The sequence below is a fragment of the Flavobacterium taihuense genome (assembly GCF_019351435.1).
Classification (GTDB): Bacteria; Bacteroidota; Bacteroidia; order Flavobacteriales; family Flavobacteriaceae; genus Flavobacterium; species Flavobacterium taihuense.
In genome coordinates this window covers 1-54438 of record NZ_JAHWYN010000022.1, presented here as the reverse complement: position 1 = coordinate 54438, position 54438 = coordinate 1, and the positions used below count along the sequence as shown (strand labels likewise).

46 protein-coding genes and 2 tRNA genes are annotated in these 54438 nt (G+C 34.4%); 25 read left to right on the top strand and 23 right to left on the bottom strand.

Going from position 1 to position 54438, the window contains the following annotated elements; genetic code table 11:
* Positions 1–17: 17 nt before the first annotated feature.
* From KZH69_RS18030 to KZH69_RS18020, 3 genes are all read left to right on the top strand, one after another.
* The gene (locus KZH69_RS18030; protein WP_219318873.1) at positions 18–155 is read left to right on the top strand and encodes a hypothetical protein; all 138 of its coding nucleotides are present in this window, start codon (positions 18–20) and stop codon (positions 153–155) included.
* A 219-nt stretch (positions 156–374) separates the two neighbouring features.
* Positions 375–448: transfer RNA gene (locus KZH69_RS18025), tRNA-Asp, on the top strand.
* A 67-nt stretch (positions 449–515) separates the two neighbouring features.
* Complete coding sequence (locus tag KZH69_RS18020) at positions 516–758, top strand: GIY-YIG nuclease family protein (RefSeq protein ID WP_219318872.1); 243 nt, start codon at positions 516–518, stop codon at positions 756–758.
* A 156-nt stretch (positions 759–914) separates the two neighbouring features.
* Here KZH69_RS18020 and KZH69_RS18015 read toward each other — a convergent pair whose 3' ends face one another.
* Positions 915–3329, bottom strand: coding sequence for a TonB-dependent receptor (locus KZH69_RS18015; RefSeq protein WP_219318871.1), 2415 nt, complete (start codon positions 3327–3329; stop codon positions 915–917).
* A 151-nt stretch (positions 3330–3480) separates the two neighbouring features.
* Positions 3481–3981 carry a DUF456 domain-containing protein gene (locus KZH69_RS18010; protein ID WP_219318870.1) on the bottom strand — a complete coding sequence of 167 codons (501 nt, stop codon included), beginning with the start codon at positions 3979–3981 and terminating at the stop codon, positions 3481–3483.
* A 112-nt stretch (positions 3982–4093) separates the two neighbouring features.
* Here KZH69_RS18010 and KZH69_RS18005 point away from each other — a divergent pair, with 112 nt between their 5' ends.
* Positions 4094–4570 carry a hypothetical protein gene (locus KZH69_RS18005; RefSeq protein WP_219318869.1) on the top strand — a complete coding sequence of 159 codons (477 nt, stop codon included), beginning with the start codon at positions 4094–4096 and terminating at the stop codon, positions 4568–4570.
* 302 nt (positions 4571–4872) lie between these two features.
* Here the strand turns inward: KZH69_RS18005 and KZH69_RS18000 are convergent, their stop codons facing one another.
* Positions 4873–5970, bottom strand: a complete 1098-nt coding sequence (locus KZH69_RS18000) for a glycosyltransferase family 2 protein (RefSeq protein WP_219318868.1) — start codon at positions 5968–5970, stop codon at positions 4873–4875.
* A gap of 2 nt (positions 5971–5972) precedes the next feature.
* Complete coding sequence (locus tag KZH69_RS17995; RefSeq protein ID WP_219318867.1) at positions 5973–6941, bottom strand: lysylphosphatidylglycerol synthase transmembrane domain-containing protein; 969 nt, start codon at positions 6939–6941, stop codon at positions 5973–5975.
* A 185-nt stretch (positions 6942–7126) separates the two neighbouring features.
* On the opposite strand from KZH69_RS17995, the gene KZH69_RS17990 reads away from it, so the two are divergent.
* The 9 genes from KZH69_RS17990 (at position 7127) to KZH69_RS17950 (ending at position 13449) form a co-directional block, all read left to right on the top strand.
* On the top strand, positions 7127–7549 hold the full coding sequence (locus KZH69_RS17990) for a DUF1003 domain-containing protein (RefSeq protein ID WP_219318866.1): 423 nt from the start codon (positions 7127–7129) through the stop codon (positions 7547–7549).
* A gap of 39 nt (positions 7550–7588) precedes the next feature.
* Positions 7589–8143 (top strand): crossover junction endodeoxyribonuclease RuvC, encoded by a 555-nt coding sequence (gene ruvC / locus KZH69_RS17985; protein WP_116796924.1) that lies wholly within the window; start codon positions 7589–7591, stop codon positions 8141–8143.
* A gap of 49 nt (positions 8144–8192) precedes the next feature.
* Entirely contained in the window at positions 8193–9326 is a 1134-nt protein-coding gene (gene hemW, locus KZH69_RS17980; protein ID WP_219318865.1) for a radical SAM family heme chaperone HemW, read from the top strand.
* Between the two features lie 88 nt (positions 9327–9414).
* Entirely contained in the window at positions 9415–10182 is a 768-nt protein-coding gene (locus tag KZH69_RS17975) for a cyclase family protein (RefSeq protein WP_219318864.1), read from the top strand.
* A complete protein-coding gene (locus KZH69_RS17970) occupies positions 10179–10577 on the top strand; it encodes a GNAT family N-acetyltransferase (RefSeq protein ID WP_219318863.1) in 399 nt (132 codons plus the stop codon). The genes KZH69_RS17975 and KZH69_RS17970 overlap by 4 nt, the downstream gene beginning before the upstream one ends.
* Positions 10577–10927 (top strand): DUF4260 domain-containing protein, encoded by a 351-nt coding sequence (locus KZH69_RS17965; RefSeq protein ID WP_219318862.1) that lies wholly within the window; start codon positions 10577–10579, stop codon positions 10925–10927. Before KZH69_RS17970 ends, KZH69_RS17965 begins: the two co-directional genes overlap by 1 nt.
* Before the next feature lie 6 nt (positions 10928–10933).
* Complete coding sequence (locus KZH69_RS17960) at positions 10934–11302, top strand: MmcQ/YjbR family DNA-binding protein (protein ID WP_219318861.1); 369 nt, start codon at positions 10934–10936, stop codon at positions 11300–11302.
* 107 nt (positions 11303–11409) lie between these two features.
* A complete protein-coding gene (locus KZH69_RS17955; protein WP_219318860.1) occupies positions 11410–12105 on the top strand; it encodes a PH domain-containing protein in 696 nt (231 codons plus the stop codon).
* A gap of 141 nt (positions 12106–12246) precedes the next feature.
* Complete coding sequence (locus tag KZH69_RS17950) at positions 12247–13449, top strand: NAD(P)/FAD-dependent oxidoreductase (protein WP_219318859.1); 1203 nt, start codon at positions 12247–12249, stop codon at positions 13447–13449.
* Between the two features lie 56 nt (positions 13450–13505).
* On the opposite strand, the gene KZH69_RS17945 is transcribed toward KZH69_RS17950, so the two are convergent.
* The gene (locus tag KZH69_RS17945) at positions 13506–14351 is read right to left on the bottom strand and encodes an AraC family transcriptional regulator (protein WP_219318858.1); all 846 of its coding nucleotides are present in this window, start codon (positions 14349–14351) and stop codon (positions 13506–13508) included.
* 173 nt (positions 14352–14524) lie between these two features.
* Here KZH69_RS17945 and KZH69_RS17940 point away from each other — a divergent pair, with 173 nt between their 5' ends.
* The 6 genes from KZH69_RS17940 to KZH69_RS17915 all read left to right on the top strand — a co-directional run bounded on the left by KZH69_RS17940 (position 14525) and on the right by KZH69_RS17915 (position 23230).
* Complete coding sequence (locus KZH69_RS17940; RefSeq protein ID WP_219318857.1) at positions 14525–15436, top strand: dihydrodipicolinate synthase family protein; 912 nt, start codon at positions 14525–14527, stop codon at positions 15434–15436.
* A gap of 121 nt (positions 15437–15557) precedes the next feature.
* Positions 15558–17144 carry an aldehyde dehydrogenase (NADP(+)) gene (locus KZH69_RS17935; protein ID WP_219318856.1) on the top strand — a complete coding sequence of 529 codons (1587 nt, stop codon included), beginning with the start codon at positions 15558–15560 and terminating at the stop codon, positions 17142–17144.
* Positions 17144–18154 carry a 4-hydroxyproline epimerase gene (locus KZH69_RS17930; RefSeq protein ID WP_219318855.1) on the top strand — a complete coding sequence of 337 codons (1011 nt, stop codon included), beginning with the start codon at positions 17144–17146 and terminating at the stop codon, positions 18152–18154. Before KZH69_RS17935 ends, KZH69_RS17930 begins: the two co-directional genes overlap by 1 nt.
* A 282-nt stretch (positions 18155–18436) precedes the next feature.
* Positions 18437–19672, top strand: coding sequence for an NAD(P)/FAD-dependent oxidoreductase (locus KZH69_RS17925; protein WP_219318854.1), 1236 nt, complete (start codon positions 18437–18439; stop codon positions 19670–19672).
* 3 nt (positions 19673–19675) lie between these two features.
* Entirely contained in the window at positions 19676–20968 is a 1293-nt protein-coding gene (locus KZH69_RS17920) for an aminopeptidase P family protein (protein WP_219318853.1), read from the top strand.
* A 102-nt stretch (positions 20969–21070) separates the two neighbouring features.
* Positions 21071–23230 (top strand): S9 family peptidase, encoded by a 2160-nt coding sequence (locus KZH69_RS17915; RefSeq protein WP_219318852.1) that lies wholly within the window; start codon positions 21071–21073, stop codon positions 23228–23230.
* Between the two features lie 70 nt (positions 23231–23300).
* Here KZH69_RS17915 and KZH69_RS17910 read toward each other — a convergent pair whose 3' ends face one another.
* The 6 genes from KZH69_RS17910 to lhpI form a co-directional block, all read right to left on the bottom strand.
* The gene (locus KZH69_RS17910; RefSeq protein ID WP_219318851.1) at positions 23301–24521 is read right to left on the bottom strand and encodes a M24 family metallopeptidase; all 1221 of its coding nucleotides are present in this window, start codon (positions 24519–24521) and stop codon (positions 23301–23303) included.
* Between the two features lie 28 nt (positions 24522–24549).
* A complete protein-coding gene (locus tag KZH69_RS17905) occupies positions 24550–26850 on the bottom strand; it encodes an aminotransferase class III-fold pyridoxal phosphate-dependent enzyme (protein WP_219318850.1) in 2301 nt (766 codons plus the stop codon).
* 38 nt (positions 26851–26888) lie between these two features.
* Positions 26889–29024, bottom strand: a complete 2136-nt coding sequence (locus KZH69_RS17900) for a beta-galactosidase (RefSeq protein WP_219318849.1) — start codon at positions 29022–29024, stop codon at positions 26889–26891.
* A 48-nt stretch (positions 29025–29072) separates the two neighbouring features.
* Complete coding sequence (locus tag KZH69_RS17895; protein ID WP_219318848.1) at positions 29073–31067, bottom strand: MGH1-like glycoside hydrolase domain-containing protein; 1995 nt, start codon at positions 31065–31067, stop codon at positions 29073–29075.
* 86 nt (positions 31068–31153) lie between these two features.
* Positions 31154–32221 carry a proline racemase family protein gene (locus KZH69_RS17890; RefSeq protein ID WP_219318847.1) on the bottom strand — a complete coding sequence of 356 codons (1068 nt, stop codon included), beginning with the start codon at positions 32219–32221 and terminating at the stop codon, positions 31154–31156.
* Between the two features lie 5 nt (positions 32222–32226).
* The gene (lhpI, locus tag KZH69_RS17885; protein WP_219318846.1) at positions 32227–33189 is read right to left on the bottom strand and encodes a bifunctional Delta(1)-pyrroline-2-carboxylate/Delta(1)-piperideine-2-carboxylate reductase; all 963 of its coding nucleotides are present in this window, start codon (positions 33187–33189) and stop codon (positions 32227–32229) included.
* A 155-nt stretch (positions 33190–33344) separates the two neighbouring features.
* On the opposite strand from lhpI, the gene KZH69_RS17880 reads away from it, so the two are divergent.
* The gene (locus KZH69_RS17880; protein WP_219318845.1) at positions 33345–34631 is read left to right on the top strand and encodes a S28 family serine protease; all 1287 of its coding nucleotides are present in this window, start codon (positions 33345–33347) and stop codon (positions 34629–34631) included.
* A 25-nt stretch (positions 34632–34656) separates the two neighbouring features.
* Here the strand turns inward: KZH69_RS17880 and KZH69_RS17875 are convergent, their stop codons facing one another.
* From KZH69_RS17875 to KZH69_RS17865, 3 genes are all read right to left on the bottom strand, one after another.
* The gene (locus KZH69_RS17875) at positions 34657–35757 is read right to left on the bottom strand and encodes a DUF4407 domain-containing protein (RefSeq protein ID WP_219318844.1); all 1101 of its coding nucleotides are present in this window, start codon (positions 35755–35757) and stop codon (positions 34657–34659) included.
* A 195-nt stretch (positions 35758–35952) separates the two neighbouring features.
* Positions 35953–37554 (bottom strand): phosphoenolpyruvate carboxykinase (ATP), encoded by a 1602-nt coding sequence (gene pckA / locus KZH69_RS17870; RefSeq protein ID WP_219318843.1) that lies wholly within the window; start codon positions 37552–37554, stop codon positions 35953–35955.
* A gap of 72 nt (positions 37555–37626) precedes the next feature.
* Complete coding sequence (locus tag KZH69_RS17865; RefSeq protein ID WP_219318842.1) at positions 37627–38022, bottom strand: DUF423 domain-containing protein; 396 nt, start codon at positions 38020–38022, stop codon at positions 37627–37629.
* A gap of 320 nt (positions 38023–38342) precedes the next feature.
* Here KZH69_RS17865 and KZH69_RS17860 point away from each other — a divergent pair, with 320 nt between their 5' ends.
* Entirely contained in the window at positions 38343–39713 is a 1371-nt protein-coding gene (locus KZH69_RS17860) for a saccharopine dehydrogenase family protein (RefSeq protein ID WP_219318841.1), read from the top strand.
* Positions 39714–39793: 80 nt separating this feature from the next.
* Here the strand turns inward: KZH69_RS17860 and KZH69_RS17855 are convergent, their stop codons facing one another.
* The 4 genes from KZH69_RS17855 to KZH69_RS17840 form a co-directional block, all read right to left on the bottom strand.
* A complete protein-coding gene (locus KZH69_RS17855; protein WP_369410682.1) occupies positions 39794–40573 on the bottom strand; it encodes a M56 family metallopeptidase in 780 nt (259 codons plus the stop codon).
* Between the two features lie 422 nt (positions 40574–40995).
* Positions 40996–41367: a BlaI/MecI/CopY family transcriptional regulator gene (locus KZH69_RS17850; protein WP_219318840.1), complete on the bottom strand. Its 372-nt coding sequence runs from the start codon at positions 41365–41367 to the stop codon at positions 40996–40998.
* A gap of 3 nt (positions 41368–41370) precedes the next feature.
* Complete coding sequence (locus tag KZH69_RS17845; RefSeq protein WP_219318839.1) at positions 41371–41802, bottom strand: toxin-antitoxin system YwqK family antitoxin; 432 nt, start codon at positions 41800–41802, stop codon at positions 41371–41373.
* Positions 41803–42119: 317 nt separating this feature from the next.
* Complete coding sequence (locus KZH69_RS17840) at positions 42120–43508, bottom strand: dipeptidase (RefSeq protein ID WP_219318838.1); 1389 nt, start codon at positions 43506–43508, stop codon at positions 42120–42122.
* 107 nt (positions 43509–43615) lie between these two features.
* Between KZH69_RS17840 and KZH69_RS17835 the strand changes: the two genes are divergently transcribed.
* The 4 genes from KZH69_RS17835 (at position 43616) to KZH69_RS17820 (ending at position 48123) form a co-directional block, all read left to right on the top strand.
* Positions 43616–43697: transfer RNA gene (locus KZH69_RS17835), tRNA-Leu, on the top strand.
* Between the two features lie 759 nt (positions 43698–44456).
* Entirely contained in the window at positions 44457–44738 is a 282-nt protein-coding gene (locus KZH69_RS17830) for a helix-turn-helix domain-containing protein (protein ID WP_255558398.1), read from the top strand.
* 522 nt (positions 44739–45260) lie between these two features.
* Positions 45261–45506, top strand: a complete 246-nt coding sequence (locus KZH69_RS17825; protein ID WP_219318836.1) for a hypothetical protein — start codon at positions 45261–45263, stop codon at positions 45504–45506.
* Positions 45507–45516: 10 nt separating this feature from the next.
* Positions 45517–48123, top strand: a complete 2607-nt coding sequence (locus KZH69_RS17820; RefSeq protein WP_219318835.1) for a hypothetical protein — start codon at positions 45517–45519, stop codon at positions 48121–48123.
* A 395-nt stretch (positions 48124–48518) separates the two neighbouring features.
* Here KZH69_RS17820 and KZH69_RS17815 read toward each other — a convergent pair whose 3' ends face one another.
* The 5 genes from KZH69_RS17815 to KZH69_RS20725 form a co-directional block, all read right to left on the bottom strand.
* Positions 48519–49229, bottom strand: a complete 711-nt coding sequence (locus KZH69_RS17815; protein WP_219318834.1) for a hypothetical protein — start codon at positions 49227–49229, stop codon at positions 48519–48521.
* 64 nt (positions 49230–49293) lie between these two features.
* The gene (locus KZH69_RS17810) at positions 49294–51402 is read right to left on the bottom strand and encodes a tellurite resistance TerB family protein (protein ID WP_219318833.1); all 2109 of its coding nucleotides are present in this window, start codon (positions 51400–51402) and stop codon (positions 49294–49296) included.
* Positions 51403–52221: 819 nt separating this feature from the next.
* Positions 52222–52752, bottom strand: a complete 531-nt coding sequence (locus KZH69_RS17805; RefSeq protein ID WP_219318832.1) for a YqiA/YcfP family alpha/beta fold hydrolase — start codon at positions 52750–52752, stop codon at positions 52222–52224.
* Positions 52753–52763: 11 nt separating this feature from the next.
* Positions 52764–53990 (bottom strand): hypothetical protein, encoded by a 1227-nt coding sequence (locus tag KZH69_RS17800; protein ID WP_219318831.1) that lies wholly within the window; start codon positions 53988–53990, stop codon positions 52764–52766.
* Between the two features lie 186 nt (positions 53991–54176).
* Positions 54177–54287, bottom strand: coding sequence for a WCX domain-containing protein (locus KZH69_RS20725; protein WP_369410681.1), 111 nt, complete (start codon positions 54285–54287; stop codon positions 54177–54179).
* Between the last annotated feature and the right edge of the window lie 151 nt (positions 54288–54438).

The window sequence follows — 54438 nt, the reverse complement described above, 5'->3', positions numbered from 1 at the left end:
AAAAAAAGTAGTTTTTAATGAAAAATGGAGGTGGTCATTTTGCTCCGGAATTAGGTGGTCATTTTGAATTGGAATCAGGTGGTCACTTTAAATTGGAATTGGGTGGTCAATATCACTGGAATTTGCATACATTTCAATTTTTCGATTATACGTAAACGGAAATCTATTGTATATCTGCACTCGCAATAAAAAAGGGTTTGGTAGTTTAGTTGGTTAGAATACATGTCTGTCATCTCGTCTTTTGGGACGAGACGGATTCGAGTCCCGTCCAGACTTTTTTGATTTTAAAAGAGTTAGGTTTTTTTTAATTCTTGTGTTATAAAATAGTTGCGTAAACGAAAATCTATTGTATCTTTGCACTCGCAATAAAACAGGGTTTGGTAGTTCAGTTGGTTAGAATACATGCCTGTCACGCATGGGGTCGCGGGTTCGAGTCCCGTCCAGACCGCAATATTGTTTAAGCCTTTCCTTACTGGAAAGGCTTTTTTTTTGATGCATAAATTAAATATTTAGGTATGTTTTACGTTTATATTATTTATTCCAAAGATTTTGATTTGTATTATAAGGGCTTCAGTGAAAATATTGCCCAAAGATTGTTGTATCATAATGAAAATAGAAGTAAATATACTTCGAATAAAGGGATTTGGGAATTAGTATATTCAAAAGCATTTGAAACAAAGAAAGAAGCTTTAGTTGAAGAATTGCGATTAAAAAAGCTTAATAGAAAATCAATAGAATCTTTGATTCAAAATCAATAGCGTTTTTGAATATTAGCGTTGGTTAGAATACATGCCTGTCATCTCGTCTTTTGGGACTAGACGGGTTCGAGTCCTCTCGTTCCAAAACGAGACAAATATTGTTTAAAGCCTTTCTTAACTGAAAGGCTTTTTTTATGAGATAAATTTAGCTTTATTCTATTTGTTGACTCTATTTCTTTCGTCTTCAGATCCTGTTTGGCGTTCTCGTGATGATTTTAATTTACTGTTTCCAAAACTGTTTGAATAAGTAAGAATATAAGTTCTGTTACTGAAGTCGAATTTGTTATAGGTTTTTATATTTTGATCTGGTAAATCTGTTCCTCCAGTATATTTATTGGAATCAAAGAGGTCATTTATCGAAAATTTTAAGGAACCCCATTTTTCACCAAATTTCTTCTGAAATCCGATATCGGCTCCAGCTACTGCATCAAATTTTGCGGTACCAAAAAGACTCGGGCCATAATAATAGATTGTTGTTTCGTTTGAAATTGTTTTTGTTATTTTGAAGGATTGTGTTGTATTCGCCTGAAAATTTCCTAAAGCTAAGGTAACGGTATCTCCATTGTATAATCCTTTGATTTTTTGGTTGATGTAGATTACATTATTTTGCATTTTCCACCAATCATTAATTGTTATAGGTAGTCCTAATGTGATGGAGGATGATTTTGTATAATCTAAATTGGTTGCTGTGAAAATTAGCCTGCCTGTATCTTCATCGATATGTTCCTGAAAACCTGCGATAGATGATTGTTCATCGGTATATTGAAAAGAGAGTAGTATTGATTTGTAGCCAATGTCGTATTTGAACGAGTTAGAAATTGCAGGTTGTAATGCCGAATTACCCGAAAAAAAGGTAGTTGGATTTATGAAAATTACAAATGGAGCTAAATCATTAAAAGTGGGTCTGGTTATCCTTTTCGAATAAGACAAATTCATGTTTAAATTATCATTGAGTTTTCGGCTTAAAAAAATGCTTGGAAAAAAAATCCCATATTGTTTGTCTACCACTTTTCCCTGAGTATCGGTATCCAATTGAGAATCGGTATATTCATAGCGCAACCCAAATTTCAAACTTGTTTTGTCGTTTATGGTATATTCTAAAGCGGAATAGACGGCTGCAATTTTTTCGTCCAAGTTACTTTTGTCTGTCAATGTTGGGTCAGGAATCCAATTTTCGCCTTGCAGATTATCGACGTTTACATTATTGACAAAATTGGAGAAAGACCCTTTTATACCGGCATCAAATTTTATTTTTTTATTTAATTTATCACTATAATCCAGACTGATAACCCACGTTTTTATTGGAGTAATTTTGCCACTTCGCACTTTCTCGGTATACAATAAAATCTTGTTCTGATCAAAATAAGAGTTGTAATATGTATTGGGATTGTTGTCTTTGTAGTATAAATAATCGATATTGAAACTAATATATTTATCATCTGTGAAATTATGTTTTAGATTGTAGTTGGCTCCAAAATGTTTCCATTGATTTAATTCCTCATTTGAAGTTTCTGTGAAAGCAGTTGGCAAACCGTTTGTTGTGTCAAAACTATCATTATTGGCGTCCATTGTCCATTTTGTATTGTAACCATTGAAAAGAATACCTGTTACTGTTTTTTTAGACAATTGGTAATCCAATCCTATTCTGGCATTGTGGTTGTTTCTGGTTGGAAACCTGTTCGAAGTTACCGTGGTTCCCAATGTGTCATTGTTTTTTACATAAGCGCGGCTATTGTAAAATAGTTCGGTATGCTTGTCGAATAAATAGGAGTAACTTCCAAAAATATTGATTTTGTCTTTTCTGAAATTAAAAGAAATATTATCGGTACTTGAAGGTCGTTTTCCATAACCTGCCGATACCGAATAATTTCCGTTTAGGCCAGCATCTGTATTCTTTTTTAGAATAATATTTATAAATCCCGCATTGCCTTCTGCATCAAAATCGGAAGGAGGAGTTGTGATTATTTCCATCGATTTTATATTGTCTGCACTTATTCCTTCCAAAAATTGCACAAGTCCAGATTCTGGGACATAGTTTTTTCTTCCGTCAATCATTACAACCACTCCATTTTTACCAACAACGGAAATACTGTTATTTTGTTTGTTGACAGAAATGCCAGGCGAGCGTTCTAAGATATCTAAAGCCGTACCTCCAGCTGAGATAATGCTGTTTTCGACATTGATAACCATGCGGTCTACTTTCTGGGTGTATAATTGTTTGGTAGTATGTACCACGACTTCTTTTAGTTCGACTTCACTCGATAACGTAATGGTTTTTGCTGTGTAATCGCTATTTAAATCAAATGGTTGCGAATATTGAGAATCAAAGCTCGCCATGCTCGCCAGCAATAAATAATGTCCTTTTGGTATTTGGGTGAATTTATAACTTCCATTTGCATCGGTCATAACTCCTTTTACCAAAGTAGAATCGGATGGTTTCAGTAATAAAACATTTGCCGAAGGAAGCCCTTTATCTTTATCTAAAATGAAACCTTCGATCGTATAATAAGATTGACAAAAAAGAGCTTGTGAGGATAAAAACACGAATATAAAAAAGCTAAGTTTTTGCATATCAATGAATTGTTGGATTGATCTAAATTACAAAACAAACCTGCTATATTTTTTCTTTATCGTTTAACTGCTTATTTTTAATGGTTTATGGTAAACAAGAATATTTTTATAAGGAAAAAGAATAAACTTTTTATGCAACAAAAATCTAGTTTTAGAATAGTGTAGCGCTATTTTTCCACACAATCCAAAGGTACAATCCCAGATACATCATGCATACCACAAACTTCATAAAGGAGGAAGCCAGAAAGCCCAGAAGAGAACCAGTTGCTGCTTTCAGAGCACGTTGATGGTCTTTGTAATCATAAATAAGTTCGCCAACAAAAGCGCCAACAAACGGCCCAATAATAAAGCCCAACGGGATTGGTGCAAAAATCCCAACAATCAAACCGATATTCGTTCCCCAAATACCGTAGGAGCTTCCGCCAAATTTTTTAGTTCCCTTGGCAGGAATGACATAATCCAAAACCGTTAGCACAATAGTAATCAATAAGGAAACTCCCAGAATCCAATAATTGACAGGAACAGCGGTTGTAAAATACAGTAATAGAATTCCAATCCAACTGATACTTGGCCCTGGTAAAACAGGTAGAAAACTTCCAAAAATTCCGGCAATAACACAAACAAAACCCAATAGTAAAAGCAGGATATCCATAAAAATATTTTTAGTAATTTTGATGCCGAAAATACAACCTCCTAATCATACACGAATATGAGAAAATTAATTGTATTTTTATAACAAATTAGTTCCATTCAAAAAATAAACATTGAAGCAGTATTCCCTTTTTTTAGTCTTTATACTTTTCAATTCCTGTCAATATTTTGACAAGCAGGTTCCTTCCGAAAAGGAATTGTTGCAAAAGGAATTGAAGTCCATCAATTGGAAAGAGGTAGACGAATATCCTTCGGTTGTCGATTGCGATAAAATTGAGGACAAAAAACAACGACAACAATGTTTTTTTGAGGTTTTGACCCAGTTAATCCAAGAGAAGCTGTGCAACGATACCTTGGCTATGCTTTATCCTGAATTGGACACCATTGAAGTAAAAGTGACGGTTTTTCCTAATGCTACCATGAAATTCGAACCGCAGTTCCCAAAAGATTCGGTAGCTTATGATACCGTAAAAATTGACAGTATTCTCAAAGCCCGTTTGGTCGATTTTCCAAAAATCAATCCGGCAATCAAGCGTGGATTACCCGTAAAAACCCAGTTTATCCTTCCTGTAATTCTAAAAGTGGAGTAGATTTTTTAAGAGCTATTTCTAGCTATTCGTTGCAAACAAAGTTCACTGAACTCCTATAAAAATAATACTAAGTGAAGTAATCTTTATGTTTTTAAAGAAAAAACATAAAGGATTTCCACTTCACACGAGCGAAGCGAACTGGCGAAGCAATCTGGGTTAGGGCATTCGTTTTTATAACAGGATTTCATAATTTGAATTAGTTGTCTTATTTCAAGAAATTATGGGAATGAACGATACTTCACAATTAGAAATCTAAAATGCTGCGGTCTCAATTCTGAAGTCTGCCTTCTGCAATCTGAATTCTAAAACCTTCTCCCTTTCCATTCGTATTTCCCGAACAAGCAATACAAAGCAACAGCAGTACTAAAAAAAGGATACCACAAACTGCTTAATAATAAATAGCGCATTTTGCGTTTTGTCAAGAAGTTGTTGGTTTGTTTGATTAACACAACGTCGATTCCAAACTTGATTAAGAAATACAAGCCAAGAATAGGCAAAGAAATCAAGCCAAAAAAAGTGAGAACAAAAGAACAAACCAAACCAAAATTCATCATAAAGACAAGCAATCCCAATCTTTTTCCAAAATCACTTTGATAAGAAGTCGTTTTGGAAGCCCAGCGAACCCGTTGGTAAAACAACGATTTCCAATTATTTACTGGTTTTGTGGTAACAATGGTGTCTTTTGATTTTAGATAAGCTACTTTTTCAGGATGTTTGGCAATTGCCTTTTGTAACAGAAAAACATCATCACCACTGGCGATGGTTGTGTTGCCATCAAAACCTTTTAACTTTTGAAAAAAGGATTTGGTATAGGCAAAATTGGCGCCGTTGCACATAAAACCTTTTTTGATTCCAAAACTACCAATAGTTGCGCCCTGTAAACTAGCCAAATCCAATTGTTGAAAATGATGTAAAAAAGAATTATTGCAATCGTAGGTAACTGCTCCAGCAATCATCGAAACATGATGCAACTGAATGAAATTGTCCAATGCCAACAACCAATTTTTAGGTACCACACAATCGGCGTCGGTGGTGATGACCCAATCAGTTTTCACGATTTCCATCGCCGTGGTAATCGCGTCTTTCTTTGGGGAATTTGAAATCCGAAGATTATCTATAGTCGTAATCTGTATTCTGTATTCTGCAATCTGCAATCTTTCTGACGATTCATCATCAACCAAAATCACTTCAAACAAATCCGTTGGGTAATTCAATTGTGAAAAGCTTTCTAATAAAATGGGCAAATTCTTGGCTTCATTCCGGAAAGGAACAATAATAGTAAAACTAGTTTTTGGCACTAAGCTGACATATTCAAATAAATTAATTTTAGTAAAACCATAAATGAGCCAACTTATAGTCAGCACATAAACGATTACGATACCTGATAAAATCAAAACCATAGTTATTCTTTGAGGTTACTAATTTCCCCTTTAGGGGGTAGGGGGGCAAAATTCAATACGTAATAGCTCCCAATTGTCACAGGTAAGACTACATTCAGAAACCACATTAGGGTAGTGACAAAAACCACTACCCATTCGTTTACACCTAATATTCCAAAGAAATAAACCGCCACACTTCCTTTTACTGCAAAATCTAGAAACTGAAATGTAGGCAAAGAAGAAGCCAGAAAATAAACACTCGAAATGGCCGAAATTAAAATGAGATAAGGCATATCGACATCAAATGCCAGAAACAAGAAATAGTATTGATGCGAGAAAACCAAATACCGTAAAATCGCCAAATATGTATTTTTTTGATGAATCGATTTTGGGATTTCATTAATTTTATGAATCAGTTTTTCTATAGAATATCCTTTGATAGTGATTTTTTTTGCTGAAAATAAAACAGCAAATACGATTACTAGAACTCCAAAAAGCACAACTACGGTTTTGGTCGTAATCACATTGTACTGCGCATTGAAATATAACAATCCAAAAATGCCAAAAGCGACAGTCAATATCATTTGAATTCCGTTACAAATTAGGTTTAAAAAGACCACTTTCTTGGCTTCTTTTTTATCAAAATACAATGCTTTTCCGGCATATTCGCCAACGCCATTTGGGGTAAATAATCCTGCGGTTAGTCCCGCTAAAACTTGCTTGGTGGCTTCTGCCAAAGAAATAGGTTTAAGGAATAAGACCAAATATTTCCATTTCAGGATTTCAAATAAACGATTCAAGATACTCAATAGTAATATAAAACCAATTCCTAAAACTGACTGGTTTTTATGAAACAGTATCAAAAATTTTTGCCAATCCAGTTTGTCATTGTTAGCCAATTGGTTGTAAATAAAATAAAAGGCACCTCCAACAATCAAAAGTTTGACTAGAAGTACCAGGAATTGCTTAGTTTTGTGTGAAATTGAAATCATACCGCAAAGTAAAGTAAAATCGTTGTGAAAATGGTCTTTCGCAAGGATTCACAAAGAAAATAATAAGGAGCGCAAAGATTCCTTATTTTGTTAGAGAAGTCTAACTTCGCGAATAGCTGTGTCAACTTCGAGTATCTTTGTGTAACGTCTTGAATAATTTAAATAAAATTTACCCCAAAGAAAATATGGAAAATAGCAAAAATTGGCACGATAAACATAAAGAAACATTAGGCTTTGGCAGTCGCTTGGCAGACTCAGTGGCTAATGGAATGGGGTCATGGAAATTTATTATTATTCAAAGTGTTTTTGTATTAATATGGATGGGGTTAAATCTTATTGCTTTTGCCTATCATTGGGATGTTTACCCTTTTATATTGCTTAACCTTGTTTTCTCCACTCAGGCGGCTTATGCGGCACCTATTATTATGATGTCGCAAAACAGACAGAATGAAAGAGACAGAGTTCAAGCGCAATCGGATTATCAGACCAATGTAGATGCAAAGTTAGAAATTGAAGCTTTGACAATTAAGTTGGATATCATTGAAATAGAAAAATTAGATAAAATAATTGCGATGTTGGAAGAGATGAAAATGAATTCTTCTAAATAAAATCCAACATAATTCAGTACCACAGCTTAAAAATAAACTTTGATAAAAGAACGTATCATATTAGGAATAGACCCTGGAACCACGATTATGGGTTTTGGATTGATAAAAATTGTGAATAAGAAAATGGAATTTTTGCAACTCAACGAATTGCAACTGTCCAAATACGATAATCATTACCAGAAGCTAAAAATCATTTTTGAACGGACCATTGAGTTAATAGAAACACATCATCCTGATGAAATTGCGATTGAAGCTCCTTTCTTCGGGAAGAACGTACAATCGATGCTGAAATTGGGACGTGCGCAAGGCGTGGCAATGGCTGCAGGACTTTCTAGAGACATTCCCATCACGGAATACGAACCTAAAAAAATTAAAATGGCGATCACCGGAAACGGGAATGCCAGCAAAGAACAAGTGGCCAAAATGCTTCAACAATTATTAGGTTTGAAAGAGCTACCAAAAAATCTCGATTCTACTGATGGATTGGCAGCGGCTGTTTGTCACTTTTTTAATTCGGGGAAAGTGATTGGAGAAAAAAGTTATACGGGCTGGGATGCTTTTGTAAAACAGAATGAGGAACGAGTTAAAAAGTAGTTCACATTCTCAGTCTCAATGACTGAAATCGGCAACTGAAAACTAAATTATGTCAGGAATCTACATACACATACCCTTTTGCAAGCAGGCTTGTCATTACTGCGATTTTCATTTTTCGACTTCAATGAAGAAGAAAGACGAAATGGTTTTGGCTATTGCCAAAGAATTACAAATACGTAAAAAGGAGTTCGAGAATGAAGTTGTTGAAACCATTTATTTTGGAGGAGGAACGCCGAGCAGATTGCAGATTGCAGATTTGAGATTGCAGATTGATTCGATTTATAAAAATTATCAAGTTGCTAAAAATCCTGAAATCACTCTTGAAGCGAATCCTGATGATTTATCCGAAGAATATTTAATCGAACTTTCAAAAATAGGCATCAATCGACTAAGTATCGGAATTCAATCTTTTTTTGAAGACGATTTGGTGATGATGAATCGGGCGCATAATTCGGCGGAAGCCAAAAAATGTTTAGAGGAAGCTACACAATACTTTGATAATATTTCTCTCGATTTGATTTACGGAATTCCAGGAATGAGTAATGAAAGATGGAGACAGAATATCGAAACGGCCTTGTCTTTTGGAGTACCACATATTTCCAGTTATGCCCTGACTGTTGAACCCAAAACGGCTTTGAACAAACTCATTCAAACTGGAAAAATAGCCAAACCCAATGACGAATCGGCTCAGGAGCATTTTGCTATTTTGGTCGAAACATTGGAGGCAAATGATTTTATCCATTATGAATTGTCCAATTTTGGAAAAGAAAATTATTTCTCGAAGAACAATTCAGCTTATTGGTTGGGGAAAAAATATTTAGGAATTGGCTCATCAGCACATAGTTATGATGGAGTTTCTAGGAGTTGGAATGTTTCTAATAATTCTTTGTATTTAAAATCCATACAAGAAGATAAATTGCCTAATGAAATAGAGATTCTTTCCGTTGCCGACCGGTATAACGAATATATCATGACGGGTTTGCGAACGATTTGGGGTGTTTCTTTGGGTCGAATAGAAACTGAATTTGGAATTGAATATTTAGCCTATTTGAACAAGCAAGCTCAGAAATTTTTAAAGGATGATTTGCTTTCCATTGAAAACAACATCTTGAAACCAACCAAAAAGGGAAAGTTCTTGACGGATGGAATTGCAAGTGATTTGTTTTTTATAAATTTGGAATAAAATAGGTCGCAGATGAAACGGATGCAAGCAACGCTGATAGAAATCCGTAGAATCCGCGTTAGTATATCTGTAAAATCCGCGTTCAATTATGATAGCAAACATCAACAACGAATTTAAAATCGATTTATCGAAACCCATTGATATTTCGATTCCGTTAACCAATACAGACGAGAATCCGATTGCTTGGTACATCGAAAAACCAGTAATAGAACCTGTTGTTTTTGGAGATTGGACAGGAAGCATAAAAGAAGGAGCTTCCACAAATTTCAATAACATTTCCTTCAACCCGCACGGACATGGCACTCATACTGAATGTCTGGGGCATATCACTCGAGATTTTTACAGCATTAATCAATGTTTGAAACAGTTTTTCTTTTTGGCCAAACTAGTTACGATTGTACCTGAAATGCAAGGAGACGATTGGGTGATTACCAGAAATCAAGTCAAAAAAGCATTGGGCATTTCGACTTCGTTCGATATGGCTCCAGAAGCTATAATTATACGAACATTGCCCAATTTTAAAATAAAAAAATCACTGAAATATTCGAATACCAATCCGCCTTATCTGGCTGAAGATGCCGCGCTTTTTATTCGCGAAAGCGGAATCAAACATTTATTGATTGATTTACCGAGTGTGGACAAAGAACATGACGAAGGAAAATTATTGGCACATAAAGCATTTTGGAATGTAAAGGATATCAATAACTTGAATCCTGATGCGCGATTCGATTGTACGATTACCGAAATGATTTATGTTGCTGATGAAGTGGAAGACGGCAGTTATTTGTTGAATTTACAAATTGCTTCTTTCGAGAACGATGCAAGTCCTAGTAAACCAATTTTATACACAATATGATTACAGTTTCAACAGATAAACAAAAGTTGGATGTTCCTTTTATTCAACATTTTTTAAAGGATATTTATTGGGCAGCTGGAAGAACAATCGAAGATGTGCAAACCTCAATAGATCATTCTTTTTGTTTTGGAATTTATTTAAATGACCAACAAATTGGCTTTGCCAGAGTAATTACCGATTATGTGGTTTTTGCCTACTTAATGGATGTTTTTATAATTGATGAGCATAGAGGAAAAGGATATTCTTCAGTTTTGATAAAGGCCATGATGGAAGAACCAATTTTGCAAAACATTAAAATATGGCGGTTGGCGACCAAAGATGCTCATTTTTTGTATGAGAAATTTGGCTTTAGCGCCTTGGCACAACCAGAATGGATGATGGAAAAAAAAGTATGATGAAAACAGTTATTAAACTCGAAGAATTAGGATTATTTATACTCGGTATTTATTTTTTCAGTCAATTGAACTATGCGTGGTGGTGGTTTTTGGTGCTAATTTTTGTTCCCGATTTCTCTATGATTGGATATCTGTTTGGAGACAAAGGCGGCTCTTTTTGCTATAATGTAGTACATCATAGGGGTATTGCGATTGCGGTATATTTGCTTGGGATATACTGTTCAAATTCAGCAATTCAACTTTCAGGAGTAATTTTATTTGCCCATTCGTCCATGGATAGAATGTTTGGTTATGGACTAAAATATGAATCGGGTTTTAAGTTTACCCACTTGGGAGAAATCGGAAAATAATAAAATATGAACCTAGAAACTTATTATGAATATTGCCTTTCTAAAAAAGGAGTTACGGAACATTTTCCATTCGATGAAGACACTTTAGTTTTTAAAGTTGGCGGAAAAATTTTCGCTTTGTCTTCTTTATTGCAATGGGAAAAAGGAAATCCTTCAGTAAATCTCAAATGCGATCCAGAACGGGCACAAGAGCTAAGAGCCGAATACGATGCAATACAACCCGGTTTTCATATGAATAAAGTACATTGGAATACAATTGCCGTGAATAATGATGTTCCCGATGTTTTATTTAAAGAATTGATTGATCATTCGTATGACTTGGTTTTTAAAAGTTTAGCCAAGAAAATTCAAATGGAAATTATTGACCAGAGCTAAAGAATTTACCGAACAGGCGAAGCAATTAGAAAAATAGGCATTACTTTTGTAAAACAATTAAAAAACATAGCAAATCAGTTACTTAGCAACTCAGCAACTTTATAAAAATGAAAGAACAAATTAAAAAGTTTTTAAACGAAGAACAAGATCCGAAAGCAATTGAGAAAGTTACTTCAAAACTGCAGGATATTTTAATGAAAAACGAGGAAATTGGGTATATCGCAGTACAAAAAAAGCCTGCATTGACCGTTCTTCCAGACAGTATTGTAATGACCAATAAAAGAATTATCATTTGTCAGCCTAAAAATTTGGGTTTGTCAATGAATTTTATTGATTATACTTGGGATGATATCGAAGGGACTTTTGTCAAAGAAAATATTCTGGGATCTGAGTTTTCATTTTCTACCAAAACAGATTTACAGGTTTCTATTGATTATATTCCAAAAATCCAAGCGCGCAAAATATTTACATATGCCAAAGAACAGTTGGATATTTTAAAAAATGGCACAGCTTCCAATGTCATAAACGAAGAAATCGCTCCATCATTAATTCAAGAATCAGAATTAATTGAAGAAATGGAGACCGAAGAAGTAACTGATTTTGCCGAAATAATGCCCGTCGTTTCTAATTATTCAGAACCTATTGCGGATAATTCAACTGCTTCAACGGAGAAAAGAACGAGTGAATTGACACAAGACGAACTTTTTGCTAAGCTTCAAAACTATAAAAAATTGCTTGATAATGGTTTGATTTTGCAAGGCGAATACGATGCATTCAAGAAAGAGATTTTGAGTTATATGTAGTTCAATTATAACTTCAAAAATTACACAAAACGAAACCCGACAAATTAATTGATTTGTCGGGTTTTTTTTATGGCTTGTGTGACAATAGTTACTGTTTGTCTATTTTTACTAAGTTACCTTTATACTATAAAATTCAAAGTTATGACAACGACAGTAGTAGTAGGAGGAAGCTTTGCTGGGATGACAGCAGCACTCGAAATTAAAAGAAAAGGCAAAGAGGAACACAAAGTTGTTTTGATAGATAAATCGCCTTTGTTTCTATTTATTCCATCACTTATTTGGGTTCCTTTTGGTAGAAGGGAAATCAAGGATATTTCTTTTAAAAAAGAAGAAGTTTTAAGAAAAAAAGGTGTTGATTTTGTTCTTGCCGAAGCTTTAAAAGTTGATACTACAGCTCAAATTGTATATACGACTAAGGGCGAATTTAAATATGATAATTTAGTAGTTGCCACCGGACCAAAAGTAAAATATGACATTGCTCCCGGTGTGGAAGAATTTGCTCACTATGTTGGGACACCAAATGGGGCAATGAAAATTCGTACCGCTCTGGAAGAATTCAAAAAAAATCCAGGTCCGATTGTTATTGGAGCAACTCAAAATGCGGGTTGTATGGGGGCGGCTTATGAGTTTTTATTCAATATTGAAAAATGGTTGCGTGAACAAAACATTCGTAAAAAAGTAGATTTGTACTGGATTACTCCCGAGGATTATTTGGGACATTTTGGAATAGGTGGAATGCCAATGGGAGAAACCATGCTCAAAACTTTCATGAAAATGTTCAACATTCATTATCGAACAGAAGTCGGGGTTAAAGAAGTCTTTGCGGATAAAGTTGAATTGTCTACCGGTGAAATTTTACCGAGCAGTTTTACCATGTTGATGCCACCTTTTGTTGGGGTTGAGTTTGTCACCAATTCACCCGATCTTAGAGCTACACCAACAGGATATATTCCAATCGGGGACGATTATAGACACCAGAATCTTCCAAATGTTTGGGCTGCCGGAATTGCAGTTGATGTGAAGTTGCCTTTTACACCAAAAAGTATTCCATTTGGTTCTCCAAAAACGGGTTATCCATCTGATGAAACAGGAAAAATTGTTGCCGAAAATATTATTAGAGTGGCCAAAGGAAAAACAGATTTAGTTAAAAAAGCGTGGGGAAGAATCCCCGGACTTTGTATAATGGATGCCGGAAAAAAAGAAGTGCTCATTTTATCCAGTTCCTTGTTTAAACCACGTTCGTTTGCCATTATGATTCCTAATGTTTTATATGATTTTAATAAAGTAATACTCGAAAAGTATTTTCTTTGGAAAACCAGAAAAGGGTTTGCTTTCTTGCCTTGATTTGATGTTAATTTTGAATTGGAAAAACCTTTCAGCAGTGTTCCTGAAAGGTTTTTTTATGCATTTAATTTTCGATACTGTAACGGAGAGCTATTTTTGATTTCTTTGAATTTTCTGTTGAAATTTGAAATGTTATTAAACCCGCATAATTCGGCTATTTCTAATACCGAAAGTTCATTTTTCTTCGATAGTAATTTACCGGCATGTTCAATTCTGATTTCTATCAGAAACTGAAAGAAAGACTTATTGGTTCTCACTCTAAAATAACGACAAAAAGCATTTTTGGTCATATTGGCTATCGAGGAAATTTCTTCAAGTGAAATGTTTTTTTGATAGTTGTTCATCACATATTCAAAGACATTTTGCATTCTTTTTCCCTCGTTATCCGTTATTTTTTTATCATAGATATAACAAGAAAGAGGTTTTTTATCCGCTAGGTTAAGATTTTTTATAGTTTCTAAAAATGTAATAAAACGATCAAGTTCATTTTCTGTTTTGTTTTTTTTGAAACACTTGATGATTTTTTTTGGACTGTCTTTAATAATAAATCCGTTTTTGCAGTTTTCAAAAAAAGGTTGAATGGTTTTGAATGTGGGTAATTCAAAAAAATCTTTTCCGAAAGAGTTATTAGTAAAAAAAAGGGACAGCATTACGGATGATTCTTCGGAGTTGGTGTCACTTCTAAACACATGTGGTAAGTTACTGCCAATAACTAGAATATCTCCTTTTTGATATTGAGTTATAGTGTCTCCTACCAATAATGTTCCTTCTCCCTTTTCGATATAACTTATCTGTGTCTCTTCATGCTGATGCAGTTTATTATAAAACATAAGTTCTCTATCTTCTTGATAGATAATTGACTCTGTGCCTGTTTTTGTGATTTTAAAAGGAAAAACTTTCATGAGTAAAACGTATTTAAACCAAATGTATATATTATTAAAAAAATGCGCAAATATTACTCTTATATTTTTGTATTAAATCCATAATGGATAATATAGTATTATTTCGTGATAATTTATTAAAAGATTTTTGAGCGTCTTGCAGGTAATTTTGTCTAAACAAAAATTTAGCAATTATGAGTGTTCAATGGAATGGTGTAATGCCGGCAGTTACAACAAAATTCACTGCAGACGATAAATTAGACTTCAATATGTTTGAGGTAAATGTAAAAGCCCAACTGGAAGCGGGTGTAAGTGGAATCATTCTGGGAGGAACTCTTGGGGAAGCCAGCACATTATTGGAAGAAGAAAAACGCGAACTCGTAAGAGGCACCGTAGGGATTGTTGGAGGTTCTGTTCCAATTATAATGAATATAGCTGAACAAACCACTCGTGGAGCTATTGAAGCTGCAAATAAAGCCGAACAAGATGGAGCAAAAGGATTGATGATGTTACCTCCTATGCGCTATAAAGCTACTGATCATGAAACAGTAATGTACTTTTCTGAGGTGGCAAAAAACACTTCTTTACCAATTATGGTTTATAATAATCCGGTAGATTATAAAATTGAAGTGACGCTGGATATGTTTGAAGAATTATTAAAATTTGATACAATTCAAGCGGTGAAAGAGTCTACAAGAGATATTTCAAATGTGACCCGAATTATCAATCGTTTTGGAGATCGTTTAAAGATTTTATCAGGTGTTGATACATTGGCATTAGAGAGTTTATTGATGGGATCACATGGTTGGGTTTCGGGATTGGTAGATGCTTTTCCTAAAGAAACGGTCGCAATTTATAAATTGGCTAAAGCCGGACGAATTGATGAGGCATTAAAAATTTACCGCTGGTTCCTGCCTCTTTTAGAATTAGATATTAACGCACAATTAGTTCAAAACATTAAATTGGCTGAAGTGGCTACAGGTTTAGGAACGGAATATGTTCGTGCACCTAGATTACCTCTTCAAGGAGCCGAAAGAGAAAGAGTATTGGCAATTATCAGTGAAGGATTGAGAACAAGACCTACTCTTCCTGATTTTGAAAAATAGTTTTAATTGGTTTTTTAGTTTGGTTAAAGTCGATTCAGAGATGGGTTTTTATAAATCAATCTCTTGATTCGGCTATTTTGAATTTTTGGCAAATAATGATTTGTAAATTAAAATTTAAGCAATGATTACAGGGAAAAATTATATCGGAAGTCAGCTGAAAGGCAACGGAGATAAAACATATAGAACATTTAATCCACAACTTAATATAGAGAATTTGTGGGAGTTTACAGAAGCAACTCATGAGGAAATAGAAGAAGCGGTTACTCTGGCGGATCAGGCATTTAAAATCTATAAAAATTGTTCGGGGCAGGAAAAAGCATCTTTTCTAAATGCTATTGCAGACGAGATTCTGGCTATCGGAGATCCATTATTGGAGATGTATTGTACAGAATCCGGCTTACCCAGAGGACGAGCAGAAGGAGAAAGAGGCCGAACCATTTTTCAACTGCGCTCCTTTGCCGATATGCTTACAGTAGGAAGTTGGGTAGAAGCCACATTGGATACCGCGATACCAGAGAGACAACCGCTTCCAAAAGAAGATTTACGCAAAATGCTGGTTCCTATTGGACCAATTGTTGTATTCGGTTCCAGTAATTTTCCGTTTGCCTTTTCAACGGCTGGAGGAGATACGGCTTCAGCTTTGGCAGCAGGTTGTCCAGTTATTGTAAAAAGCCATTCCATGCATATTGGTACTGGTGAAATGGTTGCATCGGCAGTGATTAAAGCAGCTAAAAAGACCAATATGCCAGAAGGTGTGTTCTCAAATTTAATTGGTAGCGGAGTAGTTTTAGGAGCTAGTTTGGTAAAACACCCTTTGGTTAAGGCAGTTGGTTTTACGGGAAGCATTAAAGGAGGGAGAGCTTTGTTTAATTTGGCTTCCCAACGACCAGAGCCTATTCCTGTTTTTGCAGAGATGGGAAGTATCAATCCAGTTGTTATTTTACCAAATGCTTTAGAAAATGAAAGTCAAAAATGGGCATCTACTTATGCGGGATCGATCACTTTGGGAACAGGCCAATTTTGTACCAATCCAGGTTTGTTATTAGCTATTAAAGGAGAGAATTTAAATAATTTCGCAACTCAATTGGCTGAAGAAGTGGAGAAAATTACACCTTCCTGTATGCTTCATCCGTCGATAAAGGCAGATTATGATGTTGGAAAAGAAACTATAAAATCTCAAAAAGGAGTCGATACCGTTGTAGAATATAAAGGGGAAATAGCCGCCAATTATGCTTCTCAAACGATACTTACCGTTGATGGGAAAACATTTTTGGAGAATCCAACCTTGAGCCATGAAGTTTTTGGACCGTTTTCTATTTTGGTTCAGTGTGATGACGAAGTGCAGTTGGTTTCCATAATTAGTCAATTGGATGGCCAGTTAACCGGAACTATTATTTCTGAAGATTCAGAGATTGGAAATTATATCAATGTTATTGATTCTTTGCAAAATAGAGTGGGAAGGTTAATCTTCAATGGAGTACCTACGGGTGTTGAAGTTTGTCCTTCTATGATTCACGGTGGTCCATATCCAGCTTCTTCAGACTCAAGATTTACTGCAGTTGGAATCCATGCAGTGAAACGTTGGGTTAGGCCTTTTAGTTTTCAAAATTGGCCTGATAAGTTATTACCTTTAGAATTGCAAAACGAAAATCCTTTGGGAATTTCGAGATTAGTTAATACAATACAAACCTCTTTACCTATCCTGTAATGTCTAGAAAAACTTTTTTTTGCGTAGATGCACATACCTGTGGAAATCCTGTGAGAGTGGTTGCTGGAGGAGGTCCTAATCTTATTGGGGCAAATATGAGTGAGAAACGACAACATTTCCTGAAGGAATATGATTGGATTCGGAAAGGATTAATGTTCGAACCCCGCGGTCACGATATGATGAGCGGGAGTATTCTCTATCCGCCAAGTAACCCTGAAAATGATTTTGGAATACTTTTCATAGAAACCTCAGGTTGTTTGCCCATGTGTGGACACGGAACGATTGGCACCATTACAATTGCTGTCGAAGAAGGATTGGTTACACCAAAAGTTCCTGGAAAAATACGAATGGAAGTACCAGCTGGATTGGTTCAGATTGAGTATCAGCAAACGGGCAAAAAAGTAGATTGGGTACGTTTGACGAATGTTAAATCCTATTTGGCTGCCGAAGGATTGACAGTTGATTGTCCGGATTTGGGCGAAATTACTTTTGATGTGGCTTATGGTGGAAATTATTATGCTATTGTGGATCCTCAAAAAAACTTTTCAGGAGTACAGGATTTTACTGCAGGCAAAATTGTACAATACAGCCAGGAGGTTCGCAAACGAATCAACGAAAAATATCCAGATTTATTTATTCATCCCGAAAATGATACCATTCGTGATGTGAGTCATATGCTTTGGACAGGAGATCCTTTAGATCCAGAATCTTCAGGCAGAAACGCTGTTTTTTATGGCGACAAAGCCATTGATCGTTCTCCCTGTGGCACAGGAACCTCTGCTAGATTGGCTCAGCTTCACGCCAAAGGGAAGTTGAAAAAAGGAGAAGATTATATTCATGAAAGCTATATCGGCAGTAAGTTTATTGGTAGGGTGGTGGAAGAAACTACAATAGGAAATATAAAGGCGATTGTTCCAAGTATTCAAGGATGGGCAAAAGTGTATGGGTATAACAACATCGTTATTGACGAGGATGATGATCCGTATGCGTTTGGATTTCAGGTGATTTAAATAAATGATTCGTCACTATCTAATGCATTTTAAATTAACCGCAATGCACGCAAAGCTTTGCGCTCTTTGCATCTTTCACTTAGCGTACCTTGCGGTTAAAATTGAGAGCAAAATATAAGTTGGCTGTGAATTGTCAAAGCAACCGCTTTCTTGAAATTGCTTCACCTGCTCACTATCGCTCGAGTCGTGAAAAAAAATATTCGAAAAATTTGTAGTAGAAACAAAAACCATTGCTGTGTTGGGAATTATCACACCAATGTTTTTTTTCAAATTTATATAATAATGAAAAAAGTAAGTATTGTGGGTGGCGGAATAATCGGGTTATGCTCGGCTTATTACCTAGCCAAAGAAGGATATGAGGTTGTTGTTTTTGACAAATCGGACATGACGAATGGTTGTTCTTATGGAAATGCGGGAATGATTGTCCCTTCGCATGTCATTCCGATGGCACAGCCGGGAATGATTGCGCAAGGAATGAAGTGGATGTTTGACAGTCAGAGTCCATTTTACGTAAAACCAAGATTAAGTTACGATTTGATAAAATGGGGATTACAGTTTTACAAACATGCTACGCCTCAACATGTGGAGAAATCAATGCCGGCACTTAGGGATTTGGCTTTGCTGAGTAAGGAATTATTTCAGGATTTAGACCGTGAAAAGCATTCTTTTTTCTATGAGGAAAAAGGATTATTGATGCTTTATAAAACAGATAAAGTAGCCGAAGAAATTCAGCATGAGGGAAAAGAAGCGCAACGTTTGGGACTAGAGGTAGATTTTCTTTCTAAGGAAGCCGTTTCAAAATTGGAAACTGGAACTAGAACCGATGTTGTTGGAGGTGTGCATTATAAAAGTGATGCCCATTTGTATCCCCAAAAATTCATGCAATTTATCAAAGAGGAACTGCAACATATTAATGTTGTCGTGCATACAAATACCTTGGTAAAAGATTTTAGAATAAAAAATAATCGAATTACTGAAATAATTACTGATAAAGGGGATTTTCCAACGGATGAGGTTGTTTTGTCTTCTGGATCTTGGAGTCCCGAGATAGCCAAGAAACTAGATATAAATATTTCCATATTACCAGGAAAAGGGTATAGTTTTACATTGAATGACAGAACCGAAAAACCTTCAATTCCGTCCATTTTATGCGAGGGAAAAGTAGCTGTTACCCCTATGAATACTGATATTCGTTTTGGGGGAACTATGGAGATTACCCATACTAATGATTTGAAAATAAATCAAAACAGACTTCAGGGTATTGTGAACAGTATCAATGAATTTTATCCCGACTTAAAAATTAGCAGACCAGAAGAAAAGGATACTTGGTTTGGTTTTAGGCCCTGTACACCTTCGGGATTACCAATCATTGTCAGAGATAAAAAAGTATTAAATTTGGTATTAGCAACCGGACATGCCATGATGGGATTGAGTCTGGCACCGGCAACAGGAAAAATAGTAACAGAAATTATTTCAAATAAAACTACTTCGGTTAATACTCAAATGTTTCAATTATAAAAGATGCGATACGATAAAATAAATTCTTCCTTATTTATAGAAAATAGACAACGCTTTTCAGAAAAACTAAAAAATAGCAGCATTGCGATTCTCACTTCTAATGATGTCATGCCTACCAATGCCGATGATGTGATGGGTTTTGCCCAAAACAATGATTTGTTTTATCTCACTGGAATTGACCAAGACGAAACCATTTTGGTATTATATCCTCATGCTTTTAAGCAAGAAAACAGAGAGATTCTTTTTATAAAAGAAGTAACAGAACACAGCAAAATTTGGGATGGTGATTTTCTAAACAAAGAAGAAGCTTTCCAAATTTCGGGCATTAAAAATGTAAAATGGATTCATGAATTCGAAAAGACACTGCAACTTTTTGCTTTTGAAGCTGATACTTTTTATTTAGGACATAATGAGCATATAAAAAGAACTACTTTTGAAATGACCACCAGACAAGATCGGATGATTCAATGGTGTAAAGAAAAATATCCTTTACATCAGTACGATCGAGTGGCTAAGATAACACGTGAGCTCAGACCCATAAAATTGGATGAAGAGGTAAAGCTAATCAAGAAAGCAACTGCAATAAGTATACAAGGATTCAAAAATCTTTTGAAAGCTGCGAAACCCAATTGTAAAGAATACCAATTGGAGGCGGAACTTATTTACGAAGCCATTAAAAACGGAGGAACGCGACATGCCTTCAAACCGATCGTGGCTTCGGGGAAAAATGCCTGTGCTTTGCATTACAATTCTAATGATGGTATTTGTAAAGATGGGGAAATGGTTTTGGTTGATTTTGGTGTTTGTTATGGCAATTATAATTCGGATACAACAAGATGTTTTCCGGTAAACGGAAAATTTTCTTCTCGTCAACGCGAAGTTTATCAAGCTGTTTTGAACTGTTTGAAAGAGGGATCAAAATTATTAAAACCAGGTGTGTTGTCAAGTGATTATGAAATACAAATGGCTTCCTTGATAGAAAAAGAGCTGATAGGACTTGGATTGCTGACGTTAGATGAGATTGTAAATCAGAACCCTGATGCTCCAGCCTACAAAAAATATTTTATGCATGGAACGGCACATCATTTGGGATTGGATATACATGATGTTGGTTTGTATTCACGCCCATTTGAAAAAGGCATGGTACTCACCTGTGAACCTGGAATTTATATTAGGGAAGAAGGAATAGGATGTCGTTTGGAAAATGATTACCTACTTACTGAAGATGGAAATATCAATTTGTCTGAAGGGATGCCAATTGAAATGGATGAGATTGAGTTGTTAATGAAACAATAGATAATGTAACATTTTATGTTTTTTTAGGACTAAAAAAGTACATAAAAGAGAATAAACTTATTAAATCAGTTTTTGTATTATTAACCAAGACCATATAAACGCATGAAAAAGATTTTCCTTATTTTTTATCTTTTTGCCCAAACCATGTTTGCGCAAAATACCATCAATATTGATAAACTAAACTGGTTACCGGAGTCTCATTCTTTTTGGGTGAATGAACAAGATAATATTGCAGTTTATGATGCCAAAAAACTAACAGAAAACAAAATAGTTTTGACAAAAGACCAAATGAAATCTTCGGGTTTTCAAGGGGAAGTTGAAAAGTTAGTTTGGAATTCCACTAAGACTAAAGTGTTGATTTACACTAATTCAAAAAAAGTTTGGCGTGGGAATACCAAAGGCGACTATTGGTATTTCGATCTTGCATCTGGAAAGGGCTATCAATTAGGAAAAGGATTAGACCCTTCTTCGTTGATGTTTGCTAAGTTTTCCAATGATAATATAAATGTGGCTTACGTTTCTAAGCACAATATTTATGTAGAAAATTTGCAATCACACGTAATAAAACAATTAACGAAAGACGGAACTGCTAAAATAATTAATGGAACTTTTGATTGGGTTTATGAAGAAGAATTGGCGTGTAGAGACGGTTTTCGATGGAGCCCTGACGGGAGTAGTATTGCTTTCTGGCGCGTGGATGCTACCGATACTAAATACCATTTGATGATTAACAATACAGATTCATTGTATTCTTATGTGGTTCCGGTTGAATATCCAAAAGCGGGCGAAAAACCATCATCAGTGAAAATTGGGGTTATCAATTTAGCTTCTGAAAAAACTAATTGGTTGGCAATTCCAGGGGATGCGGATAACAATTATTTGCCAAGAATGGAATGGACTGGCAATAATGAATTAATGGTAGTGCAATTAAACAGACATCAAAATGAAGCGAATATTTACAGCTGTAATGCCAGTAGCGGTACCAGCTCTCTTATTTATCAAGAAAAATCAAATGCTTGGGTAGATGTTTTTGATATTTCATCTGGTGTTTACGATGGATTTTCATGTACTCTGGTAGATAACGGAAAATCTTTTCTTTGGAGTTCTGATGCCGATGGTTGGATGCATGTTTATAAAATAAGCATGGATGGGAAGAAAAAAGAACTAATCACAAAAGAGAGTTTCGATTCTTATTTTTTAGCCTATAATAAAGAGACTAAAACTATTTATTCTTCTTCGAGTCCGACGGATGCAACACAAAGGTATTTGTATGAAACGAATTTAGATACCAAAAAAACAAAGCGTACTACGCCAATGGAATTTGATGGGACGAATGAATATAAATTCTCTCCAGATGGCGCTTTTGCAAAGCACACCAATTCAAATATTAACCGCAGTTGGAATACGCGTTTGGTTGCATTAAAGAACCATGAAAAGATATTTCCAATTGGGAAAGATAATTTTGTAAAACCAGAAAGAGACTATTCATTAGAAAAGTTTAAAGTAAAAACTATTGATAATGTAGAGCTTGACGGAATAATGGCAAAACCATTGGACTTTGATCCAACAAAAAAATACCCTGTTTTTTTCTATGTTTATGGAGAACCAATGGCTTCGGTTGCCAATGATGAGCCTTATTTTAATGATTTTATTGCGGCTTTGGTACCGGCAGGCTATATAGGAATTGCTCTTGACAATCGAGGAACTCCTGTCATGAAAGGAACTCAATGGAGAAAATGCATTTACAAGAATATTGGAATCATCAACACTCGTGATCAAGCAATGGCGGCCAAAGAAATTTTGAAATGGAACTTCATCGATACTGATCGTGTGGCGGTGCATGGATGGAGTGGTGGTGGAGCAGTAACCCTAAACTTGTTGTTTCAGTATCCAGATATTTACAAAACAGGTGTGGCAATAGCAGCAGTGACTGATCAACATTTTTATGACAATATCTATACGGAGCGTTATATGGGATTGCCAAGTGAAAGCGAAGCCGCTTACAAACAAGCGTCTCCAGTTACTTATGCCAAAAACTTAAAAGGAAATCTGCTATACATTCATGGAACGGGTGATGATAATGTACATTATAAAAATGCAGAGGTACTTATCAATGAACTGGTAAAATACGATAAAATGTTCAATTTGATGATTTATCCAAATCGTACGCACAGCATCAATGAAGGAGAAGGGACAAGTCAACATCTGGGGGATACTTTCATAAAATTTATTTTGGAATATTCTCCTCCTGGGGCAAAATAGCGCTTTTATGAATTCAATAAAAAAGAGGATAATTTAACAGTTATCCTCTTTTTTGGTTTATTATTTGAATCTAATTTTGTTCGTATCCAAACGGATTGTCAATACTATACATTGGTGTGGTAAACCATTTTGGACCGTCTTTGGTCATGTAAAAATGATCCTCATGTCGAATACCAAATTCACCGGGAATACAAATCATGGGTTCGTTACTCACCACCATTCCTTCCTGCAATGTGGTCGTATTTCCTCTTACCAGATAGGGATGTTCATGGATGTCTAATCCTGTTCCATGCCCCACACGGTGCGGTAATCCAGGCAATTGATAATCGCCACTCAACCCGGCAGTGGCAAGCACAGAGCGGGCAGCATCATCTACAGATCCGCAAGTGGCGCCAATTTGTGCTGCATTAAAGGCTGCTTGTTGGGTTTGTTTTTCAAGATTCCAAATTTCTCTGTGTCTTTCAGTTGGTGTTCCATAAACATAAGTTCGGGTAATGTCTGAGAGATAACCTTCCAATTGACAACCGGTATCGACCAAAACAATGTCGTTTTCTTTCAAATCCTGAGGAACAGTCACACCATGCGGATATTGAGAATCATCCGAGAACAGAACGATACAAAAATAGGATCCAGATGGAATACCCGCTTTTATGTGAGCATTGTTTATAAATTCGGTTACTTCTTTTACACTAATTCCTGGACGTAAAATACGTGCAACGGCACGGTGTACTTCCATGGTGATGTCTTTGGCTCTTTGAATAATGGCAATTTCATTAACCGATTTTTGAATTCTGCACCCCGTTGTTATTGGTTGTGCGTTAATGAATGTATAAGTAGGATTAGCTTTTGTAACACCATCAACTAAAAAATAAGCTGCCGATTCATCCAATGCAATAGTTCCTTCAAGAATGTTTTTGTTTTTTAATAGATTCCCCATTAAAGCATAAGGAGATTCATGTTCTTCCCAGCAATTGATGGTGGCTGCTACTTTTTGATATTTTTTAAAAGTTCCTTCTTCAAATTTGGGTACAATATATTCCAAGCTTCCATCGGCATACAATAAAGCCCCGATCATTCTTTCAGACGCATTCCATTTGGTTCCCGTAAAATAATATAAGTTGGTTCCTGCATTAAGATAAATGGCTTTAATGTTTTGGTTTTGCATTAATAGCCCCGCTTTTTTTATACGAGCTAGATATTCTTCCAATTGTATGGGCTGAACTCCCTGGGTTCTATTTGTTATTTTGTCTAATTCAATTTGTGCAGTAGATCCGCCTATTCCGTTTTTCATAATTGGTGTGTATGTAAAATATGTTGAACTATTGTTGAATTTTTATTTCACTTAAAATTACATCTAAAAACTGTACCATTTCATCTGCATTTTGTTTATTGAAAGGCATTGGTGGTTTTATTTTTAGGACGTTGTGTAAAGGTCCGTCTGTACTCAAAAGATACCCTTTCTCTTTCATTTTTTCGACAACGATATCAATTTCTGGAATAGCCGGTTCCATCGTTATTCTGTCTTTCACCATTTCAGCACCTATGAATAGACCATGACCACGAACGTCGCTAATGATAGGATGTTTTTGCATTAATTCTCTTAATCCACCCATCAGGTGATTCCCAACTTCTTTGGCATGTTGCTGCATTTCTTCTTCTTGAATCACATCCAAAACCGCCAGACCCGCAGTCATTGATACTGGATTGCCACCAAAAGTATTGAAATATTCCAAACCGTTATTAAACGCATCGGCTATTTCATTGGTTACAATTACAGCGGCCAATGGATGTCCGTTACCGATGGGTTTCCCTAATACAACAATATCCGGAACCACATCTTGAAGTTCAAATCCCCAAAAAGCATCACCCACTCTACCAAAACCAACCTGCACTTCATCGGCAATGCAAATACCTCCCGCTTTTCGGACGTGATCATAAACCGTTTTTAAATAATTCTTAGGTAATGGAATTTGACCCCCAACGCCCAACAATGTTTCGCAGATAAACACAGCGGGTGCTTTGCCTAAATCTTCAATAATGCGTTGTACATCGGCAGCATATTTTTCACCCGCATTTTCGTCTCCATATTTAAACGGTCCTCTGTAAAGGTCGGGGTTTATTGCCTTGTGTATCCAAGGCATTTTTCCGGAACCTCCTTTGCTGTCAAATTTATACGGGCTCATTTCCATGGCCACCGTTGAGGTTCCGTGATAGGCATGGTCCAGGACAATAATATCTTTTTGTTTGGTAAAATGACGACTCATTCGTATGGCCAAATCATTGGCTTCACTTCCAGAATTTACAAAATAACAAACGCTTAAAGCGGGTGGCAAAGTGGCTGTTAATTTCTCAGCATATTCTAAAATGGTATCGTTTAAGTATCGGGTATTGGTATTAAGAGTTGCAATTTGTTTTTGCATTCTGCGCACCACCACAGGATGGCAATGGCCTACATGTGAAGGATTGTTTACGCAATCCACAAAAGTTCTTCCTTTATCATCGTATAAATATTGAAGGGCACCTTTTACGATTTTGAGATTTTCTTTATAGCCAATGCTCAGGTTTCGCCCCACATTTTTTTGACGCTTTTGTAATAAATCCGAATAATCGTTCTCATTAATTATGGCATCAAAACCACATACTTTTCTGAAAGTATCTTGCGCTTTGATAGGATTGATTTTGATGAGTTGATACAATAAATCCCAAGCTGGTTTTTCGGTTATAAAATGATGCTCATTATTAGTATCTAATGAACCATTGTACGCCGATTGGGTTACACTGATGCACAATCTTCCGGCAATTAAATAATACAATAAATCCAATTCTTGTGTGGTTAGCGGATAGGATTCATGATATCCTTTGACAACTAATGAAGCTGCCGTAAGCGGATCTTCATTGGCAAGCATTGCATACGTGCAAGCTACAGCAAGATTATTAATCAAAGCGGTATAGACCATATCTCCAAAATCAATTAGACCGGTTACATTGGTTTCATCTACCAATATATTGTAATCATTGGCATCGTTATGAACATAAGCGTGACGTAACGAATGTATTTGTGGAAGCACTTCGGTATCAAATTGCAAAAGAAAATAACTGGCTATTCTTCTTTTCTCATGATTTTTGATATACTTCAATTTGTCATTGGCGTCACTGGCTCTGCTAATGTCCCAAGTGTATTGACGGTGCATTGCGGTATGTGAAAAATCCTGAAGCGATTGATCCATAGTGCCCATAAAGTTTCCCAAATTTTGGTATAGCTCTATCGATTTGTTTGTCTTTTCAACCCAAAAACAGCCTTCAAGAAAACTTAGGATACGTAAGTAATATTTTTTTCCGTCTTCTATTATGGGAGTCAACTCTTCTCCTTGTGTATTGATGCAAAACTGCTGAAATTTTGACGCTAAAGGACTATTTGATAAATGTTTGATAATTTTAACCTGTGCATCCAAAAAAGGATAAGGCTGTATAGCATCGGAAACTTTTAATATAAACCGTTTGTTATTCGTATCGGTTAGTAAATAATTCAACTCATCATAACCATTTAACATTTTTGCGGTAACGGATAATCCGTAATGTTCTTTTGCTAATTGTTGAATGTGGGCTTCAGTGCATTTCATCGTTCTGTTGTATTAAAATATTTTTTGTGTCGTGATTTTTATTTCCAAATAATAGCTTGCGCCGGCTGTAACGGATTCTCTCCCACCAAAATTTTGCTGCCTTGGGGAATTGGTAAATTTATGGGATCGTTTGTGTAATTGACTCCCACAAAAAATCCATCTCTCCATTCTATAAATACTCCTTTTGGCAAATCTTCTATTGAGATTTTGGCTCTTTCATAAACGGAACGAACAATTTGTCTTTCTAATTTTCCGTCTTTACTTTCTACACCAATGTAAGTAATAGTTCCTTTTCCTAATTTTCGCGTAACAGCCGCTGCTTTGTCTTTGTAAAACTGATCGGAATAGGTTGCCAAAACTTCAGTTCCGGGTTTTGGTTTTAATACATCTGCCCAAGTGTTCCATTCATAGATATTGTCTCCAGCTTTTATGGTACCATTTACATTGGCTGCCAACATATCAAAAAACTCTACATCGGCACCTATTAACGGAACAATTGGGGCATTCCAATTGGCTTCAAAAAAATGTCCGTTTTTATCTTTTTGACCTGTACGACAAGTCAAGATTAAATTCCCTCCGTTTTCTACATATTTCGTCCATTTGTCCACTAATTTTTGATCAATAAGTTGATAGGCTGGTGCGACCATAAACGGATAGGCCAAAAAATCATCCTCCTCAGTTACAAAATCCATTGGAGCGCCAGTAGATTTTATGGCAGTAGTATAAGTATTTCTGTGTTTCCAAGTATTCCAAAATTCGGTCTGTTTTTGATTTTCCAGATCCCAAAGGTTTTCATGACTCCACAAAAAAGCCGTTTTTCTTAGGGCAATTTCTTTAGGAATTATAGCTTTTGGGTTGTATTCCTTGCGCAGTAATTTCATATCGGCAATGGATTGTACAAATTCTTTTCCTCCGGTAGAAAGTGTGACGCCATCGGTTCCAACAATTCCATCATGGTACATTTCGCTACTCCCAAGCGGATGTCTGTATCTGTAGGTGCAGGCAAAGGAACAGCCTCCACCAAAAGCTTGTGATAACCACATGTGAACCGTTCCGGGTAACAGCTGCGGATTAATGGATGCCCAGTTTACTTGCCCAGGTTGCATTTCCATAACGCCCGTTACGCCATTTATAGAGCGATAATAATCATTTGCTTCCGATATTTTTGTTGGAGAACCCATTCTAAAACTATTGCCGCCCAAAGGATTTTGACCACTAACTGGGTACATGGTGTAGGTTGCAAAATCCATTTTGTCAGTTCTTCGGGGATCTGCACCATAAACAACATTGGTGTAATTAGTCGTAATCCATTGTTTTGGATCGATGTATTTTCTAAGAATTTCTGCTTGTACGTTCAAATACTCCGCTTGCGAATCGGCGGTAAATCGTTTAAAATCTAAGACTGCGTGAGGACTCAATTTGTCTTCATTATAGATTTCTGCATTCGGAATCGCAATTTGCTCAAAATTATTATAACGAATACTCCAGAAACTGGTCACCCATTCTGTATTCAGTTTTTCGATTGTTCCGTATTTGGTTTTAAGCCAATTTCTGAATGCTTTTTGCGCCGACGGACTAAAATCTTCGGGCGCTCCAGGTTCGTTATCTACTTGCCAACCTATCACGTTTTTGTTTTTTCCGTATCTTTTTCCAAGTTCCGTAACAATTTTGGCTACAAATTCTCGGTATTTTTCATTAGAAACCGATTGGTTGGCTCTGTTTCCGTGTTCTCTACGACGGCCAGTTGCATCCACCAAATAAATTTCGGGATATTTTTCTCCCATCCAGGCCGGTGGAGTTGGTGTTGGCGTACAAAGAATGACTTTCAAACCTGCTTTTTCGGCTAATGCCAAAGATTCATCAAGCCATTTGAAATCGTATTTTCCTTCTTCGGGTTCCATAAAACTCCAGGCAAACTCTGCAAAATGGGTGAATTCAAATCCTAATTTTTTGATGTTATTCAAGTCGCGTTCCCATTGTTCTTTTGGCCACTGCTCGGGATAATAATAAACTCCAATTTGCATTAAATCGGGTTTTGAAAAAAAGCGTTGGGGGCTTTTTTTATCCGAAGATGGACCATTTTTTTCTTGGGCAAATAAGGATGATGAATAACAAGTTAGTATCAGCAAAAATGCGAATAGGGATTTGGGGATAAAGGCAATTGGGTTGTTCATGATTAGTTTTTTAAATAGGGTTTCAATTTTAGAAAAGAATTTTAAGTTTTAATCTTTTAAAATAAGCATCATATAATGCGCCGCCGACCAGCTGAAATTATAAGATTCCAATCCTTTTCCGGTTATAGGTTGATAGTTTTCACGAATGGCTTCTCCTTTTCCTAAGACACCATCGGAATTGCAAATGAGTTTGTGTGCTAATTGATTTGCTTCGGAGATATAGCCATATTTTTCTAATCCATTTATCGCAAATTGACTTTGATCGAGCCAAATTGGACCTCTCCAATAACCACCTTCGGGTTTGAATTTTGGATGATTGGCAGCCAATGTTGGTAAAGGAATAAACGTATTGAAAGTAAGGGGATCAAGCATATTATCTTTGATCATCTTGGCTTGTTCAGCAGTGGCAATTTCTGCCCATAGCGGAATATAGCCTTCACAGCCCATCACTTTTACAAAGGATTTTCCATCAATGGACGTGTCATAAAACCAGCCAATGCTGGCATCCCAAAATTGATTTTGAATTTTTGTTTTTAATGCAACACCTTCTTCTTGCCATTTTTTGGATTCTTCCGGTTGTTTTAAAACCTGAGCCATCTTACTCAGATAGTTTTTTTCAGCATATAAATACGAATTCAAATCAACACTTTCTTGATCTATCGAATATGCATTTTCTCCATTTTTTAGTAACTGACTGTCGTCAAAACGAACGGCATTGTCCATACCGCTTTCCCATTTTCCCGCAATTAAAGTTCCATCTGTTGAACCAAATTCACATAACCCGTCTTGGTCGTGATCACGATCTTTGTACCACCAATTGTGGTATAGTTTAAGCTTAGGATATAATTCTTTTAGGAAATTAGTATCTTTTGTTTGCTCATAAATTTTCCAAACCGCCCATGCTGCCAGTGGCGCTTTCGTATTTCTGTAATTATTAGGTTCGATCAGGGTGTCTCTATAAACACAATCTGGAATAAAGCCATTTTGTTTTTGATAATCAAATAAGGCACGCATTTGGTTTTTTGCCAATTCAGGGTTATAATTTGTAACGGCAGCTGCATGTTTCCAGCTGTCCCATGCCCAAAATCCATTAAACCATTCGTAATTGTAACTCGGAAAAATACCGTCGTGTTTCAAACCTTCGGCTGCGATTCGAGAGTTGTTCTGTAACGTAAGAACTAATTTTGCCAATAAATTGGAGTAGATCAAATCGTTATAAACTGCTTTCTTTTTGGCTATTAATTGAGCTAATTGATTTTCCTTTTCTTTTTGGGAGCTAGAAAGAATAGTGTTGAATTTTGTTTTCGCTAAAGATTCCTTTTCTTTTTGCCATGAATATTGAGGAAAAATAAAAGTTTGGGAAACCAGAATTACTTCGGTTTGATTTGGTTTAAGTGTTAATTTTTCAATTTGGGTTTTATATCCGTCTTTTGTAATTTCGATGGAAGTAGCATTTGAAAATTGGATGTATCCTGTGGCTTTGCTTTTTGTGGAAACGATTTTTAGTATTTGATTTTCTTTTGATAATTGCAAATCATTCAAAAATAATTTCGAATCAAAAGAGGGATAAATAATTATTGTTTCTGAGGATCGGTTGGTAATACTCGTTTTTTGAATCGCCGATTGGCCGGAAGAAAACACTAATTGTTGTTTTACATCCAATTTTTCATTCTGAAATTGTTGTTCCAGATGGCTATTGTAACTGTTTTGATTCACCAAAGCAGTTTGCCAATCAATAATTTCCTGTTGGTTTTTATCTATAAGATGTAACGAAACCAATGATGGGCTTATCCAAACGCCGTTTTGTTCAGTCAATAAATATGGTCCCGAAAAACCACCTTGTCCTTGATTGGAATCCAGAAATCCAAATCCAAACCAAGCGCCTTTATCTGAAAAAGCCAATGATTTTCTGTCGGTTGCGTTCGTTGGATTTCCTTTGTAATTGAGAATGTTTTTGCTAGCCTCTAAATTTGGGTAGGTCTTTTGAGCGAAATTAGCTTGGCTAAAAAAAATAAGTGATAATAATGCTGTAATCTGTTTCATATGGAAATAGTATTTGCTTTTTATTGGAATGTGGTATCGCCATTTTTCATTCCTGTTTGTAATTTTGAATCATGGCGATTTCATATTTATCTAAGTATAAAACCGTTTTTCATAGGGTCATTTGGGTCAATAATAAAAGTGTTTGCACCTGTAATATGGGCTGTTCCTTCCACTTGAGGAATCACGGCTTTAAAAGTTCCGAAGTCTTTTTCAGAAAACAAAGAAGCATTAAAAACACTTCCCGTAATACTTTCAATTGCCAGTTTGCTGTTGTAATCTATTGTATTTCTTGATTTTTCTATAGCAATTCTTCCCGAAACACCGGAGCCTGTTGGGGATCGATCGACTTCTCCTTCGGCAAAAACACACACATTTCTGCTATGATTTTCTTTTTGCTGGGCATCATCAATAAAAATGGTTCCATATAGAAAGCTCAAATCATCTTCAAAAGGATGCAGTATTTCTTTGTCTTGTTGCATTACAGCATGCTTGATCTCCATACCGTTTTGGATGATAGTACGATAATCAGAATCGGTTAAGGCGAATTTTAAAGTGTTGTTTTTTCTTAAATCTACATACGCATAGAAGGCACCACCATAAGCCAAATCGTAAATAATTTTCCCTATTCCTGGTACTTCGACTTCACGATCCAGTCCTACGACAAAACTTGGCACACAATGAAAACGAACTCCCGTTACTTCTCCAGATTGAACATTTACATAAGAAGTTATTCGGCCACAAGGAGCGTCTATCTCCAGTTTGTTTTCTCGTTCTTTTACCGTAATCCAATTCATATTGACAGCCAAAGTACTGATCGCAATAATGGCATGGCCACACATAGTGCTGTAGCCTTCGTTATGCATAAATAGGATGCCAAAATCGGCAGTTTCATCATTTGGCGGAAACAAAACACAACCATACATATCGGCATGGCCACGAGGTTCAAACATAAGTGCGGTGCGGAGGTAATCGTAATTTTCTTTAATGTCTCGACGATATTCTAATATAGAAGTTCCCTTCAATTCAGGAAACCCGGAAACAATCACACGCAAGGGTTCTCCGCCCGTATGCATGTCAATGGTTTTAATTTGCACCCAATTCTGAGGTACTGTATAATCTGTTTTTGAAAGTATGTTTTTATAAGTGGAAGACATAGTTTTTATTTTTTGGATATAAATTCAGAATAAAAATAAGAGGCAGCAACCAAGTCTTCTAGAGCATGCCCAACTGATTTAAAGTAGGTGATTTCTTTTTCGGATGTTCTCCCTTTTTTGGAGCCAGTACACAACTCGAATAGATCGGCTTTAATATCTTCTATGTTTAAAGTGCCATTATTTAAAGGGATTACAATATCACCGCTTTCTTTTATTCCTCCTTGGTAAGTGTCTAAGAATACTGATGATTTTAAAACAGCTTCATCATCCGCTTCCCTCATATCCTTTTTGTAGGCACCCACTAAATCGAGATGTTGCCCCTCTTTCAGCCATTTTCCAAAGACTATAGGAGTAGGTGATAAAGTGGCACACGAGATAATATCGACTTCGGAGATTTTATCTTCAATGTTTGTAATAGCTATGCAAGAATAAGAAGCATTCGATAATTCATCACATACCGCTTGTGCTTTTTCCAATGATCTACCCCAAACATATACTTTGGTGATAGGCCGTACAGTGGCATGTGCTTGGATTAAATTTTTAGCCAAAGCTCCTGTTCCAATCATTAATAATGAAGAGGCATTTTCTCTGGAGAGATAGCTGCTGGCCAATGCTGAGGTTGAAGCAGTACGTTTTGTGGTTAGTGATTTTCCATCCAAAATAGCTTTAACATTACCCTTATGGGCATCCAAATAAATATAGGTTCCTTGTATGGCAGGAAGATTATAGTTGCCGTTATTGGGACTTGCTGTTACTATTTTTACCCCCGCATCTACCCCAGGATTAAAGGCAGGCATCAGTAGCAAAGTAGAGTCTTTGTCTTCTGGAGGATTTGGATAGTCGTGGTGATGGCGCATTGGTACTTCTATAGATGGGTTTGCAAAACCATCTTTTAACCGATCAATAAGAAGTTTAAAATTGCAATTGTTCTCTATAAACGAATCAGAAATGAGTTGAATAGTATTCATTATAAGGTTGGATTTTTAATAAAATTAAACTTTTTATTTTTTTTAAATACTTTTCAATCCGCATCAGATAAAATATTACAATTTGAGGTTAATATAGTATCGTTTTGAGGTGTGATGAGATTGTATTTTTAAAAAATAATTCTAACCAATATGCAATGAAAATTAAAAATATTCTACTGATACTATCATTCCTTTTTTGTTCTTATTTGAGTTTTGCCCAAACAGGAACAATTGCTCAAACGGATTTAAAGAAAAAATTAATTGAGCTGTTTCCTGATGCTGAGATTTCTGAAATTAAGAATTTAGAAGGTTATACTGAATCGTATCAGTTAATTTTGAATGAACCATTGGATCACAAACATCCTGAAAAGGGAACTTTTAAGCATTATATTTATCTTTCTCATTGTGATTTTAATAATCCAATGGTAATTGAAACGCACGGATATAATACCGGCAACATAAAAAGCGAAGTGAGTAAATTGCTAAACGCAAATCAAGTGGCTGTAGAATATCGATTTTATGGTAAGTCAAGGCCAAATCCAGTTCAATGGCAGTATTTAACCAATGATCAGGCGATCGAGGACTACCATAACATCACAACAAAATTGAAAGAATTATACAAAGGGAAATGGATTTCGACGGGAATAAGTAAAGGAGGAGAAACCACATTAATTTATAAATCGAAATATCCCAATGATGTAGATGTGGCAATGCCTTATGTTGCGCCATTGATCAATACCCAGGAAGATCCAAGGACTTTGGAGCATGTTAAAATTGTGGGTACGCCCGAATGCAGAGCAAAAATCATTCGTTTTCAGAGAGCTTTATTGCAAAATAGAGAAGCTCTTTTGAAGGAAATTAAAGAGTATGCCGAGAATGAAAAAATGACTTTTACCGAAGTTTCTGTTGAAGAAGCTTTGGAATATGGAACCTTAGAATTCCCTTTTTCTTTTTGGCAATGGGGCGGAAAATGTGAAGATATTCCTGTTGAGGGAGCTGCGCCAAAAGAATTGTTTGATTATTTGAATAAGATAGTAGGGATTAGCACTTACAATGATCAAAAGTATTTTGATTTATTACCCTCCTATTATCAGCATCTAAGTGAATTGGGATATTATGGTTTTGATTTCGAACCCGTAAGAAATTTGTTGAAAACAGTAAAAAGTACTTCTAATTCACGATTTGCACCCAAAGAGGTTACGATAACGTATAATCCAAAATACATTAAAAAGGTGCGTAAATATGTTGAGGCAAAGGGTAATAAAATACTTTATATCTATGGAGGATTTGACACTTGGGGGTCTTGTGCGCCAACCATAAATCCTAGTTTGGATGCTTTGAAGATGGTGCTTCCAGGAGGCAGTCATGCAACGAGAGTTAAAAATTTTCCAAAAGAAGACCAAGAAAAGATTATTGCTACTTTGAATGGTTGGTTGAAATAAAAAAGAGGCATAATTGCCTCTTCTCCTATAATGTTTTCATTTGCTTTTCTAAAAAGTTATTGGATTGTTGTTCCAATAATTCGGTAGCATTTTTTCTTTGTAAATCATATAATTTTTTGTCCTCGGCAATATCAGCATAGACTTTATCGTGCATTGCAGCACTGGTTTTTATCAATAATTCTCGTTGGTATTTGTCTTGCTCGATAGTAGCTTTAAGCGCTGTTTCCAAGTCTTCCAATTTGAAATCATATTCACCTCTAGGCGAAAGTAATTTGGCAATAATTGGAGAAGTTTCAATCGCTAAAAATAAAAGCATTATAAAAAACGAGGGAATCCAAGGCAGTTTATTCAAGGCGTTGATTCGTGCCATCAAACCATCAAATCCATCAATGATAGGCTGGGTTTCGGTCACTTTTTTGTCCAAATCGGTTTGCAATGTTTTGCTTCCTTTTTCAAGAAGTGCTATTTTGGCTAAATTGTTTTTTTGAATGGTGTCCAATTCTTTTTTGGCCAAGTCATGTTTGGCAATTTTTTCTTTAAATACGGGCCCTTTTCCCATTAATTTTGTTCCGGCAGTTCCTTCGGCTTCTTGGATATACGTTTGATAAAGTGTGTTTACTTCTTTTTCCTTGTTGGCGATTTCAGTTTTAAGATTCTTGATCTCGTTTTTGTTTTTGTCCAAATCCGATTTGAAATAATTAGCGACTTCCTTTTTGTTGTTCAAGGCCATCGCATTTTTTTCTTTCAGTAAAACGGTATTGATTTCCTTTTCGAAAATTTTAATCTCCAAAGGTTTTGATATTACGATAGCGATGATGAAAGCCAAAATAATTCGGGGAGTGGCCTGCAGCAATTCGTTGGCGAAGCTATCCCTTTTTCTGATGGTGGAAACAATAAAACGATCCAGATTAAAAATAAGAAGACTCCACACAAAGCCAAAAAGTAAAGCGGGAATGACGTTATCAAAAACAGTAAAAAGGGCATAAGCACTGGCGATGAAAGCCATGACAGCGGTAAAAAAAACGGTGGCACCAATACCGACAAATTTGGTTTGTTCACCATCGGAGCAACCATCAAGCAGCTGTTTGTCAGCTCCTGAGCAAAGGATAAAGAATTGTTTTAACATGATTGATTTGATTTTTGATTGATTGATTTTTTGTTCCGATAATTATCGGAAGACGGTACAAATTTAATACCAAATAAATTAATTATATCTTAAATTGTTGATTTGTTTTTGGTTAGACTTTTTTCAGCTATTTATAACCAAAAAAAAGAGCTGTTCGATTAAGAACAGCTCTTTTAGGTATTGAATTAAAATTAACTAAGCAATCGGAGCTCCTGCCATTATTTCAGCATTTGCAAATTCTTTAAATTTAGCAAAATTCTCTTCGAATTTATGAGCCAATTCGGCAGCTTTTTTGTCATATAATTCTTTGTCTTTCCAAGTGTTTCTTGGATTCAGAATTTCACTAGGTACTTCTGGGCAAGATTGTGGAATTGCAATTCCAAACACATCATGATTGATAAACTCAACAGCATCTAATTGTCCTTTCAAAGCAGCAGTAATCATGGCGCGAGTGAATTTTAATTTCATTCGGCTTCCAGTTCCATAAGGTCCACCTGTCCATCCTGTGTTGATTAACCAAACTTTTACATTGGCATCTTTCATCTTTTTACTCAACATTTCTGCGTATTTTGTTGGGTGTAATGGCATGAAAGGCGCTCCAAAACAAGCTGAAAAGTTAGGTTGCGGTTCTGTAACACCCGCTTCTGTACCGGCCACTTTTGCAGTATATCCAGATATAAAGTGATAAGCGGCTTGCCCAGCAGTTAGTTTGGATATAGGAGGCAAAATTCCATAGGCATCGGCAGTTAAGAAAAATATGTTTTTTGGGTTTTTACCAATAGAACCAGGCTGAATATTATCAATATGGTCAATTGGGTAGCTTACTCTTGTGTTTTGAGTGATAGAAACATCTTCAAAATCTACTTCATTAGTACCTGCTTTGAAAACCACATTTTCAAGAATAGCTCCTTTTTTAATAGCTCTGAAAATGTCTGGTTCGTTCTCTTCAGTTAGATTGATTACTTTCGCATAACATCCTCCCTCAAAATTGAAAACAGTATTTTCGTTAGTCCATCCGTGCTCATCATCACCGATTAGTTTTCGAGCTGGATCTGCAGATAAAGTTGTTTTTCCTGTTCCAGATAAACCAAAGAATATGGCAGTATCACCATCTTCTCCAACATTAGCACTACAGTGCATAGGTAATGTGTTTTTGAAAACAGGCAGAATAAAGTTCAATGCCGAGAAAATTCCTTTTTTCATTTCTCCTGTATATCCTGTGCCTCCAATTAACGCAATCTTTTTTGTAAAATCTAAGATTGCAAAATTCCCTTGGCGTGTCCCATCAATGGCTGGGTCTGCAATGAATCCAGGAGCGCAAATTACTGTCCACTCTGGAGTGAAATTTTCTAGTTCTTGATTAGTAAGTCTTAGAAACATATTGTGACAAAACAAATTTGCCCAAGCGGTTTCTGTTACTACACGAACATTTAATCTGTAGTTGGTATCGGCACAAACATAAGAATCTCTAACAAAAATCTCTTTGTTAGATAAGTAAGCAGTAACTTTTTTGTAAAGAGCATCAAAAGCTGTTGGTTCAAAAGGAATGTTTACTTTCCCCCACCATACTTTGTCCTCGGTAATACTATCTTTTACAATAAAACGATCCTGTGGAGAACGTCCTGTAAATTCACCTGTATTAATTGCTAGTGCTCCAGTAGAATTTTCAACTCCCTGTCCAGATTGAATGGTAATATCGTGTAACTCATTAGGGGTTAGTTGATACTGAATTTTGGCATTTTCAATTCCCAGTTCTTTTAACGAAATCGATTTCGTAAACAAAGCGTAGTTGTCCATAAAAAATAAATTTTTTTGAGTGTTGTTTATTTCACCGCAAAAGTATAATTTTTTTTAGAACCATATTAAATTTTATTTTTCTTTTTTTATTGGTTTTATTAAGTCAAAAAATAGGAGGAACCATGCAGAAATAAGAAATATCCCCCCAATTGGTGTAACGAATCCAAATATTTTCAAATCAATTGGCATCAAAGAATTGGTAGCCAACAGGTAAATGGAACCAGAAAAAAGTATAACTCCCAAAACAGTCAAATTATAGATCGTTTTTTTTAATTTTTGACGAATTATTGTTGTTGTTCCAATAAACAATAAAAACAAAGCATGGTACATTTGATACCGTACACCAGTTTCAAAAGTGGTAAGTTGTTCAATAGTGAGTACTTTTTTTAGGGCATGTGCCCCAAAAGCTCCTAAAATTATTGCTATCAGTCCTAAAATGGCCGAAGTTGTAATTATTTTTTTATCCATTATTTTTGTTTTATAAAAGGCAAAAGTATTTCTAATATTTTTAAACTAAAAGTGTTTTGTATGCAATGATAAAAGTAGTTTTTTAGTAACTCAAAACATAGGTATTTGAGCTTTTTTCTTCATTTTCAAAAATGATAAATGGATTTTAATTCTAAATGTTTTTAAAAATCATTTGTTATAAATACAACAATATTGTATGTTTGTGTTATATTTTTAAAAACAGTCAAAATTTAATCTGTTTTAAATAGGGATAAATATTCTGTTTAACAAGAAGAATATATTGGAATGTATAATGTTACGATTTTAAAATAAAATAACTCATGAGAACAATTCTTATTATTGGAGCAGGAAGATCTGCTTCTTCGTTGATACAATACCTTTTGAATAAATCGGTATCCGAAGAATTGCATCTTATTATAGGTGATTTGTCTTTGGATTTAGCTCAAAAAAAGACCAATAATCATCCAAATGCAACTCCTATTGCTTTAGATATATTTGATGAAAATCAAAGAAAAAATGCGATTCAAAAAGCTGACATTGTAATATCCATGTTGCCGGCTCACCTTCATATTGAAGTAGCAAGAGATTGTATCGTTTATAAAAAACATCTTGTGACGGCTTCCTATATAAGCGATGCGATGCAGGAATTGGATGAGGCTGCCAAAGCAAACAATCTAATTTTTATGAACGAAATTGGACTTGATCCAGGAATCGACCACATGAGTGCCATGAAAGTGATTGACGAGATTAGAGAGCAAGGAGGGAAAATGCTTTTGTTTGAGTCCTTTTGTGGAGGTCTTGTAGCGCCAGAATCTGACAATAATTTATGGAATTATAAATTTACTTGGGCACCAAGAAATGTGGTGCTTGCTGGTCAAGGCGGTGCAGCCAAATTCATTCAAGAAGGGGCTTATAAATATATTCCATATACGAGTTTGTTTCGAAGAACTGAGTTTTTGGAGGTGGAAGGATATGGCAAATTTGAAGCCTATTCTAACAGGGATTCACTGAAATACAGAAGTGTTTATGGTCTTGATGACGTACTTACCTTATATAGAGGAACGATTCGCAGAGTTGGTTTTTCTAAAGCTTGGAATATGTTTGTGCAATTGGGGATGACGGATGATAGTTATATTATGGAAAACTCGGAAAACATGAGTTACCGTCAATTTGTAAATTCCTTCCTTCCTTATCACCCAACAGATTCAGTTGAAATTAAAATGCGCTTGATTCTAAAAATTGATCAAGATGATATCATGTGGGATAAATTATTGGAATTGGATTTGTTCAATCGAAATAAGAAAGTAGGATTGAAAAATGCAACACCAGCACAAATTCTTGAAAAAATACTTACTGATAGTTGGACTTTAGAACCAGATGACAAGGATATGATTGTGATGTATCACAAATTTGGATATGTGCTTAATGGTGAAGAAAAGCAAATCGATTCTAAAATGGTTTGTATTGGAGAAGACCAAACCTATACAGCTATGGCCAAAACGGTAGGACTGCCAGTTGCTATGGCTACTTTGTTAATATTGAACGGTAAAATTACAACTTCAGGAGTACAGCTCCCGATTCGTAAAGAAGTTTATGAACCCATTTTGAAAGAGTTAGAAGAATATGGAGTTGTGTTTCATGAGCAGGCTATGCCTTATATAGGTTACAATCCGGATAAAGTTTTTAGTTAATTTTTTTTAATTTTAGATTTTTTTTTAAATTTTTTTTAGATAAATCCGCTTCGAACGAAGCGGATTTATTGTTTTAAGGACTATTTTGAAGGCTCTATTTGAATAGGTAAACTATATTTTACTCTTACGATTTCATTGTTTTCTTTTCCTGGAATCCATTTTGGAGATAATTTTAATACTCGAATGACTTCATCTGCAGTTCCAAAACCAAGATCTTTTAGGGTGACAAATTCGGATAGGCTTCCATCTTTTTCTACCATAAAAGATAAAACTACTTTGCCGCTTCCTTTTAGTTCGGTAGGAACTTTAAAATTTGTTCCAATAAATTTATAAAAAGCAAGTATACCTCCTGGAAATTCTGGCTGAGTAATTTCAGAATTAGTCTGGGAATCATTGAAAGCTTTATTTTGTAATGGCTCTTGTGCTTTTGTTTGTGAACTGAAAGTAAATAATAGCAGACTGTATACAACACCTACGCCTACTGTTTTCGATATAATTTTTATTTGAGATTCCGTTTTGGTCATCATAATTAATCTTTTTTTTGTTATTAAATAATTGATTGAACTTGCAAGGGCAACTTTTCTTTCATTGGATGCAAAGCTTAATAACATGTTTTGATATTGATAAACGGATTTAAATGCGGCATTAACAGTTTCATCAGCAAGAAATTCATGATTTAGTTTAATCGCACGTTTGTACAGTATTATTATCGGATTAAACCAAAACAGAATTTGTAATACCTCAATAAAGAGAATGTCGTAAGTATGCTTTTGTTTAATATGTGCAGTTTCATGGACTATTAGTTCTGGAGCGATATTATTATTGTTGAAATCCTGTTCATTTATAAAAATTGTTTTCAAAAAGGAATGAGGTAAAGTATGTTCCTGAATTAAAACTATATTACTGCCATTTATGCTTTGTCTTTTGTTGTTTTTAATTTTTTTGTGGAATGAGTATAAATTCAATAGAAACCTAATAACTAGGAGTAAGACAACAAACACATAAACAGATACAATGATGTAGGTAATTATTTGATTTTCTGAAATGCTTTTGAAATTTGTACTGGTTTTTTGAAGTATAATTTCATTCAGTTCAATGTAATTTATTGTATTTGAAATCTTTGCTTTCAATGAAAAAAGATGCATAGGTATCGTTAAACCAAAAATTAGACTGCCTAGTAAATAAATTCGATTGAATCGATGCATTTTCTCATTCTCTAAAAAGAGTTTATATACTACAATTAGAATAAAAAGGAGAAGGCTGGATTTTAAAATATAAAGTATCATTTTTTCTTTTTTTGAATTTCACCATCTATTATTTTTTTGAGTTCTTCCAATTCGGTTGCTGATAAATTAGTTTCCGTGGTAAAGAAAGAAGCAAATTGCGAAGCCGAATTGTTGAAGAAATTACTAATCAATCCGTTTACGTGTTTCGAGAAATAATCTGTTTTTTTGACCAAAGGATAATACTCCCTTGAGTTTCCAAATTCGTTGTAGGCAACAAATTTCTTGTCAATCATTCTCTTTAGCAAAGTGGCAACCGTTGTAGTGGCCGGTTTGGGCTCTGGGTATGCTTCGAGTAAATCTTTCATAAAGGCTTTCTCGAGTTGCCAAAGATGTTCCATTAATTGTTCTTCGGAGTTGGATAGTTGCATGTTTTATTTTTTTGGTTGTGTTTTTATTTCTGAAATTAATTCCCCGTTTTTATATTTATTGATGCAAATGAGTTTTCCTTTTTCGTCAAAATATTTCCAATCTCCATTGTAAAACCAGTGCGTTTTAGAGCTTGTGGTAACTATTTTTGTTTTTCCTTTAGATTGTACTTTTCCGTTTTGATGGTAACGGGTTCTGATACAATAATCAGATTTATATTTTTCTCTCATTATGATTTTGTCATCGAGATAATATCGCCACTTTTTTATGGGATCGCCTTTATGATATTTTCCGATTGATTTGTATCGTGAACTATCTTGGGCATATTCCTCTATCCATAGACCTTCTCTATCTTTATTTACTTTTTGATTTATAGGTGCTGTTTTGCATCCAATCAATGTTAAGGTAAGAAATAAAGTAATGATTAAGTGTCGCATAAATTGATTTTACTCTACAAAGATAGATGTTGTTCTACAAATGTAGAATAAAAATTAGCTCAACCAAATTTTTGAAGATTTTTTTACAGAATGCATCTGTCGTTTGTATTTTTTTATTTTGAATATCAATATCTTATGAAATCGAAAAGCCCTAGCCCTGATAGAAGTGAAAATCCTTATGAGTCTCGTTTTTTTAACGTGACTCATAAGATTGTAACGAATAGCAGGAAATAGCTCCTAATTAAACTAAAATCATTTAGGAAAAGGCAAAAAAAATCCGCTCACTGGGAACGGATTAAGTTAGTATTGAAGAAGTTTTATTTGCTTAACTCCACAAAATATTTGTAAAACAATGGAATGGTTTCAATTCCTTTCAGATAATTAAAAATACCGAAATGTTCGTTTGGAGAGTGTATGGCATCACTGTCAAGACCAAATCCCATCAATATTGTTTTACTTTTTAGCTCTTTTTCGAACAAGGCAACAATAGGAATACTTCCTCCTGAACGCACTGGAATTGCGGGAACACCAAAGGTTTCGGTATAAGCCATATTGGCCGCTTTGTAACCAATGCTGTCTATAGGAGTCACATAACCTTGACCGCCATGATGAGGAGTAACTTTTACGGTAACGCCTGCCGGGGCAATGTTGGTGAAATGTTTGGTGAACAAGTCGGTGATGACTTCCCAATCTTGGTTTGGTACCAATCGCATGGAGATTTTGGCAAATGCCTTACTCGCAATTACGGTTTTTGCACCTTCTCCAGTATAACCGCCCCAAATTCCGTTTACATCGAGAGTAGGTCGGATGGAGTTGCGCTCATTGGTTACATATCCTTTTTCTCCATATATGTCATTCAAGTTTAGTGCTTTCTTGTAATTGTCAAGATTAAAAGGAGCTTTGGCCATTTCGGCTCTTTCCTCTAGAGATAATTCTTCAACATTATCATAAAAACCGGGAATTGTAATATGATTGTTTTCGTCATGCAATGAAGCAATCATTTTGGACAAAACATTTATAGGATTGGCAACAGCACCTCCATACAGTCCAGAATGCAAATCACGATTTGGTCCCGTAACTTCCACTTCTACATAACTCAAACCTCGAAGGCCAGTTGTGATAGAAGGTTGTTGATTGGAAATCATTCCGGTGTCAGAAATCAAAATAACGTCATTTTTTAGTTTCTCGGTATTGTTTTCTACAAAGGTTTTAAGGTTGACGCTACCTACCTCTTCCTCACCTTCAATCATGAATTTTACGTTGCAAGGCAAAGTGTTGCTTTGAATCATATATTCAAAAGCTTTTATATGCATGTACATTTGGCCTTTATCGTCACAAGATCCTCTTGCAAAAATAGCACCTTCAGGGTGGATTTCAGTTTTCTTAATAACTGGCTCAAATGGGGGGGAAGTCCATAATTCTAATGGATCAGCAGGTTGAACATCATAGTGGCCGTAGACTAAAACGGTAGGCAATTTTGGGTCTATTGTTTTCTCTCCATATACAATTGGGTAGCCTGCAGTTTCGCAAATTTCTACAAAATCGCATCCAGCTTTCAGTAAACTAGCTTTAACAGCTTCGGCAGTGTCAAGAACATCTTGAGAAAAAGCAGTGTCTGCACTTACGGATGGAATTTTTAATAAATCAATTAACTCATTGATAAACCGATCTTTGTGTTTTGTAACATATAACTTTATATCTTCCATTGAATCAAAATTTTTTGAAAATCAAAAATACAAAAAAGAGAATGAATATTTTTTTAAAAAAACCTTTGAAAATTGGAAGATATGATTATCTTTGCACCCACAATTACGCGGATATGGTGAAATTGGTAGACATGCCAGACTTAGGATCTGGTGCCGCAAGGCGTGTAGGTTCGAGTCCTATTATCCGCACGAAACCCTTAACTTTTAACGAGTTAAGGGTTTTTTATTTTTAATCTAGTCAGTATTTAGTCAGTAATTGTAAAAAGCCAAAGTTTTTACTCTTTTATAAATTCTACAAAACTATTTTAAGAGAGTCTCTACATCAACCCTACTTAATCTCAGAAGTAGTGGAAAATTTGTTTTTTGTGGCACAAGGAAAATAAAAGATGACTTCTGGTAGGACGATCAGCAGAAAATACATAAGCCTTAAGTGAATATTATATGTTATATGTCTTTTCAAATATTTTTATGAATTTGATTTCATTGTAAAAAAAAAGATTTTCCTAGAACTCCGAAGTGCAATCCAAGAAAAGTGTTTGAAAAACCATAGTCTTGCGATTAAAAAAAAAATCGACAAAAAGCAATGAAATGTTTTTCAAACAATGGTGTTTTGGATTGTTTGAATGTTTTTTTGCACTAAAAGAAGAAAATGGCGCAATTATATTTTTTAATACAAGGAGAATGATCAGTAATAAATCTCTATTAATTAATTCAACAAAAACTATGATTCCCTTTATGAGGCTTTAGGGAGAATGGAAGCAGTGCGAGTAGCTAGTTGCTTTTAAAAAATGACAGAATAAAAAATTGATTACAAATGGTTTAGGTGTTTAATAGTTATATAGGGTGTTCGTGTCTAAAAAAATAATTTACCAAAACTACAATTCGATATCTACAACGACACGATTATATTAGGACATTTGCCCCATCATAATATAAAACCATATGATTATGGAAAAAAAAATTTTTATGGTTCAGTACAGTGCTGAACAATTACAGGAAGTGATTTCTGCTGGTGTAAAGCGTCAACTTGACGAATTCTCAAAGCATTTTCAACCCAAGCAACCAAATGAATACCTTACAAAGCGGCAAGTTGCCGATTTGTTTAATGTTGACATTTCAACAGTGCATTCATGGGCTAAATCTAACAAAATAAAGCCGTTGGGAATGGGGTCTCGTGTGTATTTTTTGCGTTCTCAAATTGAAGAAAGTTTAATCCCTTTAAATCAATAAGACTATGGAGAGTATAGACGCAAAGCTAAATGAAAAAAAATCTCCTGCCTTTTTAGAAGCTATAGTTGATTTATTTTTCAAATCGCCAGAACGGATATAAACAAATAATATATAGTTCATAAGAGGCCATCGTTCCGAAATGGCTTTTAGTCTGTTTTTGTCCGACAGTAGTTTTAAAACCCGATATTTTATATCGGGTTTTTTTATGGTTTTTTGAAAAGAACCGCTTGCTTAAAATTCATCAGTAAAAACATGTTCAGTTGTTTTTGTAAATAAAATCACAAAAAATCAAAAATGTAAAATTCTCGATAAAATAGTTAAAATTAACAAAAAACATGAGAATACATCAAAAACAGCGAAATTCAAAAATCGTAAAAATAATGAAATCTGACGTTTTTAAAAAACGAACTTTTCATAAGTACTACATTGTAAGTGTGTTACAAAATTACCGAATTCAAAAGTAGCATGATATATACTTTATGAATGCGAATGAACGCATTTCATATTATATATTAACATATTATGAAAAAAAGATTAAACATTAAAATGAAAAATGGATTAGAAACAGCTAATCCAATTGATCGAAAAGCAGACAAACAATTAAACATTTTTGGATTGGCTGAGCATTTGAACAAAACACCTCTGAGTTTGTATTTATTGGTAAAAACTAAACAAGTCCCTTATGTAAGAGTTGAGAAGCAACCCATTTTAAGTTTATCAATAGTTGAGACTTATTTTTTGAATTTCGAAAAAATCACTAACTGCTAATAGAAACATTATGTCGGACAAAAAAAAATCAACAGTCGGAAAAAAAAGAGAGCAGAGTGCTGAGCAAACTTCAAAGAATAAGAAAAAGTCAGCTATTGAAACTGCTGAAAATGAAGAACAGTTAACTGAAACATTTACGGAGAAGAAAGGACAGTTTGTTGAGGAACTTGCTGAAATTGTAGATCTTGATTTGGAAAACACTCGAATAATAGATGTATTAGATCATTTGAAGAATGAATTCACCAAAAGTGTTAAAGAAGTGTCAAAAAGTAAAAAAGTAAAATACACATATCAAGATGCGGTTTCAAATACAACACTACATAGTAAAAGAGATCTGTGTATTATTAAAGCCGACAACTATTTAAAAGCTAACCCACCTGAAAGGAACGCCTTCATTAAATATTTGATAGCATACAATGATTATGGAATAAAGTTAAAAGAAAAATATTTCCCGTTTGAATTAGTAGCTCTGCTGAAATATTATAAAAAAGCAGATGAAAAGAAAAAAGAAGGGGACTTATACAATCCTTTTAATATAAAAGCTTATCGCAATTATGTTATTTATATGGTTTTGAAATTGCAAGGACAATACACGGAAACTGATGATAATGATTTATTTAGTGTCTCCATTAAAGGCAATAGGGAATATAATCCCGCAACGAAAATACCATCTATCTTGCGTAGTTTTTTACCTATTGATATTAAAGAGTATGACATCAAACGGGCGTTTCCCACGTTCATTGATATGGAGTTGGGAACAGATTACAGACATACGATTTACGACATTTTGGATAAAAAAAAATTCCCTCAATTGCTAAATGCGAACTGGCCTGAGGGTAGTAATGATTATTATTATTATTATAAATGTATTGAAGAATTAGAAAAAGTTTATGGAGGTAGATCCTATGAGGTATTAACATGCGAACGCTTTTCTGAAAAAGGAAGGGCATTTAGAGATTTTACGAAATACGAAAAAGAATTTGTTGAACTATTTAATAAAGAGAACACTATAAATAATTTTGTACGGATTCATGACGGTATTACAGTGAATCAATCACAGCCGATAGAAAATACAACATTTGGTTTAGTTGAATTTGTAGAAAAAGAAATTCCCAAACCCCAAAAAAATCCTGATGCTCTCAAAACATTTTATTTTTTAGATGAGAAGGGAAAATTTAAAATATTACCCACGGGAATTCATGACTGTATAATTAGAGAAGGAATTAAGAGAATTTCAACACCTGACGACCACATTCTACTAATAAAAGACTCATGTAATGTTATAGATCCTTTCAACCACAAAACAGATTTATTGATTTTATTAGAAGAGGAAATTAATGAATTTGGAGAAGACTTTATAACAGTCAAAAATATTATTGCTCACGAAAACAAAAACACTATAATGAAAGCATTATATTTAATAAAACCGTATAAATTAATTTATTACCAAGACAGTCAATTCACATTTGGTTTACCTTTCAAAAATGGATTCTTTACTATGGGCAAAAACGGAAATGTTGAAAAACAAGAATATAATCCAAAAAAAGGTTTTTTTCGCAAACACGTGATTCAAACACGTGATTTTAATTGTACAGCTGAGATTGGCGATCTTGAGCAATTTATTAAAAAAATATCGGGTGAAAATGAAAAGTCTTTTATGACAATGATTGGTTATTCTGTTCACTCTTATAAAAATCCCACATGTTCACCATGTATAATATTAACAGATGAGGGAGCAGATGATGTTACCAGAGATGGAGGACGCGGAAAAACAGTAGTCCTAAACGCATTATCACAAGTAATAACAAGTATTAGGAAAGGCGGTTTCGAATTTGATCCAAACTACACTTTTGTTTTTGCAGATTTGGAAAAAGGAACACGATTATATTCGATTGATGATGTTCCTGCTGGCTTTAATTATGAAGCGTTATACACAAATATTTTAGGAGATATTAATTGTCAACGCAAAATGATGAAAGCCGAAGCAATAGAATTTAGTGAATCACCAAAGTTTATAATAACATCCAATTGGATCATTCCATACTCGTCCGCTAACACTTCAACGAACAGACGCTTTGTGGAATATAAATTTAAAAAATATTACAATAAAGAATTTACACCTCTTAATGATTTTGGTAGACGTTTTTTTGAAGATTGGGACGCTGATGAATTCAACCGTTTTTATTCATATATTTTCCGTTGTGTAGCGTTGTTTTTTTCTGAAGGTCTAATAGCGCCAAAATATGATAAAGAATTGGATACTTTTTTGGTAAAATTTCGTAATGATGCTTTTATTACAGAATTTGAACGCATTCTTAAACCTTTGTTAGAGACGAAGAAAAAGTTTACTGTAACAGATTTTTACCGTGAATACAATCACTTTGAGAATCCATTCAAAAATGAAAAATGGTTTCACCAAAATAATATACGTGATTTGATTGATATTTGGTTGAAGCACCATAACAATACCTCAAATTACAAATATTGGAGCTATTCCAAAAGTCATAAAGCATGGGTGTATAATGATGGAAATGCGAGTATTAAATCAATTATTAATGGTGGAAAGTGTGAAAATAGCAGTCACAAAATCGCTAATTTATCCACACTAATGAATTGATTATTGTTAGTGAAATAATGATGTCTTCTCATAAAAAAGAGGGGTGTACCGATTACGCATGTTATACAGCGTTCGGTACGCCCCTTAATCCTTATTATCATTGGGTTGTTACACCTATTACACCTTTTATTTCTTATATTAGAGAAGAAAAAATAATAATTATTATTATATATCATAAACACATATTTAATGTATTATTATTTTTACTCAGGGCTTGAAATATTTCCCCTTTTTGGTTGAAATAGGTGTAATAACCCAATGACAGCAAGGGTTAACGGTGTAAAGTCGGAGACAAAAAAATTACACTCGATTATATAAAAGACACCTATGAGTAAACATTTTTGCAGGTAAGAAATATCAGTCCTGATTTCGGGAATAAATTTTTATTTTCTGTTCTACTGAACTTCTTCAGGAAATACATTTACATTGTCAAAAGACTCCTTTATCCCATCAAAGCTTCTATGAATTTTTATAGGTCTTCTAGACCCTTCTTTATACTCACGCCACGTTTTAACTTCAAAAGAAATTTGCTTTTTGTATTTACGTATCATTTTTATTTCCTGCCCTTTCCATTTTTTCCCATTATTAATGCTGTATGCCTGGGGGAAAATATTAATCATCTCTTTTAGTCCGCCTGCTGATGCAGGACAGGCATGTCCTCCCTGATCTTTTAATTTTCTTGGTGTACATACATAGCCATCTTCATCATTAAATAATTTAGCCTTTGTCTGTTCATCAGCATCTCTATTATTTATTCTATTAAGATTCTCATTAATCTTATCGATCTGATAAATAATTCTCCCTACATTATCTGTATGGAATTCATGAATATTCCCACGATTATAAACAATGATTATTGCCTTGGTTGGTAATGATGGGTGTTTTGTTATTAAGTTTAATCCCTTATGGTCTGTTATTTCATTTTGACTAAGGTAAATTACTCTAGTGCTTTCATTATAACTACCACAATCAAAACCTCTACATATAATTTTTCCATCTTCAAATTTTACATCATTACTAAATTTTACAGTTTTTAACCTTTTTCTAGTGATACCTTTTTTTTCTAACAAAAAAGCACTTCGATCTTTTTTAATTTCTTCAATCATTGGTATATAATTTTTTATAATTTATATATACGGTCTTTAGCTTTTAAAAAGGTTCTTAAAACATCTAATTGAATTTTTCCAACTCCTGAACCCTCTCCTCAGAAATTCCCAATCGATTAGCCATTCTGTTTAAAATGCGCCTCTCTTTTTCGGTGATTTCCCCCTCATTTAATATTTCCTGAAATTCTTCGAAGTATTCCTTTTCATCTTCTGACAGGTTTCCAAAAGAGAGTAGATTCTTTTCTAACTCAGTGGCTTTTTCTTTTGAAATTCCTTTTCTTTCTCTGAATCTCTCTAGAATAGATCTTTCTTTATCGTCAATAATACCATCATCTTCGAGCATGAATTTTACTTCCTCAAGATATTCCTGTTCAAGATCTACAGGAATTCCATGCATGGATGTTGTAGAATTTACAATTTCTGTATTTTCTGATAAATTTTCAATAGACTCAAATTCAATATCAATTTCCCATTGAATAGCTTCACTTTTATTAAATGTAGTTTCAATAAGTTGAGATATTTTTTTATTTTTTTCTGTGTTTAGACTCCCCGTTGCATTAATCATTTGGTAACTAGCACCACCACCAATATAATTTGCAAATGCTTCTTTTAGGGTTATTTCTTCTTTTTCAGAAATAGAATAAGTACTTTTTGAACTTAAAATATCGTGATGACGCTTTATTTCACCAGTAGTTCTTTGTCTGTATAATCTTTGCCAAGAAGATTCATTTTCAAACCAAATCATATCCGCAGGTAAATGAGGTTTTTTTGTAGGATTAAAAACTTGGGTTCTAGAATAAGAAGTTTCATCTTCATTTATCAAATCCTGACTAGAATTGTCATTTATCTCTCCACTATTGGAGACCTTATTACTTCCATTTATACCTATACCATTAATGCCTAGTGAACCTTCAATTGATTTTTGATTGTCGTTATAAGATGACAAATTAATTAAGTTAGAACGACTATTTTTATTTCCCTTAGCTACTTTTATAGTCATTGTTTTGGCACCTAAGCATTGAATAAAATAAGAGAATTCTTCAAACTTATCTCTAAAGAGTGTTGTTTCATACTCCGAATAAGGCATATAAATGTCTTTTATGTAAGGATGAACGATGTATAATTCTTCTTTTTTTGGATTGTTGTTTGAAAATTTTAAACTTTTAGGTAAATTGTTTTTATCTAAAACTATAAATGTATCTTCAGGAGTACTATTTAAGTCGTTATCAATTAAAATTAATTTTCTTGTTTGATAAGGTAGTGTAAAAAAATTTTCATTAAAAAGTGTGCTTAAGTTTTCAATTATGTCCCTAAATTTTAATTTTTGCTGACTATCAATACTTAAAGTAGATGCTATTTTATAATTTACTATTGCTTGATAATTATTACCCAATTCAACTAAAGAATTCGCTTTTAATTCGTGCCATAAACAAAGGTTTTCAACGTTATATTTTATAACATAGTTAGTTATTTCTAAAGCTTTTATATGATCCGATTTATAATGATACGCTAAATATTCATAATATTTCAGATCAACAGGTATATTTATATTACCGTATTTTATTAAATGCTTATCATATATATTTAATATTTGATTACTAAAATCAGTCTTAGTAATTTCTAAAGTATTTATATCAGTAAAGGTTTTAATATAATCTAAATATCTATTTTCAAGATTACTAAGTTTTTCTAGGGTTTCATTTTTGCCCTTATAAAATTTAATTAGTTCACCTATTTGTTCCGCAAAATAAGGGGCATAATCAAAATTTCTTAAAACAGGAACGTAATTTTCAAAAACACCTACCCTTTCATCTTCATCATTGATAAAATAATAAATAAATTTATTGTTTAAGGTTGTTGCAATATCAGTAAAATAAGTACTTTCAATTTCTTTATTAAGGGTACTATATATAGATATAAAAGTAGTAGTTATAACTATAGAAGTTATTAATTCATTACCGTTTGTGCTTTCTTCAACTTTATTTGAAAAGTATAAAATTTTGGTGTTTTTTGATAATTTATGAATACTAACTGCTCTTCTATAAATATCTCCAGGAATTGGATCAATGTAAACTTCGGCAGAAATTAAATCCGGAAATTGTTTTGCTTCTTGTGGGGATATTTTATTATCTAAAAACGATACGCTTTTAAGGTTTTTTAAGATCGATTGCATATGATATATTATTATAAAGTTGGTGCATGTTTTCCTTTTCCTGTCCCTTCAGGGTGCCGATGACATGAATTTCCAGTTAGGCTAATGATAGTTGAAGCTGAAGTACCACAGTATTTACAACTGTACTGCGATTTTTCACTTCCTTCATAGAGTTTGTGTTTTCCTTTACTCGCACCTAGTGGATGGCGATGACAAGAATTTGCCGTTAATGATTGAATACTTGAAGCCTTAGTACCGCAGTACTCACAATAACAATTTGCCATTTTTTTATTTTTAATATTTCGTATTCCTGTTTTATTTGAACTTTAACAGATTTTTACATGTCTATTTACTGTTTGTATGGCACAAAGCGCATTATTCATAAATGCTTTTTGCTTTAAAAACCAACCGACAATTTCTATTTCTTAGCATATAACCTGAATTAAATAAATTTTAATCCGACAAATTGAACATTCTTTACAATAATATAAAATTTTATCTATAAAAACATGAAAGATTCTTTTTGACTTTAGGTTTTTTGTTCTTTTTTAAAAATTAGATATTTTGAATAAAAAAAAACACATTTTAAAGACACAGTCCTCACTTCCCTCCCCCAATACAATACGTATTGAGGGTGTATCCAATGCGTTAAAATTTGAATCCTATATTAAATAAAGGACTTGAATAGATATCTTCCTTCTTCACTTTTATCTTCAAATTTTTGTCATCTTACATAAACTTTTCTATTATTTTTGTTGTTACCATTAAGTAGATTTTCAACTACTTTAATTGTTCGCCATTCGAAACATCTAGCACCTTTTTTCAATGTCAGTTGAGTTACTACAAAAATGATTTTATATCCCTCAGATTCCTTTGATGCAGACTTTCAAAGAAGAGTTTCGATTGCTCTTCAAAAACAGTAATTGGAATTTGATGCCCCAAATCATGTTGCAAAATGATTGAATAATCGGATTTATCGTTAATATTTTGGAATAAAAAAGCTAAATTATCGACGGCTTTAATAACTGAGTCATTCCCACCAAAAACAAACCGCATAATTGAGGGATGATTCATTGCTAAATGTGATGGAATAATTTGCTCTATTCCACTTCTATAAGGCAATGCAGGATTATAAAGCATGCATGGCACTCCCAATAGATTTGCCAGATGATAACCCACAAAGCCTCCAAAACTGCTTCCTATGATCACATCAATTTTTTGATTTTTATAGGTATCATATAGAAATTCAATCATATTTGGATTTGACTTATAATCCAAATCAGGAGCAATTACTGGAGCATATATTTCGAGAATTGTTCTTTTTTCGTCGCTTAGTTTGCTTTCGAGTCCATGTAGGTAAAGTGTGCTCATAGTTTTCATTTTTAAATTAAAGAGTTTGAATACATATCTTCCATTCTAACTTTTATCTGCAAATATTTGTCATCTTCTAGCAATTTTTCCATTATTTTATTGTTGCCGTTAAGTAGTGTTTCATCTTCTCTAATTGTTTTCCATTCCTCATCCAATTTCCATATTTTCTTTATTGAATTGTTGTGATTTTGTTTATCAATTGGGGTTACTTTATCTGAATCGAAAAAGTGTTGACCATATCTATTAACAAAATCATATTGTTTTCTGTTGCGAATAGTGGCTATTGTTGTTGTACAGGGACTACCGCTACTTAACACTTTTTTGTAACGATTTAATATTGCTATCTCTTCCGTAGTGTATTTTTGTGTAACATCAATTGTTTTGTATTGTGCTAATGTGGTATTAAGACAATTAAACATATCGGTACAATAATTTAGATATTGTTCCTTTATTATAAATAACGCGCCACTCTTAACAAGTTTAATAAGAGATAAATTTCTTGAAATTTTAACGGTAACAAAGACTAATTTTGGATCGATGGTGGTAATGTTGTACCATTCACCTTTACCACTTTCATCCATTTTGTTGTAATCAACATTATCATTTTCAACCGACAACATCATCAAATCTCCATAAAAATCAGGGTTTAATTTTGCCGCCCTAACTAATGTTTTTAATGTGATTGGTGAAAATGTAAACTCCTCCGTTCTCATTGAACCTACCTCAACACCCCATTGATTGACGTTTAAATTCTTTTCAACTAAATTTAAAGAGTCTTTTTTACGCTTATTGTCCTCCTCCAACTTTTTAATTCTTTGCTGTTCCGCTAGTTGTATAACTAGTAGGTTGTTTTGTTCCGCTTTTTGGATAGAATCCTGCACAAATATTTTTCGCTTTCTTTGCTTACGAATTGTTGTTGTATATTCATCTTTTTGCTCTTGGTTAAGTTCATCCCAAGTTAAATAATTTATCTTCTTACCATTTTTTGAAATTGATGGATGGTACACAAAGGATTTAACCATTACTGTGTCCATAACTGTTGACTCAATTCCTTGACCTTGTTCAATTGTAATTGTTTTAGGTCTATTCTCTCTACGAGCAGTTGAATAGTCTGTTGATAATGTAGAATTATAAGCTGAGTTTCGCTCGTAATCGTATTTTTCAAAGAATTGCGTTTGTGCTTGTGTAGCCGTGATAAATAAGAGTAATACTGTGATTGTTGTAATTATTTTTTTCATTTTGAATTATTAATAGTTGTTTTAAGGTTATTGATGAGGCAAAAATATCTACCGTAACCGACGAAACATGTCGGTGAAATAATTATTTTCACACTTTTAATCGATATTTTTTGAATAAAAAAACCGACACTGGAATACGTATCGGTTTAATTGTAATGATGGCTAAAATTAAAATCTGTATTGGTATCATTTTGAAGTATAGATTTTTGTCATTTGGCTTATTCTACTTTTTACTTCTTCTCTCAATTCGGAAGGCTTTATCACTTTTACTTCTGAGCCATATTTGAGCAACTCCATGACAAAGTCGTTTGCAGGGTGTATTGGAAAAACCGGTCAAATTGACCACCACTTTCCAGTGTAAATTGACCACCAGTTCCGGAGCAAACTGACCACCACTTTCCAGTTCAAATTGACCACCTAATTTCGGGGTAAATTGATTATTAAAAAC

Excerpts from the sequence above, each read along its gene's own strand:
- KZH69_RS18030 (WP_219318873.1), top strand. The coding sequence starts at position 18 with ATGAAAAATGGAGGTGGTCATTTTGCTCCGGAATTAGGTGGTCATTTT.
- KZH69_RS18020 (WP_219318872.1), top strand. The coding sequence starts at position 516 with ATGTTTTACGTTTATATTATTTATTCCAAAGATTTTGATTTGTATTAT.
- KZH69_RS18015 (WP_219318871.1), bottom strand. The coding sequence starts at position 3,329 with ATGCAAAAACTTAGCTTTTTTATATTCGTGTTTTTATCCTCACAAGCT.
- KZH69_RS18010 (WP_219318870.1), bottom strand. The coding sequence starts at position 3,981 with ATGGATATCCTGCTTTTACTATTGGGTTTTGTTTGTGTTATTGCCGGA.
- KZH69_RS18000 (WP_219318868.1), bottom strand. The coding sequence starts at position 5,970 with ATGGTTTTGATTTTATCAGGTATCGTAATCGTTTATGTGCTGACTATA.
- KZH69_RS17995 (WP_219318867.1), bottom strand. The coding sequence starts at position 6,941 with ATGATTTCAATTTCACACAAAACTAAGCAATTCCTGGTACTTCTAGTC.
- KZH69_RS17990 (WP_219318866.1), top strand. The coding sequence starts at position 7,127 with ATGGAAAATAGCAAAAATTGGCACGATAAACATAAAGAAACATTAGGC.
- hemW (WP_219318865.1), top strand. The coding sequence starts at position 8,193 with ATGTCAGGAATCTACATACACATACCCTTTTGCAAGCAGGCTTGTCAT.
- KZH69_RS17975 (WP_219318864.1), top strand. The coding sequence starts at position 9,415 with ATGATAGCAAACATCAACAACGAATTTAAAATCGATTTATCGAAACCC.
- KZH69_RS17970 (WP_219318863.1), top strand. The coding sequence starts at position 10,179 with ATGATTACAGTTTCAACAGATAAACAAAAGTTGGATGTTCCTTTTATT.
- KZH69_RS17965 (WP_219318862.1), top strand. The coding sequence starts at position 10,577 with ATGAAAACAGTTATTAAACTCGAAGAATTAGGATTATTTATACTCGGT.
- KZH69_RS17960 (WP_219318861.1), top strand. The coding sequence starts at position 10,934 with ATGAACCTAGAAACTTATTATGAATATTGCCTTTCTAAAAAAGGAGTT.
- KZH69_RS17955 (WP_219318860.1), top strand. The coding sequence starts at position 11,410 with ATGAAAGAACAAATTAAAAAGTTTTTAAACGAAGAACAAGATCCGAAA.
- KZH69_RS17950 (WP_219318859.1), top strand. The coding sequence starts at position 12,247 with ATGACAACGACAGTAGTAGTAGGAGGAAGCTTTGCTGGGATGACAGCA.
- KZH69_RS17945 (WP_219318858.1), bottom strand. The coding sequence starts at position 14,351 with ATGAAAGTTTTTCCTTTTAAAATCACAAAAACAGGCACAGAGTCAATT.
- KZH69_RS17940 (WP_219318857.1), top strand. The coding sequence starts at position 14,525 with ATGAGTGTTCAATGGAATGGTGTAATGCCGGCAGTTACAACAAAATTC.
- KZH69_RS17935 (WP_219318856.1), top strand. The coding sequence starts at position 15,558 with ATGATTACAGGGAAAAATTATATCGGAAGTCAGCTGAAAGGCAACGGA.
- KZH69_RS17930 (WP_219318855.1), top strand. The coding sequence starts at position 17,144 with ATGTCTAGAAAAACTTTTTTTTGCGTAGATGCACATACCTGTGGAAAT.
- KZH69_RS17925 (WP_219318854.1), top strand. The coding sequence starts at position 18,437 with ATGAAAAAAGTAAGTATTGTGGGTGGCGGAATAATCGGGTTATGCTCG.
- KZH69_RS17920 (WP_219318853.1), top strand. The coding sequence starts at position 19,676 with ATGCGATACGATAAAATAAATTCTTCCTTATTTATAGAAAATAGACAA.
- KZH69_RS17915 (WP_219318852.1), top strand. The coding sequence starts at position 21,071 with ATGAAAAAGATTTTCCTTATTTTTTATCTTTTTGCCCAAACCATGTTT.
- KZH69_RS17910 (WP_219318851.1), bottom strand. The coding sequence starts at position 24,521 with ATGAAAAACGGAATAGGCGGATCTACTGCACAAATTGAATTAGACAAA.
- KZH69_RS17905 (WP_219318850.1), bottom strand. The coding sequence starts at position 26,850 with ATGAAATGCACTGAAGCCCACATTCAACAATTAGCAAAAGAACATTAC.
- KZH69_RS17900 (WP_219318849.1), bottom strand. The coding sequence starts at position 29,024 with ATGAACAACCCAATTGCCTTTATCCCCAAATCCCTATTCGCATTTTTG.
- KZH69_RS17895 (WP_219318848.1), bottom strand. The coding sequence starts at position 31,067 with ATGAAACAGATTACAGCATTATTATCACTTATTTTTTTTAGCCAAGCT.
- KZH69_RS17890 (WP_219318847.1), bottom strand. The coding sequence starts at position 32,221 with ATGTCTTCCACTTATAAAAACATACTTTCAAAAACAGATTATACAGTA.
- lhpI (WP_219318846.1), bottom strand. The coding sequence starts at position 33,189 with ATGAATACTATTCAACTCATTTCTGATTCGTTTATAGAGAACAATTGC.
- KZH69_RS17880 (WP_219318845.1), top strand. The coding sequence starts at position 33,345 with ATGAAAATTAAAAATATTCTACTGATACTATCATTCCTTTTTTGTTCT.
- KZH69_RS17875 (WP_219318844.1), bottom strand. The coding sequence starts at position 35,757 with ATGTTAAAACAATTCTTTATCCTTTGCTCAGGAGCTGACAAACAGCTG.
- pckA (WP_219318843.1), bottom strand. The coding sequence starts at position 37,554 with ATGGACAACTACGCTTTGTTTACGAAATCGATTTCGTTAAAAGAACTG.
- KZH69_RS17865 (WP_219318842.1), bottom strand. The coding sequence starts at position 38,022 with ATGGATAAAAAAATAATTACAACTTCGGCCATTTTAGGACTGATAGCA.
- KZH69_RS17860 (WP_219318841.1), top strand. The coding sequence starts at position 38,343 with ATGAGAACAATTCTTATTATTGGAGCAGGAAGATCTGCTTCTTCGTTG.
- KZH69_RS17850 (WP_219318840.1), bottom strand. The coding sequence starts at position 41,367 with ATGCAACTATCCAACTCCGAAGAACAATTAATGGAACATCTTTGGCAA.
- KZH69_RS17845 (WP_219318839.1), bottom strand. The coding sequence starts at position 41,802 with ATGCGACACTTAATCATTACTTTATTTCTTACCTTAACATTGATTGGA.
- KZH69_RS17840 (WP_219318838.1), bottom strand. The coding sequence starts at position 43,508 with ATGGAAGATATAAAGTTATATGTTACAAAACACAAAGATCGGTTTATC.
- KZH69_RS17830 (WP_255558398.1), top strand. The coding sequence starts at position 44,457 with ATGGAAAAAAAAATTTTTATGGTTCAGTACAGTGCTGAACAATTACAG.
- KZH69_RS17825 (WP_219318836.1), top strand. The coding sequence starts at position 45,261 with ATGAAAAAAAGATTAAACATTAAAATGAAAAATGGATTAGAAACAGCT.
- KZH69_RS17820 (WP_219318835.1), top strand. The coding sequence starts at position 45,517 with ATGTCGGACAAAAAAAAATCAACAGTCGGAAAAAAAAGAGAGCAGAGT.
- KZH69_RS17815 (WP_219318834.1), bottom strand. The coding sequence starts at position 49,229 with ATGATTGAAGAAATTAAAAAAGATCGAAGTGCTTTTTTGTTAGAAAAA.
- KZH69_RS17810 (WP_219318833.1), bottom strand. The coding sequence starts at position 51,402 with ATGCAATCGATCTTAAAAAACCTTAAAAGCGTATCGTTTTTAGATAAT.
- KZH69_RS17805 (WP_219318832.1), bottom strand. The coding sequence starts at position 52,752 with ATGAGCACACTTTACCTACATGGACTCGAAAGCAAACTAAGCGACGAA.
- KZH69_RS17800 (WP_219318831.1), bottom strand. The coding sequence starts at position 53,990 with ATGAAAAAAATAATTACAACAATCACAGTATTACTCTTATTTATCACG.
- KZH69_RS20725 (WP_369410681.1), bottom strand. The coding sequence starts at position 54,287 with ATGGAGTTGCTCAAATATGGCTCAGAAGTAAAAGTGATAAAGCCTTCC.